Genomic DNA, 57,671 nt, shown 5'->3' with positions numbered 1-57,671 from the left:
GCTAATATGCCAGAAAAAGTTGCAATAAATACACATAAAAAAACCTGCCTAACATTTTCAACTAAATTGGGGTTCAAAAATAAAAAAGATGAAGTTAATGCTGCTATTACAGCGTCTGATAAAGCAAATAAGCTTGTGGATAAATCAGATTTACTTTGAAAATCTTGAAATATTTCAGCTAAAATTATCAGGATAATTATCCCCAGTGTACAAACTCCAATATTAAACTTGGTAAGCAAACAAAATCCCGATATTGAACCGAGTCCTAAAGCCCACAATCTGATATTTTTTTTATTAATGATATTGTCCCAAGACAATATCATTAATAGTGCAAATATAATTTTGTAATCGATAGATAAGCCAAACAAATAACTGAAAAAGATACTAGCAGATAGTAAGATTTTGTGGAATTTTGTTTTTTGATTCGTAATTGTTGCAATACTGATACAGAAGGTTATTAATTCGATAATTAACCGAAATAATAATATTACATAAAAGTTTTGATCTAATACGGAACCATGAATCAGATAACCTAAAGGCCCATAGGTGAATATGATATCTTTACCAAAAACAAATTTCTCTAAAGCTGCACGACTAATTGCATATTTCCAAGAAGGATCAAGTCCTACTCCCACTCCTACAGGCAAGGGCAAAAAAGCTAGGAAAATATAGGAACATAGAATTAAACTGAATATATGAATTTTTTTCAATACCATATAGAACTTAGATTTTTCTGAACCTTAGCATATAGAACTTGGATTGTTCTGAAGTTTATGTTAAAAATTATGTCGGCATCTTATAATTTTTTTGCAATTAGACAATTTACGCAGGCTAACTCTTCATTTACTTCTGAACTGAGTTGGGTTACAAAATCTTGTTCAAGATACTTATGAGGATGGTCTAACAAATCGGCAATTTTCATGTTTTTGAAATTCTTGGCTTCTGCTTCGGGTAATCCACGAATATAAGAATTTAAGAACCAAGTCAAACACCAAACTGGTAGTCCAGCCTGGGGAACACTACATTCGATTATTTCAAATTTTCCCGAAAACAAATTTTTCAGACCACTACTTGTCATATTGTAGTAGTGGTCTGGATAACCGTGAAAAGGCTGTAGAAATGGAACAGCAGCATAAAGTGTACCGCCAGGTTTGAGCACTCTAGTAATTTCTTGAGCACACTCAAAGGGATTTCTGACATGTTCTAATACTGCTAAAGAAAATACAGCATCAAAGACTTCTGACTTAAATGGTAATTTTTCCCCAATTCCAATAACATCTGTAGTTGGGTAATCAACTATTTCAAAGTTTACAATGTTGTCATGATACACATCTCTTAAACCGCAGCCATTATCAAGTATCAACCCATTTTTAAATTGGTCGATTATGTTTACAGCCACAGAATCATATTTGTGTGCAGAGATATTTTGAGTTGACTTAACAACACCATGCGAAATCAACTCCTGTGTTAGTAAATTAAATTTACTGCTATTAAACTTAAATTTTGATTGACAGTTAAGGCATTTTAATGAAGTGTCATTGTCAATATTTGAAAATTCTTCATTTCCACATATAGGACAACGCAGAATATTTCTGATTTTCTTCAGTTTGGCTTGCTTGTCGTGAAGGAATTTTTTACCTATTTCGTTATCGAATTCAAAATCTACAACAAATGCATATTTATTATGATCTATGGTAAATTCAATAGAAAAGTTTTCCCCTGTGAAAAAGTCAGAAAATAATAAAAAATCAGAAAACCCAAAAACCGAATGATCGGGGTATGCAAGTTGTACATCGGGACGACTAACAATTGTTAAACCTTGAAGAGGCTTATTTGCATAAGAAATACTTACATTTTCGATTACATTTCCTTTCCCATAAATTATCCAACCACTAATCAAGACAAACGGTGAATTAATTCTATTATTCTGCTTAGGAGTATCTATATAGTATTGAAAAGGTTTATCTGTCATGTTTACACTTGTAAGTGAAGTCAATTTTATTTGATCTAAAATTGACTTGTTTTATATCCTAATTCTGTAATCTTCATGCTTGGATGTCAAATTTATACTATAACAAGGGTCGTACTCTATAAACTTTTCCCACTTGTTTTGCATATATTCTGTTTCTTTAAGAAATCTAGCTAACTTTGCGGGTGTATCTTCATAACCTCGGCTCTTAGATTCATAATGATACAGCTTGACGTGTGGTAAATAAATATTCCTGTAACCTTTTGCAACAATCTTCAAGCATAGGTCAACATCATTAAATGCCACTGTAAGTTCTTCTTCAAAGCCTCCCACAGATTTAAAAATTTCCCGTCTACACATTAAACAAGCTGCTGTCACAGCCGAGTAATTATTTACAGTTAATATTTGATCAAAGTAACCAGGAGAATCAGCCAAATGATGTTTATGACTATGACCAGCAACACCTCCAATACCCATGATTACACCAGCATGTTGAATAGTGTTATCTGGATATAAAAGCAAGGCTCCAACAGTCCCAATACTAGGTCTTTGAGCTTGCTCAACCATTGCATCTATCCAGTCATGAGTAATTACCTCGATATCATTATTCAAAAATAGTAGATAATCTCCCTTGGCGTGAGTAACGGCATAATTATTAATTTTGGAATAGTTAAAAGGTATATCAAGTTGGTAGCATTTAAACCTACTAGATTCTTTTTTTTGCCATTTAGAAATCACATTAGCTGTATTTTCTTCCTGACTACCGTTATCTATGAGAATCACTTCATAATTGGGGTAAGTTGTCTTCTCAAAAATAGATGTTAGACATTTGTCTAAGATATTACCTAAATCTCTTGTGGGGATGATAATACTGACAAGCTTATAATCTTTGATTGTATATCGAATTATGTAATGCCCCACAAGGCTTTCCGCCTGTGTAACCCGCCCATGTTCGCCTCGTCTAGCAAGGGCATCTACTAATGCTTTCTCTGCTGCTATGACAGCATAGGGTTTTTGATCGGGCTTACTTGCAGCAGATTGGGGATGAATTCTCCAGTGGTATAATATTTTCGGTATATGATATATTTGCGTTGTTTTTTCAGTTAATCTTAAAACCAAATCATAATCTTGACTTCCCTCATAACCTGTTCTAAAACCTCCAATGGTGTTTACTAGCTCTCGTCGATAAGTTCCTAAATGGCAGGTATACATCCGAGATAAAAAAGAGTCAGGACACCAATCTGGTTTAAAGAAAGGATCTCGAAGTTTACCATTCTCATCAATTTTATCTTCATCAGAATAAATCATATCTGCTTCTGGATGCTTATTTAGCAGTTGAGCAATTTCATATAGAGCATCTGGAGTTAGCAAATCATCATGATCAAGTAAGGCAATAAAATCACCAGTTGCGATTTCTAGGGCTGAGTTAGAACAGCGAGAAATATGGCCATTTTCAGTTCTAAAAACAACTTTTATTCGAGAGTCTTTCGATGAGTAGTCCTCTAAAATTTGTCTAAGAGAATTATCTGTAGAGAAATCGTCAGCAATACATAATTCCCAATAAGGATATACCTGATTCAATACAGATTCAATAGCTTGTCGTAGAAAACATACGGGAGTATTGAAAACAGGCATAATAAGACTAATAGTAGGCTTATAAGCTAATAATTTTGCCGTTTTACCCATCTTTTGTAAGGCTGGTTGATTAGGGTAGTTTTGGTTCAGCCACTTCTGGTAATTAATATCACTAGTTTCAGGAATATCTGGCAGTGCTATGGTAGGTAGTAATGCATCATCAAACTTTAACTTTGAATAAGTTTTCTTCCGTAATTTGTTCATGCAGTACCAGAGTCCCTTTGTTCGGAGAAGAGACCACAAGTTTTTTAACTGTGATAAAACAGTTATGTGAGATGAACTAGAATCGGATACTAAATTTATAGTTTTAGCACCTCTGAATTTCAACCATAAACTTACGTGAAAAGGATTATCATCATCTAGCAAACCCACAGCATGTCTAAATTTAAACCATATTTTTCGCATTTGCCAAAATTTACTAGTATTCATGGCTGCAATAGTGCATTGCGATCGCTCCAATTCTATCTGAGTTTGTTGTAGATCAGACTGCGATCGCTCCAATTCCGTCTGAGTCTGTTGTAGATCAGACTGCGATCGCTCCAATTCCGTCTGAGTCTGTTGTAGATCAGACTGCGATCGCTCCAATTCCGTCTGAGTTTGTTGTAGATCAGACTGCGATCGCTCCAATTCCGTCTGAGTCTGCTGTAGATCAGACTGCGATCGCTCTAATTGACATTTGATTTCTTGTGCTTGACAATTTAATTCTTCTATGTATTTTTTTGATTTTTTTATTTCTGTCTCGACAATATAAAACCGCAATTCTTTACTAACATCATCAATGTACTTAATTGCTTCATCAATAGGTAAGACAATATTTTGCGATTGCTGTAATTTTTCTGCAATATTGTCAAAGTGATCATCAATTTTGTTAATCAGTTTTGATAGAGGTCTATTCCAATCTTTTTGTTGTTTAATTAATTTAAGCAAAGAAGTTTCAAGCATACTAAATTGATTAACAACACTCTGCTCACTCTCCATAATTATTGCATTCCCTTTGATTTTTTCTAGATTGAAAAAATTCATGAACAGATGAGGAACTCCATAAGCATAGGCTGTAACATTCCCATGTAAGCTTGTACCAGCAAAATAATCTGAGTAAGCAATGACAGCAGCAACTCTCCTCGTATCTATATTTCCATCTACTAAAAATGTTTTCTTGGGTATCTCTTCTTGTAATTTTTTTAAAATTAGTTGATCGTTATTGTATAAACCAATAGGTAAAAATACAATCTCTATATCGGGTTCTATCTCAAGTAGCTTACTAATTGCTATTACTAATTCTTTGAGATACCTCATAGCATCATAAGTAACCTGAAAACATAAAACTTTACCGTACCCTGGAAATTCATTCTTTTTAATAAGAACTCTATGTATGTCTGCAAGATTGGACTTAGGATAGTAACGAGCAACTAAAAAGGCAGTATCTGGAACAACATAAATTTCCTTTTCAAGTCCAGCATCAATTAATTTTTTCTTTGACAAGTCATCTCTTACACTTATATAAGAAATCTTCTCAAGATTTTTTCTTAATAACAATGCTTGCTGATCATCAAAGTCAAAAGGTATTCCTACTGAATTCCACATTACTGGGATCAAGGAAGATAGTTTCCCTAAGTCTTCTATGAAAACACGGTATGATCTTTCTTGCTCTGCTTGTTGTTGAGAAATTCCATAGACTGATCCCATAGCAGAATCATCAAAGCGGATAATATCGCCTCCCCCTAAAACAATGCCTTTGTAGTTTAATATTTTATTAATAAATCCTTCTTCTTCTATTCTAGTAATTCGTTTTACACATCTATTCGGTTCTGTTTCAAATTTACAACCTTGTGGTGAATAAAGCGTGATATCTATTTCAGGAATTCGCTTTTTAATTTCAAAATCAAGTATTAGTGGAAATATTAAATCTCCATAGTTGGAAACGTCAAAAGTTCCCCAATTTTGAATTTTGAAATTATTGGATGAATATGCTTTTTGATAGTGCACTATTCTTTACCTCAATGACTTGGCTGATAATTGGATTTAGAGAATTCAAAAAAAATTAAAATGCAATATTAATTAGAGGATATTTGAAAATTCCTTTGTAATTTATTCAATAATTGCATATTTACCTAAAATCCCCTTGCAAAGTTAGAATATCGATACAAATTGATACTTTAAAAACATTCCCTTAGATGATTTTGTCTTCATGATTCTATCCTTTAATTACTTATTCTATTTATTTCTGAACTACAGAGTTTAAATATTTATTTACAACCTCGCCTGTATTCCCAGTTAATTGGATTTTACCTTTATCTAACCATATAGATTTTTGACAAGAATCTTTGATAAATCTTAAATCATGGGAGACTACTAAAATAGTCACATTGTCATCCCATAATTTCTCAATTCGTTGCTTACATTTATTCTTAAAACTTTCATCCCCGACAGATAACACCTCATCTAGAATTAGAATATCAGGCTGCACATCTGTTGCAATCGAAAAACCCAGCCTTGCCACCATACCTGAAGATAACCCCTTGACTGGAACTAAAGCATAATCTTGCAATTCTGCAAACTCCAAAATTGAAGGCGCTCTATTCCGCATTTCTAATCTAGAATACCCCAGCAGTACACCATACAGCAAAATATTATCCATTACGGAAATTTCCGAGTCAAAACCCGCTCCTAATTCAATCAAAGGTGCAATTCTACCTCTTACCCGTACTGTTCCACTGGTAGGTTGTAAAATTCCAGAAATTACCTTTAGAAGAGTGGATTTACCGGAGCCATTCGCACCAATAATACCAATTTTTTCGCCTTTTTCAACGACAAAATCAATTTTATCCAGTACTAATTTTTTCACTGACTGGCGATATTTACCCTCTAAAATAGATAGCATTGTTTTCTTAAGGTCATAAGAAAACTCTTCTTGTGTCCGTCGCAACAGCGAAACATTATCCAGGCGAATTACTTCCATTTACAGCAAATCCATAAATTGATGTCGCCACAGGTGAAAACAAGTCCATCCCAGGGCTAAAATAATTATTCCACTGAGCAAAGCACCCCAAATTAAGTCTAAGTCTGGTACAGAACCTGATAATGTAATCTGACGCAGACTTTCAATAATTGGTGATAAGGGATTTAAACCTAAAAACTGCTTTACCTGCCGTGGAACAATAGCTGCTGGATAAAATATCGGACTACTCAGCCAAATTACAAATACAACTAACTCATAAAAATAAGGCAAGTCTCTAAAAAAAACGTACAAAGCACTTACTAAAAAACTAACTCCTGTAGAAACTAAAACTAGTGCTAAAAATGGAAATACCAGCGCCAAAACATTGATTAAACTTTTGGAATTAATGAAAGTCATCAATGCCAGTAATGGAAATGTCCCCACCGAAAATTGAAATACATTCGCGGCAATCATTGATACAGGAAAAACGCTGACTGGCAGATGAATTTTATTCAATAATGAGCCATTACCTACTACACTGCTCAATGCCTGAGATGTAGAGGCTGAGAAAAAGTTGATTACCACCAGCCCGGTAAATGCTGCTAGTACATAGTTTAGTATTGAGTTGTTGTAATATGACGCAAAAGTTGTACCAAAAATTGCAGAGTACAACCCTGTCATGATCAAAGGGTTCAACAGCGACCAATAAACCCCCAGGAATGAACCTCGGTAACGTACTTTAATATTCCGCGCTACCAAAACGTGCAGCAATTCCCAATAGCGCTGGACTTGCAACCAAGTTGAATTATCTTTAAGCGAAATTATTGTCATTAAAAACCACCACACACCAGAGGCAAGTTATTTGGGAATTTTATACTATTAGAGCCTAGTTTGCCGCACTAGCCTATCATTAAAAACTTTATTTGAAAAAGCATTGTTAAACATACAAGTTATCTAGTCGGCATTTTTATACTCTTAAGCACACCCTACCCCAGCAAGACCAGTTAATTTATCAATTGGTTCCTAGAACTCTCTGGCATAAACCAGCAAGTTATAACTACCATCAAAGTCTTTGAAAGTCAAATATATATATTTTTCAGGGTGTCTACCCATTGTGATGATTTAAGCTCTACTCTATTAGGCATCTCCAGAAATTAAATATGCGTTACCCAGAACCCTTGTAGAGACGTAGCACTGCTACGTCAAAAGAATTCTTTTTCACCAGATGTCTATTACTTAGCTCAAACTATCTGGATCAACTCCTAGCGATCGCAAATATTCTGCCAGTTTATCAGCCCGTTGGCGTTCTTGGTTTGCTCGTTGGCGTTCTTGTTGTAATTGTTCAGCTAACTCCGTCGGTATGAGTAATTTCTCCCCGGTATCTAGACGATAAAATCCCAATAATTCCCCCTCCACTGCCACTCTTAATCCTAACGGTTGAGATATACCATCGGTAATTAACTGGTAAGTCTCACCATCTAACTTATATCCCCTTAACTTTTCTTCAATCCATTCCCCCTTGGGGTCAAATAACCAATATTCTAAAATCCCTAATTGTTCATAGAGATTTTTCTTTTGCTCTTGGTCTTGTTTTTGAGTTCCTTGAGAAGTCATTTCAAATACCACCTGGGGAACTTGACCTTCCTCCCAAACTTTATAACTATCCCGACCCCCAGGCGGCACATCAAAAATTACCATCACATCTGGTGCAACTCTTAATTTGGGAAAACCTTGAGCATAGTAGAGAAATTGGTCTGCTAAAACTGTGGCTTGTCTGCCTGCTAGGTATTGTTTAATTACTTCTAGGGTGGTGAGAATTGCGTAGAGATGTATGTATGATTCTGCCAATGGTTCACCGTCGGAACTGGGATATTCGATGTTGGGATTGACTATTTTGATGGTTGTAGTCATGGCTACCTTTTACTAGGGTAGATTGTTTGGATCAATTCCTTGCGATCGCAAATACTCTGACAGTTTATCAGCCCGTTGGCGTTCTTGCTCTGCCCGTTGATGTTCTTGCTCTGCCCGTTGATGTTCTTGTTCAGCCCGTTGGCGCTCTTGTTCAGCCCGTTGGCGCTCTTGTTCAGCCCGTTGGCGCTCTTGTTCAGCTTTTTCTGTTCGCGTCGGCATCCAACCGGCTGCATTATACCAACGCAACCACAAACCTGTTGTCTGCTGATAAGTGCCTTGCCAAAGACCCAATCCTAGCTCTAACTCTTCTAACCAAAAGCGGTTATCCGGTAAAGATATTGCCTCGTAACCAGTACCATTGAGTTTGAAGGCACGCAAATAATTTTCATAGCGGTCATAAATAACATAGTAGGGAACCCGCAAAATGCGTTCATATACTTCCCACTTGGTTGGAGGTCGATTTACTTCCCGCAGTGTTTTTCCTAAATCTTCTTGTTCTGTACCTGGTGAAAGTAATTCAACTACTAAAAATGGATCAATTCCTTCTTGCCAAATGACGTAACTTAAGCGTAGGTCTTGCTGTTGGCAAGGGCTAGGTACTCCTAAAACCATGTACCAATCAGGACGCTTGTACCACAAAGGATGGCGCGGATCGTAGTAAAGATTTAAGTCACTAGCAAGCAAAATTTCCTCAGATGGATAAGTGAGAGGCTGACAAGTCTCACTGAGCAAATCCGCCTGAATGCGGTGAAATTCATCTGGCAAACCTGATTCCCCTACTAATTCACTGGGTAAATCATACATCGTAGGCATGGTTTCTTGGGGCGGACGGGGTGGATCTGTTTGATACATGACTACTACCTTTGTTGCTTAACTCAAGCTATCTGGATTAACTCCCATCGATCGCAAACGTTCAGCTAACCGTTGCGATCGCAGCCGTTCTTGTTCCAACTGCAATTGTGCCTCAGATGCTTGTTGCTGGGCAACAGATGCCTGTTGCTGCGCTGCAATAGCAGCTTCCTCTGGTGTTGGAACTAAATTACCATCGGGTGTAAAGTAGCGCAATTTACCTGCTTCTACGCCTAAATACAGCCTAAGCACATCGCTCCAACGCCATCCCCGCGCATTTGGTGTAATTTCCTGATACTTGTTGCCTACTAATTCAAAACCCGCAAATTCAAAATTCTCCGGCGAAAACCAAAAATATTCTGGTGTGTGAAATCGATTTTCATAGAGATTTTTCTTCAAATTCCGGTCAATATCAGCCGTACTTTCAGAAAGTAATTCAATAATCAAATCTGGATAACGACCATCTTCCTCCCAGACTACCCAGGAACTGCGCGATCGCTTTTCGGTGTCTTTGACCAAAAAAAAGTCTGGACCGCGAAAATCTCGATTTCGCAACTGCTGGCGGCTAAAATAAATCGTTAGATTCGCACCTATAAAGAAATCATTAGAGTCACGCCACAGCCACTCAAGGGAAGTTACTAGCAGCAATAGCTGCATATAGTGCAATGAAGTTTCCATTTCTGGCTCATCACTTAACAACCGAGTTGCATCGGGCATTTGCTGTTCTAGCTGTTGCGCTGTGACAAACATTGGCTATATAAGAGTTTGGTTGTTGATTTAATTTTAAGCTGTTAGGTCAGAAGTTAGGAGTTACGAGTTACGAGTTAACTTTATTCTTCCTCATCTCCCTCATTCCCCACTGAATTTATGAGAGCAGAGTCACGGATTCCGCTACACTGAGACGAAGGTTTATTGCATTGTAATCAGGCATGGAAATCGGACAAAAGGTTAAGGTCTATCGTTTGCGCGATCGCGTTTCTCCCCCAATTGTGAAAAAACTCGGACAAGTGGGTATTATCCAAGGTTACAAAGTTACCGATGGTGCTGGAATCGGCGTAGTGGTAATGTTTGACGACAATACTTCCACTTGGTTTTTTGAAGATGAGATCAAACCTGTGTAGGTTTTTCTTGGTATCTGAAATTTCAAGCACCGGTTGAGAGTCTTTGTTGAGTGCTAAGTTGGAGTTGAAAAGCAAAGGCGGTGAAAATAGGAATCAAGTAATGGCTCTAATATTGACATTTTTGGGCAAAGGCGGCACCGCTCGTACCAAAATTGCGATCGCCGCCGCCAAATTATTGGCAAGTCAAGGCAAGCGCGTACTCCTAGCAGGACAAGCAGAACCAACATTGCAAATCCTGCTGGGTACTCCCATTGCTGCTGATCCCCAAGAAATCGCTCCCAAATTGCAAGTAGTCCAGTTTCAAGCATCTGTGCTACTAGAACGCAACTGGGATGAGGTAAAAAAACTTGAGGCGCAATATCTCCGCACCCCCATATTCAAAGAGGTTTTTGGTCAAGAACTGGTAGTATTACCAGGCATGGACAACGCCCTAGCCCTCAATGCTATCCGCGAATATGATGCCAGTGGCAAATATGATGCGATCGTCTACGATGGCACGGGTGACTCTTTAACGTTGCGAATGTTGGGTTTACCAGAATCTCTCAGCTGGTATGTCCGGCGATTTCGGCAATTGTTTGTCAACTCCGATTTGGGGAAGACGATTACTGAATCGCCCTTGATTCAACCGCTAATTAGCAGTTTTTTCAATATCAATTGGACAGCAGATAACTTTGCAGCGCCCACTAACCAAGTCAATAATTTCTTGGAAAAGGGGAGAGCCGCTCTTGCCGATCCCAAGCATCTCGTTGCTTTTTTGGTGACTACAGGAGATCCCATTGAGGTAGCAAATGCTCGTTATTTGTGGGGTAGCGCTCAACAAATCGGTTTAACGGTCGGTGGTGTTCTGCTTGTCTCTACTGAGACAAATGTCAACCTGTCAGAGGAATTTATACCTCTACCTGTGAGCGTCGTTCCCGACTCGCCCCCAGGTGACTGGCAACCACTGATAGACGCTTTACCCAACTTTGAAGCACAAGCTCTACAGGCTCCCAAAGCAATTGAAATAGACATCCAAAATCGTCAAGTACGCTTATTCTTACCAGGATTTGACAAAAAGCAGGTCAAGCTCACCCAATATGGGCCAGAAGTCACGGTAGAAGCAGGAGATCAGCGACGTAATATTCCCTTACCCCCGGCTCTCAGTGGCAGACCCGTTGCTGGAGCAAAGTTTCAGAATAGTTATTTGATAATTTCGTTTTAAGTTATGGGAATGGGGCATGGGGAATGGGGGATGAGGGTGATGAGGGGGATGAATTAATAACCAATGCCCAATGCCCAATACTTCGGCTTACCTCGGCTCCGCCCTTCGGCTACGCTCAGGACAGGCTCGGCACAAGTCGCTCAGTACAAGTGCCCAATGCCCCATTCCCAATGCCCGATTAATCAGTAAAAATTATGTCAGAATCAACTCCCATTACCCCAAACCCTAACCCATCGGAAGCAGTAGACTTAGTTGCAAATAATCCCAGTGAGCAAGCAACAGCAACGAGCGATCGCAATGCGAAAACTAGGCAACTGTTGGGGATGAAAGGCGCATCGGCTGGGGAAACTTCAATTTGGAAAATTCGTTTGCAGCTAATGAAGCCCATTACCTGGATTCCCCTAATTTGGGGCGTAGTCTGTGGTGCGGCTTCTTCTGGTAACTATACTTGGACGCTGGAAAATGTTTTGAAGGTAGCAACCTGTATGTTATTGGCTGGGCCATTGATGACAGGTTACACCCAAATCCTCAACGATTACTACGATCGCGAAATCGATGCCATCAATGAACCCTATCGCCCCATTCCCTCTGGGGCAATTCCTCTACCCCAGGTAATTATTCAGATTTGGGTATTACTGATTGCTGGCATTAGTTTGGCATTTGTGCTAGATGTCTGGTCTGGTCATGAATTCCCGACAATTACAGCGATCGCAATTATCGGTTCTTTCATCGCCTATATTTATTCTGCACCTCCCCTCAAGCTCAAGCAAAACGGCTGGCTAGGTAGTTACGCTTTGGGTGCAAGCTATATCACCCTACCTTGGTCTACAGGACACGCTTTGTTTGGTGATCTGAATTCGACAATTGTGATTTTGACAATGTTCTACAGTTTGGCTGGATTGGGTATTGCCATTGTCAATGATTTTAAGAGTGTAGAAGGCGATCGCCAACTAGGGTTAAATTCACTACCCGTAATGTTTGGCATCACCGCCGCGTCTTGGATTTGTGTAGTGACAATAGATGTCTTTCAAGGATTGATCGCAGCTTATCTCGTCAGCATCCATGAGAATTTGTATGCAGCAATACTAGTACTCTTAATCATCCCGCAAATCACCTTGCAGGATATGTATTTCTTGCGCGATCCTGTGAAGAATGATGTTAAATACCAAGCCAGCGCCCAACCTTTCCTGGTTCTGGGAATGCTGGTAACAGGTTTAGCACTGGGTCATGCTGGCGTTTAACTTATACTTCCATAAGTGAGAAGTTAGAAATTAGGAGCGGAGCCGGAGACGCTCCGCCTCCGGTTAGGAGTTAATATACTTCTAGTTCCTAATTTGTATCAGGACATACCGTGTTTAAACTGATATATTTCCTCATTCATGGGATTCAACCTTTGTTAGTCCCGATTTGCTTTGTCGTTGCTTGGACTGTAATTATTCTCGTTGTTTTGAGTATCTGGGCGGCGGCGCGAGATAGTGTGACTACAGCCAAACAAATGCATCAAATCCCCTGTACTGGCTGCCAATATTTTACCGACAATTACCGTCTTAAATGTACTGTACGGCCATCTATTGCCAATACAGAAGAAGCGATCAATTGTTCTGACTATCAACCGAAGACGAATCCTTATCTGTATTAGGGACTGGGGACTGGGGACTGGGGACACTTCTCTACGAGAGGCTGCGCCAACGACAAGCTCAGTGCATCGCTGGGGACTAGGGACTAGGAAATAAGCCGGGGAAGAAGAACTAATGACAAATGACTAATGACTAATGACAAATGACTAATGACTAATTTCTAACAATATCTTCATAACACCCCGACTCTGAGCGTGTTCAAAAGCCGCAAGCCCTTCAATGAGGGGGTAGGTAGCATGAATCAGGGGTTGCACATCAACTTGTCCTGTGGCTAGTAGGTGGAGGGCTGGGGCAAAGGGGCCACAACGGGAGCCGATGAGGGTGATTTCATCCACGACTAAAGAAGAAGCATCCAGACTGAGGTTGCCAGCATAAGTACTTTTCAGTACAAGCGTACCACGGGGACGTAGGGCGCGACGGGCGATCGCAAATCCTTCTGGATTTCCAGTACATTCTACTGAGATATCGAAATATCTATCTGTAACAGCGTCGGCTAGACTCGTTTTTATTCCTCGTGCCTCTAAGTTAGCCAATTTGTCTTGATGACGACCTACCGCTAAGAGTTCACAGCCAGTTAAGGCTAGTGTCTGGGCTACCAACTGCCCTAGTTTGCCATCTCCAACTACTAGCACCCGGTCATTTGGATGCAATGGCACTTGCTGTTGAATTTCCAAAGCTGCTGCTAAAGGTTCAGTAAATGTTGCTACTTCTGTTGGCACATTATCAGGTACGGGATGGAGATTTTCCATCGGCAAACAAAGATATTCGCCAAAAGCTCCGTTGCGGTTGACAATACCTAAAACTGTGCGATTTTCGCAGTGAGTTGGTTGTCCACTGCGACAAAACCGACAATGCCCACATACAGCGTTGATTTCTCCGACTACGCGTTGGTTAACTAAGTGTTCTGGCCCTTGTTCGACAACGCCGACAAATTCATGCCCCAAAATACCAGTGTAGGGATAGTAGCCTCTGAGTAGTTCCAGGTCAGTGTTACAGATACCCGCACGCAAGACACGTACTAAGGCTTCTCCCTGTGGTGGTTCAGGAATGGGAATATCCGTGCGTAGTTGCAACTGGTTATTTTCGAGCCAAAGTCCTTTCATTTTTTACACTTCCTTTGCTTTATATTTTGTCAAACCATTTTCAAAAATCTTTGTAATATAATTAATCGGCTGTATGGGCGTAAATCTGTACACCCATACATCTATGACTCTGTAGTAGGTATTTCTTTAATTTTGGTTACATCAACTTTACTTAACCAAGTAACCAAGTCTTCTGAGTCAAGTGCGATCTCGCTTCCTAATGTTTTGATATAAAGAAGTCCGTCGCTAATAATTAAATCTCGGATTGGATACCATGAATCTCGTGTTCTAATCAAAAGATCCAAGGGTATTCCTAGTCTGGAAGTATACTTGCGATATTTCCACCAAGCACGCCATAGAAGCACAGATTTAGTACAGTGCATCTGATAGCCTTTAGGAACTTCGCAGTATTGATACTGATAGAAACCCCGACTATCTACTTCTCCTTTGAGGAGAAAACCATATTCTGCTAATGCCTGATTTATCAATTCCCACTGGGTTGATTTTGGGGAAATCGAGAATTCAGATAGGGTGAGTTGGGCGATCGCAATTACGCCTTCAGATTTCGCTGTCAGTTGGTTGGTTTTATAGACTGTTTGTGCTGTCAAAGCCGGATTTGACAACAAAACGTCTTTTTTCTGGATAGAGTTTTGCACAAACTCTCGAATTAAATCTAGATTAGACAACATAAAATTATTTATACTAAATTAACCAGTGTGATGAAAGCCACAACACTACTTAAATTAATAACTACACTGGTCGGGCACGTAAATCAGGATTATAACCAGCTTTATTTATACTAAATTCTTTGTTTGACTAGGGACTTGTTAAGTTTAATCTCGATATGCCCCAATCTACTAGGCTGACAAAATCACTGTTTCGAGGCAAAAATCGGCAAATTAAATTTTTACGCCTTCGAGAAAAGGCTGAAATACCGAAACTAATTCGGGACGACTGACAACAAGAGTGGGAAAAGAGCGATCGCTATAATCTTCTCTCGGTGACAATGGAAACGGCTCTGATTTGAGCGATAACCAGACACCGCCAGCAGCCTGAACAATTACCCAAGCCCCCGCTAAGTCCCAAACTTTTGGTGTCGCCTCAATCCCACCTAATGTTGCCCCAGTAGCAACCATCAAAAAGTTATAGCTAGCCACACCCAACATCCGAATTTTGCAAGGAAAGCCGTTTTGGATCACTGCGGTGCTACGAGAACAGAGGTTAAAAAAGTGATTGTTGCTGGGACTATCACTACTGGTGTGGATGGGGTGATGATTGAGAAATGCTCCTGTTGGTGTTGTTAACCCAGATGAACCTGCCCAGAAACCATGAAAAGCTTGATTTAAGGTTGGTGCATAAACATAACCGAAAATGGGTGTGCCTCGATACAGTAAACCCAGAGATATTGTCCAGAGGGGAATGCCGCGTGTGAAGTTGGTTGTACCATCTAGAGGGTCAATTACCCAGCACCACTCAGTACCGGGAAATGACTGATCGCTCTCTTCGCTCAAAATGCCGTAACCAGAAAAATTAGAAGCGATTGCATCCCGAATTTCCTGATCTGCCCATTTATCTGCTTGCGTCACCAAACTACCATCAGCTTTTTGTGAAGCCTGTACTTGCCCAAAATCTTGCATTAGCTGCTTGCCCACTCTGGTAGTGGTAGTTTGGGCAAAATCAAGAATTGTTGTCCAAAAATCATTCATTGGTTATTAGTCATTTGTCATTTGTCATTTGTCCGATGCCCCATGCCCAATACTTCGACTTCGCGGTAGTTGAGCGTAGCGATGCACTGAGCGTAGCCGAAGTGTCGAAACTCAGTACAAGTGCCCCATGCCCAATTTCCTATACAGTTTAATCTAAATCGCTTTCTAAAACAGATGCGATCGCCAGCTTTGTACTTGTTTGAAATTCTGTGATGTTCACCCGATTCAGAAACCAAATCGATAGAACCATTCCCACAGCTTCTAGAACGAATACCAGTCCATAGGCTAGTTCTAGGCTAGGTAGCAATCTGCGTCCAATATCCAAAACTGTACCTCCAATTACCACCGCGATTCCTCTAGAAAGGGACTGCGCTAATCCCCATGCCCCAATAAACGTACCTGCGGCTTCGGCTGCGGTCAGATCCAACATCAAGCTAATTGCTGCTGTAGTTAAGAAACCTGTGGCTAAACCGAACAAGACCAAACTTAGTTTGAGAACTGCTGCATTAGCTGTGAATCCTGAGATACCTAGCAAGATTGCACAGAATGCCACCAACATACAGCCTAGACGTGCAGTTCTGCGCTTACCCAAACGCGGGACAATAAAAAAGCCCGTAACGCCGTAGGCAATCAGTAGACCCGTTCCATAAAAAACATTTAATTTGGTACTTTCCGCTAGGGGCATTTTAAACACTTGACCTGCATAAGGTTCCAAAATCGGGTCTTGCATAAACAAACTAATAGTCATCACCAATAAAAATGTGAAAAATATACCTGTTTGCGGGCTAGCTGTCAAGATTTTCCAAGCATTGCCTAGAGTAATGCTGTCTTCCCGGTTCACCAGTGTGGAACGGGTTGAGTATTGAGAGTATTTTTTTTCTACGCCCAATGTCGCTGCGATCGCTAAACCAAATACAATTGCTGGGACGATAAAAAACAATTTGTTGATTGCTGGCTGCAAGGTTGCTATGGAAGCGCCTAGTGTTAATGGCTGTAGTAACTTGGCACTAATAATCGCCCCAACAATAATCCCCACCATTAGCATTGACCAAACCACACCAACTACTTTGGAACGGTTATCTTCTTCAGATATATCCACCAACAAAGCAGCAAAAGCAGTACCGCTAGCGCAAATTCCTAGACCATATACAGCGAAAACAATAGACAGAAGCGCTGTCCAGCCAATTGTTTGGGTTGTCCATACCCAAGTGCCTGAACTATTTGCGGCAAGATTGAGTTGCCATATTACTTGTATAGCTAAAAAGGCTGCGATCGCAAATATTGCCGCGCCCACCCAAACATAAGCTGTGCGGTGGTATCCCCATAACGGCTTGGCATCAGAAATCTGGCCGAACCACACACGGGAAGGAGCAACAAATAAAGGCAGTGCTAAAACTACAGATACCAGCGTCGCCGGAATTGCTATTTCTTGAATCATGACTCTGTTGAGTACGCCCAGAGTCAAAATAGACATCATGCTCAACCCCATCTGAAATAAACCCAGTCGGAACATAGTCAGCAGGTTTACCCTTGGCAGAGATAGGGATTTTGTTTTGGTATCAAATACTTCACCGCTTGCCATAGCTACTTTTTTGTATAGTTTATAGGATTTAATCTCTCTCTTTAAATAAAGATAAACCCTACTTGCTCCAAATCAGCGAAGGAAAAGTTGAAGTTGCGATTTGGCAAGCGATTATAGCAGTTATCGTTTACGTGAGGTACACCCGTAGGGGCACGGCATTGCCGTGCCCCTACACCTCGTGATGTAACGTTGTACTGCATCTGAATGGGAACCGCTATATACACCTCAATGAGGGTATGCTTCAGCCAAGTTAGGATTAATTTTTAGGACTTGGTTGTAATCTGCGTAGTTTACCGCCGCAGGCATCGCATAACGAGAGAATTTTAGGATGAAATAGTGAAACGAGATTCCATTTACTATCAAATTTTTAAGCGCTTTCCTGGGTTACTCTTTGAACTGGTTGATAATCCCCCTTTGCAAGGGCAAAACTATCGATTTGAATCACCTGAAGTCAAAGAAACCGCTTTTCGCATTGATGGTGTGTTTTTACCTCCAGAGAATGCAACATCTAGGGTGATCTTTTTTGCTGAAGTTCAATTCCAAAAGGATGAAGCCCTCTACCATCGGATGAAGTAATGGCAGACGAAGCAAAGCAATTGATTGAGCGGGTAAAATTAGAGTCAACAGACATGCTGCCGAAAAACGAAATACTAGATATCATCACCACAATCGTCGTTTATAAGTTTTCGACCTTAAGTAGAGAGGAAGTTGAAGCTATGCTGGGATTGACTTTAGAGCAAACAAGGGTTTATCAGGAAGCGAAAGCCGAGGGTCGAGAAGAAGGTCGAGAAGAAGGTCGAGAAGAACGGGAAGCTGAAATGTTGAAACTTACCGTACCTCTGTTACTAAAAACAGGGATGAGTATGGAGCAGATTGCTCAACACCTCAATGTTGATATAGAAGCTGTCCAACTTGCCGCACAGTCAAGCACATAGAATGAGGAAGTTGAAGCTATGCTGGGATTGACTTTGCAGCAAACAAGAGTTTATCAGGAAGCGAAAGCCGAGGGTCGAGAAGAACAGAAAGCTAAAATGTTGAAACTTACTGTGCCTCTGTTACTAAAAACAGGCATGAGTATGGAGCAGATTGCTCAATATCTCAATCTTGATATAGAAGCTGTCCAGATCGCCGCACAGCAAAATACATAGAATGGACATTTTATGTCTGTTGTCATATTTTTGCAAAATGAGGAGAGCTTGATTAAAATCCTCAATTGCCCCTTTATGATATCTAGAGCGATCGCACCAAAATATGACAGATTAAGATGCTCATAACTTCACTGGAGGCGATACCTTCTCTGCGAGACGCTGCGCGAACGGTAAGCTTCGCTAACGCATCTGTGTTGAAATGAGAACCATAAGAAAATAAGCTAATACCATGCTTTGGTATGAAGCAAAGAAACGTAATATAGAAAAATTGTTATGCTGCGTCGCTAATACACACTTCTCGCCGAAGGTTATAGAATTTCATCCACCAGAACCGTCCCACCCTCACAAAAATCTATACTGAGATGATAATCTTCAAGCAGCGCAGTTCCAATGAGTGGACGACGACCCATTGCTAGGGCTGCAATATTACGCTCCACACCATTCCATAGAACTTTTGCCAAATAAACATCGGTTTCCACAGTGGAGTTGTTAGCGAGGTTTGCGTTGATGTTAATGAGGTAGGGCAAACCAAGAGCAGCAATGACAGAAGGCGGCAAGGTTAAGAACCCTTAAAACCCTGTATCAATAACACATTCGATTTCTACACCTGAACCTTCTGGGGGAAGAATAATCACACTCATTCTTGCCTGAAGTCCAACTACAGTCCCGTGTATCACTGTGCCGTCCTGAGCAATGTACCACCAACTGCATAAACGGCATCAAAACCAATTCTTTCTCCCCAAAGTGCTGCATCGGTTTGCTTGGATCGTAATCGAAGACTCGTTTCGACTAAATCATCACCGATTTCGTAATCTCCTGTTTCAACATTAATGGAGATAATTTTGCCAATGTTCTCTTGTGTCTCAACTTTGGCACGGATACTTTTTTGATAGAGTTCCTTTCCACGTCGGGCGATTTATTGGCTACTGAGCGTCGGGTGGGACATAAATAAATCCCCTGTTTAAGAGCTGCTAGATTCTTCACTTCATTGTAGAGCAGAAGCTACAGAGGTTAGAGATAAAGGCTTAATTAGCGATCGCATCAAAATATGACAGATTAAGATGCTCATAACTTCATCAGAGGCGATCGCATCTGATGCCAAAATGGGAACCATAAGAAAATAAGCTCATACCATGCTTTGGTATAAAGCAAAAAAAACGTAATACATTACACTAAATTGGTTTACCCATGTCTGATCAACAAGATCGTAATTCCGCTTTTAACGCTGCTGCTAACATTAACGTTCAACATGCTCAATTACAGGATTTATCCTTAAGTGCAGCCCGTAGATTATATAAAGGTGGAATTCGACCTGGTGATCCGATCAGAACCAGAGTGCAAGCCCAAGAAATGTTAGATAAAATCCCTCCACCTCAAAGAGTAGGGATTGATGGCAAATCTACTGATGTTAATACCCAAAAATACCTATCAGATAAACACGCTAGTCATATCAAACCGCATAGCAAAGGCGGCTCAAATGATCCCAAAAATATCAAGTGGGAAAACGCCAAAGATAATTTAGCCCGTGGCGATAAACCCATGACTTCGCAGGAGCAAATGAGACTAGATGCCAAATGGCATTTTGACAACCTAACAGGTGCAGTCAAAGCAGGTGTCAAAGCCGCGCCCTTTGGAGCAGCAATTGGGGTAGCGACAGCAGCACCATTTTCGTTGCTAACCAACGCGCTGCGGGTAGTTCGGGGTGAAATTTCTGCACAAGAAGCCGCTATAGAAACATTGAAAGATACCGTAAAAGGCGGCACAGTTGGGGGTGTGACAGCATTTGTAACCACAACAATAGCAGCAGCTTGTCCACCAATTGCGATCGCTTTAACCGCAGCAGCACCAGTTTTAGCTGTTGTTGGAACTGCGGGTATGGTTTACGAGTTTTTTAAAATCCTCGATGACCATAAACAAACGGTGAAAATCTATTATGAATCTTTAACTCAACAAGAATTAGAAAGATTACAAGCAATTGAGAACGAACTGATTTATGAACACCAGGAAAATCTAGAGTTTTTGGTTGAAGCGCAAGCAGTTAATCAAGAAATTACAAATCGCACAATTGCACCGGGAATAGAAGGGGCTATGCAACGGTTACGTGAATCAGTAGCTATTGCTAAATCTCTAGGATTAACATCAGCAGATAGTAAATTGCTTGCTAGTTCTCAACTGCCTCATATTCTCACAGAACAATAGGAATTAAATTTTAGAGGATTACATAGTTTTTATGCTTCCTTTTATTTTCGGCGCTCTTGGATTAGCTGTTGGAGCAGTTGTTGGTGCTTTTACTACTCATGCTGTTGGGGAAAGTGATAGACAAGCTGCCAAACATCATAGGACTGTTGCAAATGAACTAGCTGATAAATATACCAACTTGGAGAAAAAATACTATGAACTAGCTGATGAAAGCAAAAAGCAGATTCTTGGTTTAACTCGCCAGCACGCTTTAGATGAAGTTGAAAAAGATTGTTTGCGTTTAGCAGTTAGATTACAGCATAGTCTGATTTCCCTGATGTGGGATATTGATAGAGATCCAAGAGAAGCTGCTTTGAAGGGATTTGTCAACGCGGTAGAACTTACAAATAATGTTCTCTGCAAAATAAATGAAGAGTTAATTTGTGTACCCAGTGACTATTATGCACGCAATTTTATTGCTGCTCTTCCACGCGAAATCATTGGGAAGCCAGTAGATTATCCAAATCCACCAAATATAACCAAGAAGGGAATTCCAATGAAATTAAATACTGAAAATATGTCTGAACAAGAATTTCAAGAAACCTATAACAGAATTCGTGATACTGGCGATCAACTTTTAAAGTACTTGAAAGAACTTCGGGCTGGAAGATTCAAAGAAGGAGATAGTACCCAAGGATTACAGAGCGTTGAAGATAATATTACCAAAGCTTTAAAAGCCTTAGCCGAACAAAAATATCAGGTTGCTGTGATTGCAGCCATGAAAGCAGGAAAGAGTACCTTCTTGAATGCCATAATTGGTGCAGATGTTTTAGCAAGTGAATCAGAAGCTTGTACAGTTTGTCGCACAGATATCCGTCCAATTGATGCCGGACAAACACCCAGACTTTTAGAATATCAAGCAGGTAAACGAGAACCTATAGTTTTAATAGAAGGTGAAGCAAGACAAATTCGGCAAAGATTTTTAGAGCGTACCCATGAGATTCGAGCTAAAAATAATCAAGACAGTACTACACGCTTTGAATTAGAACATCCCATTGAAGCGATTAGTACAATGCCATCACTGGCAGGTTTCACATTAGTTGATACTCCTGGCCCCAATGAGTGGGAATCTGTCTCGTTTAACACCACTTCTTTAAAGCAGACTGCTTTAGAAGCTCTCCGAACCTGTGATGCTATATTATTCATTCTGGATTACACAGTATTTAGGAACAACACTAACTCAGAATTGCTTAAAGACTTAATTGAGCAGCGTAAAGAATTTTTAGCAGAGAATACAGGTAAGATTTACTTTATTCTTAATAAAGTAGATAGAAAAGCTGAGGGAGATAGAGCTATTGCAGATGTTATAGAATCTTTAAGAATAAATTTAGTTGAATTTGGTATACCAGAACCAATAATTTATTCAGTCAGTGCATGGCAAGGATTGTTATCTAAGCTTATTCAACAGGGAAAGGCAACTGATAGCCATATTAAAGACTTTGAAAAATTTTTTACCCCTACAGATACCCAAAGAGATGAAAGAGGAAGGCGTATCATTCCCTTACCAGAAGAAATTGCACCACAAGCTTTAAATGATAGTGGTATTCCGATAATTCAAGAGGCAGTAATTCAAACTATTACTCAAAACTCAGGATGGAATTTATTGAGTGATGTTTTAAATGAATTGAATAAAGCAGCCAAAGATATTGATGAGATATTTATTACAGATATCCGAGGCTGGCAGTTAAATTTTAAAGAACTGCTACAAAAAGTAGAAAAATACAAAAAACATTCTGATTCAGTAATAACTCAGGTGGCGACTGTAAAAAAGTCCGTAGAAGCACAAAAGCAAATATTAATCAGCACGTTCAGCCAAGGGATTAATAAATTTGCAGAATCTGCCAAAAAACGCATAGTATCAGAAATTGACAGAGTGGCTAAAAATCAATCTAAAAAGGTTTCAAAGGACAAAAAGACTCAAAATCTTTTCACATATATATGGGAAAAATTCAGTCCTATACTTGAAGAGTCTTCCAGTACTGACCCTTATAAAATCAAGGTCAAAAACAAAAATTATGCTGATAAAATAGGTAAAACTATTAATGATTACTGCACTCCTATAATACAAAGTTTTTGGTTGGATACTCAGGACAGACTAGTTAGAGAGGGAACAAGAATTCGTGAAGACTTAGTTAAAAAAATTCAACGAGAAATACAGGCTATTTCTGATGAATTATCTATGTTTATTAAAGAGGAGTTGAAGGTAGAAATAGGAAATAATCCCATTCAATTTCCTAAATTTGAATTTTCTGGTATTGATGCTAAGATTGAACATCAACAAGAAGTTTTTACTAGAACTAAGAAAGAATCAAGGAAGAATAGCCGTTGCTGTAAATCAGATAAAGTGTATGAAGTAGATGTTTCGTATGAGGAAAAATTATCTTACTATGAGATTGATTTACGACTGACTTCTCAAGTAATTCAGCAAAATATTGACTCACAAGTACAGAGAAACCTAGAGTTGCTTCAGCGTGTTATCGAAAAACAAGTATCAGATGATTTTCGTAAAGGCGAAAAGCAAATCAATGACTACATTAATAGGTTTCAATCTGAATTTGACTCTTTACTCAAACAACGGGCAACAAGGGAAGTAGAAGCTTCTGAGGTTATTGCTACTCTCGAAATTCAAAAAATCGAAGTGAGTGAATATCTTAGCGAATTAGTGTCTATTCGAGAAAATCTTGATAGCTGGAAACCAAGGAATCGATAGAATCAATTAAAAGCCTAAAAAATCACTTGAAGCCAATGCTGGGTAACAGAAGTACATAACGTTGGCTTTCGCTTTTGAGCGGGTTGTATCAAGAAATGCTAGACACTCCTCTAGGTCGTCTCCATGTCAAGTACCAGCCAATTTGAGCAAATCTTGACCTGTAGAACCTCGTCGGATTATAGATTGAGAGCGATCGCCACGTTGTTTGATTTCAGCGATCCTAGCAGCAAAATCTTCAGGTGGTTGTGCTAGGGTTTCATCCTCCAGAGGAGAATCGGGCGGAGTGTGTGCTTGCTCTAAAGATGCCAGAATCGAAGCTCCAGTGGAAGGTGATTTGGTCACTTCTGATTGAGATGGAACTGTTTTCTGAAAACCAAGAAATGCTATATATTGCTCAACCTGAGTCAGTTGGTCATCTGGAAGTTGAGCAATCTGTTGTTGGAGTTGACGGCGACGGTCAAAGATAGTCATCGAACACCTCGCGGGAACAACTGAACTTTCATTTTACTCGATTGATACAGTAGCAATGGTTTGGACGATCGCACTATAAAAGTCAAAAAGCTTGAACAAAGACCGATCGCAACATTGGACAGGAACTAACTAAAAAATAGCGATCGCACTCCACCAACGACCTCTTAATCAATCACGCTATTCAATCCCCGTTTCTTAACTAGGTGCAACAGCTTAAGAACAGTACCACTGGGACGCTTCTGACCGATTTCCCACTTTTGAACCGTTGATAGACTTGTATTCAAAATCGCAGCAAATACTGCCTGACTGACATGAGATGATTCGCGTATTTCCTTAATTTGCTTAGGTTCTAGCGGTTCAATCCCAGACAAGCATATACGATCAAATTCACGTAATGTAGTTTGATCCATCAGTCCAGTCTTGTGCAGCCCTGTAGCCGTTTCGTGAACGGCTTCAAGAATCGCTGATTTCTTCTTCGCCATTGCAAATTACCTCCATCAATTCATTTTCTAGCTTGGTCTTTTCGAGATCCTGTGGCGTGTAAGACAACAGCACCGATGCCAGCTTTTTTAATGCTTCTTCTTCTTTTTTGTTAATATTGCTGCGCTGGTTTTTCGGGAAGCCGAAAACAAAAAACCAGCAATTTCCCTTGTTGCTGGCGACCAGTGTACGAAAGCCACCACGCTTACGTTGTCCAGAGCGGGCAATCCGCTTTTTGAACAGTCCGCCTCCGAGATCGGCTTCGTAAAGTCCTGCCATCATTTCGTTTACAGCCGCGCAGAGACTAAGGTCGTCCAAAAATGGGAGAGGGGAGACATAATTCTAGTTCCCCTTCTCCCATCTTTGGGAGAAGGGGTTAGGGGATGAGGGCTATCAAGGTTTTTGCACATTTGGGATCTCCCTGTGAAAATGTGGTTTTAACTACGCTATTCCATTGAATTAGTAAGATAAACTAGCCCTATGTCTGTCATCAAACTACTTACCTTCATCTAGTAACCAAAAAGGCATAGGCAATGACTAAAGAACCAGTCAAAGTAATATTATGGGAAGTAAACCAAAAAGATTTTCTAAAAAAGTTCTATGATCTCCAATTTACTCCCAGAGTAGGAGAGGAAGTTTACCTAAAAAAGGAGAAATGGAAAGTAACCAGAGTTGAGCATGATGTAGAAATTAGTGAGATTAATGTCTACATGGAATTAATCAAAAAACCCAAGCAGGATAAATCATCTAATTCTTAAATACAAGTAAATACACTCAACTATAGCAATCCTATTTGATTTGTGAGAATTGCAACCCACAGATCCCCGACTTCTTCAAGAAGTCGGGGATCTTGTTTATGTGCGTTTAATTCAGGTTTTAAATCTTTATGCAAGGTGCGATGTCTACGACGGGCGTAGCTGCGACACCACAAGATTTGCAGCCAAGTGGTGGCGATCGCACCCAATCTTGTCTGTAACGATACACTATAAAAGTAAATAAATGTAAATAAATCAAATTTTGCAACCGTGGAAAACATCACATTGGGGCAAAATGGCCCAGTTGTTACGCCCTTGTGCATCGGCACTTGGGCTTGGGGTGATAAACTATTTTGGAATTATGGCGATCGCTACGGTCCAGAACAGTTACAAGAAGCCTTTACAGCAGCCTTAGAAGCTGGTATTACCTTCTTTGATACTGCCGAAGTCTACGGAATGGGACTATCAGAGAAATTTTTGGGACAATTTCTACAACAGACGCAACAACCTGTACAAATCGCCACAAAATTTGGCCCTCTACCGTGGCGATTTACAGCCCAATCCGTCTCGGATGCTTTAACAGCCAGCCTTAAACGCTTGCAATTAGAGCGAATCGCCCTGTATCAAGTGCATTGGCCTTTTGCCTTCTTTTTAAGTCAAGAAACTTTGATGAATGCCCTAGCGGATGAAGTGAAGCGGGGTAGAATTGCGGCAATTGGTGTGAGTAATTACTCAGCAGAGCAAATGCGAGACGCGCATCAAATATTGGCAGCCCGTGGAGTGCCTTTGGCTGTAAACCAAGTACGCTATTCTTTACTCAGTCGCCAAGTTGAAAGCAAAGGTATTATCACAACTGCCCGTGAGTTGGGTGTGACTATCTTGGCTTATAGTCCTTTAGCTCAGGGATTACTCACAGGCAAGTACAGTATTGATAATGCTGAAACCCCCACTGGTGCGAGAAAAATAGACGCGCGATTTAAGAAAGAAGGTCTACAAAAAATTGCCCCAGTTATATCTTTGCTACATAACTTTGGAGAAAAATACGATCGCACCCCTGCCCAAGTTGCTCTCAACTGGTTAATTGCTCAGGGGAATGTTATTCCCATTGCTGGAGTGAAGACAGCCGAACAGGTACGGCAGAATGCTGGTGCTTTGGGCTGGAAATTGAACGACGATGAAGTTGGAGAATTAGAACTAGTTAGTCGTCCTTGGTTGTAGTATTTCTGAACTACTCAAACACAGGAGGCCAAATTTCTGACACTACTAGCTCCCAACCGGGTAATAAGTCTGGTAGTGTCAGTTTGTCGTTGTCGTGCAAAACTATTGGTTCTTGGTTGAGTCGATAAACTGTGAGCGTCAATTTGTCAGGATCAATCAGGATACCAACTGTAGATCCGAGTTGTAAAAATAGCTGAATCTTTTCTACCAGTGGTTTGATCCGGTCTGACTTAGATTTTATCTCTACCATCAAATCAGGCACCAGTTCCACAAAGTCGCGCTTGCTTGTTTTTAATCTATCAGCACGAACAAAAGATACATCGGGAGCGCGGAGATTTCGTTTTTCGTTATCAGCTTCTTTCCCGTTTTCAGTTTCTAATGTAGGCAAAATAAAACCAGCGCTAGAACCCGTCACCCGTCCTAGCTGCTGTGGGCGCACCCAATTAGCCAATTGCCGCGCAAACTCTATGCCTATTTCCTCTGACTCATAATCTGATGGGCCCATAACAAGTATATTTCCGTCTACTAGCTCCATCTGCCATTCTGGATGCTCTGCTTGTAGTTGCTCTAAGTCTGGGATAGTGAACATAAGACCACGAAGAATGCATCTTTAAATTTATCTTCCTACAAACTGGTAGAAAAAATTACCCAAAAAGCCAAAAAGTCAAGAGCCAAAGTCAAAATCTTGACTCCTAACTCTCAACTCTCCAATTTTAGGTTTGGATTTTGGATTGAAGAAAAAACCTCAAATCGTTCGACTGAACGCTCACGACAAGTCTAAAATCCAAAATTCATTAACTTCTAACTGTTGACTAAGAAGCTGATTCTCTAGCTGTAGGTGAACCTATCTTTTTACTAGGGGATGCAGAAGACTCGTGTCCACTTGTCCGCAGTTTTGGCTTGGGAGAAGAATGTCTTTCGTCTCCATTGTTGCTATCTGATTTCCACGCAGAACGGGGGCGATCGCTAGAAGAAGATTCACGACGTTTGCCGAGTCTTGGTTTGGGAGCGGAAGATTCCTCTTGGGGAATTTCGACATCTGAGTTCAACCAAGCGGGACGAGTTTGATCGTAAGCGATTTGTAATGCGGCGGCGGCGATCGCTTGGGCGTCGTATTCTTCAATCAGTTCGCTAACAATTGGCAAGAATGAAGCCAAACGCTCACCTGTCAAAGCTTCCCGCACCAGTTCTTGCAATTTCAGAATGTGTTTTGCTTCAATCTGGGCGCGTGTGGGAATCGTCAGCAATTGCCAATTTTGGCGGTTATGACGTTCAAATGTTTGCTGTTTGCGCCGCTCAAATGGTTGAACTAAAGAAATTGCTGTTCCTTCTTTACCAGCGCGACCAGTACGACCAATACGGTGAACGTAGGTTTCTACGCTATCGGGTAAGTCGTAGTTGATCACATGGGAGAGTTGATCGACATCTAACCCTCGTGCTGCAATATCAGTTGCTACCACCCAACGGACTTGACGGTTACGGAATCTGACTAATAACCGTTCCCGCGCTTGTTGCGACAAGTCACCGTGGTATTCATCGACACTGTGACCAGCACCTTGTAACTGACTGGTGAGTTCGGCGGCGGTGCGTCTGGTGCGAACAAAGATTAAGGCTGTTTCTGGATCTTCCATTTCCAGAATTGGCTGTAAAGCTTTGGCTTTTGTCCAGTGGCGGGGGATCAGGTAAGCTACTTGATTAATTTTGTTGGGAGCGGCTTTTGGCTGCTCGACGGTGACAGTTGCAGGCGATCGCAAGAACTTGTTCACCAACATCCGAATTGATGGTGGCATTGTTGCCGAGAATAAGGCTGTTTGGCGATCTACGGGCGCTTGCGAGAGGATTTTGATCACATCGTCGATAAAGCCCATGCTCAACATTTCATCAGCTTCATCCAACACAAACCACTTCACTTGATCGAGCTTTAAACAGCCGCGATCGAGCAAATCGATCACCCGTCCGGGAGTGCCCACAACCATGTGAACGCCACGTTTTAGTTGTAACATTTGGCGGTCAATTGATTGACCACCGTAGATTGCTAACACTCGCAATCCTTCATTACCGATGAATTGGGCGATCGCATCGTGAACTTGCATCGCTAATTCACGAGTTGGTGTTAGAACTATGGCTTGCACGGCTCTTTGATTGATATCTAGCCGCTCTAAAATTGGCAGTGAAAACGCTGCCGTTTTGCCTGTTCCAGTTTGAGATTGACCGACTACATCACGACCGGCAAGCAATTGGGGAATTGCTTGCACTTGAATGTTAGTGGGTTCGGTAAAACCGATTTTTTCTAGTTCTTCGACACGTTGTTGAGAAATTCCTAATTCTTGAAATGAAAGAGTCATTAATTCGTCCTAAATTTTATCTAAGGATTTTTGGATTAGTCATTTAGTCATTAGTTATTAGTCATTAGTCATTAGTCACTTGTACTGAGCGAAGCCGAAGTATTAGTCATTAGTTATTGGCTATTAGTAGCCCCAACTTTTGGAGAAGCTATGCCAACGAATCCGCGAACTTCAGGTAAACCCTCATGGAAACTGCTATTAATGCAGCGTTGACCTCAGAATAAGGGTGAATCTGTAAGGGTCATTTAACAAATAGACTTTGGACAAAAGACAAAATAACAATTTAGTTATTGACTACCTGACCGTAGAGGTCGTATGTATCAGCGTGGTGAATCGCTATTGGCACGATGGTTCCTAATTTTGCCTGGCCTTTGACATATACCAGACCATCAACCTCTGGGGAAAATCTACCTGAACGACCGATTAATTCACCACTTTCAGGATTTTCTTGCTCAATCAGGACATCGACGATTTTGCCTACTTCCTGTTGATTTTTCTTTTGGGAAATCGGTTGCTGGATTTCCATAAGTTGGTATCGGCGCTCGTCCATCACCAATTGGGGCAAATGATTTGGCAACTTATAAGCTGGGGTTCCTTCCTCAGAGGAAAAGGTGAAGACACCAACATGATCAAATTCATGCCTTTGAACAAACTCTAGTAGATGCTCAAAATGCTCGCTTGTTTCTCCTGGGAAACCAACAATAAATGTCGTCCGCAACACGGCTGTTGGTAGCGCCGTTTTGATGCGATCTATAATCCCATCATTTACGCGTCCTTGCCAAGGACGATTCATGGAGCGGAGAACATCTGGATGAGAATGCTGCAAGGGCAAATCCAGATAAGGCAAGACGTTGGGTGTTTCTTGAATCGCCGCGATCACATCTGGGGTCAGTCCCGTGGGATAAGCGTAGTGCATTCTGATCCACGGTATATCTACTTTCCCCAAAGCGCGAAGTAATTCCGCTAATTTTGGCTGACCGTAAATATCTAGACCGTAATTAGTGGTGATTTGGGAAATTAAAATAATTTCCTTTACCCCTTGACTAACTAACTGCTCCGCTTCGGCGACTATAGATTCTATAGTACGCGATCGCTGGTTCCCTCGAAGATGAGGAATTATACAAAATGCACAACGATAATCACAACCTTCGGCAACCCGCAGGTAAGCAACGCCCTCGGTTGTAGTGCGATAGCGCGGTGTAGTCTCATCGGCAATGTAGGTTGGTTCAATACTAACCTGTTTAACCCGCTCACCAAGTTCAACACGCTCAATTACATTGACAATTTTGTGATAATCGCCAGTACCCACAATGGCTACTGCTTCCGGTAACTCTTCCAAAAGTTGCTCTTGGAAGTGTTGCGCCATACACCCAGTGATCACGATTTTTTTGTTTGCCTCTGCCAGTTCTACCAACGTTCTGACAGATTCTTGCCGGGCTGCTTCAATAAAACTACAAGTATTAACAATAACGTAATCTGCTAACTCTTCGTTTGTATCTACACCATAGCCTGCTTCTACGAGCAGTCCTAGCATGTGTTCTGTATCAATTCGGTTTTTCTCGCAGCCCAGGTGAGAAATGGCAATTGTTGGCTTGTCACCCATATTTGGAAAATATCTTCATTTTTTTCTTGTAGTCAAACATTTGGGCGTTCATTTCGCTTTTTCTCGATCACTATCCTTCTAATAACAGTACGGCGGCAGATTCTCACTGTCAGTAACTGTCCGTAGAACTATGACCCTATCAATAATAAAAATAGAGGTCATGTTATGATATTTTTATCAATCTGTTCCCCAGGGTAAATTGAAGTGTCTTTGGGTACATTTGACACTTGTAATGTTTTTTAACAATTCGCTTATTGGTATTTTACATTACCGCAGCGTGTGCGTTGTTAATCTACCCATCGGGAAGCCGCCCAAAGGGCTTGTTGTGAGAAGTCGCTACCCTCAGGGAAATCGACGAAAGCGACTACGCCTATAAAGCAGTAATGCTACCCTGGCCATTGGCAAGTCCTACGACAGTGCGCGGACAAGACGCCTAAACCACGGAAAGCTGCCTTGCGTCTAGTGAGTGGCAAACTCCTCTTGTAGCCAGGTTTTATCTTAACATATCTTATGGGAGGTTTCACGCCAATTTCCATCTCAGGAAGGAAGCAGTAAGCCGACTATCATAAAACACATTTGACTATTTAATGTAAAGTCAAGAGTCAAGGGTCAACAGGAGCCAGTCACGTGCGGGGTTTCCCCCGTTGAAGAGCCACCCCCATAGAGAGGTTCCCTCTTTTCAGGGGAGTGGTGTTGAACTGGCATTCAATAGTCAAAAAATTCTGGACTCTGGACTCCGCGAGGCGGATTAAAGACGTGGACTTATATCAGATATTTAAAACTCGCTCACCGATTATTGGCGTGGTTCACCTGCTACCACTACCTACCTCGCCCCGTTGGGGAGGTAGTTTAAAAGCGGTGATTGATCGTGCGGAACAAGAAGCCGCAGCCCTGGCAAGTGGAGGGGTTGACGGTCTGATTGTCGAGAATTTTTTCGACGCGCCGTTTACCAAAAACCAAGTCGATCCAGTGGTTGTGAGTGCTATGACCATTGTGGTGCAAAGGATACAGAATTTGGTGACTTTGCCTATAGGCTTAAATGTTTTGCGAAATGATGGTAAAAGCGCAATGGCGATCGCTAGCTGTGTGCAAGCGCAATTTATCCGCGTCAACGTCCTCACAGGCGTAATGGCAACCGACCAAGGATTAATTGAGGGAGAAGCCCATCAACTACTCCGCTATCGACGGGAATTAGGTTGTGATGTTAAAATCCTGGCCGATGTATTGGTGAAACACGCCCGTCCTTTGAGTTCTCCAAATCTCACAGTCGCCGTGAAAGACACCATTGAAAGGGGTTTAGCAGACGGAGTGATTTTATCTGGTTGGGCTACTGGTAGTCCTCCTAACTTAGAAGATTTGGAACTAGCTTGTGGTGCAGCAAATGGCACACCAGTATTCATCGGTAGTGGAGCAAATTGGGAAAATATTGATACATTGATGCAGGCAGCAGATGGTGTCATAGTTTCCAGTTCCCTAAAACGTCACGGACGGATAGAGCAACCAATTGACCCAATTCGCGTCAGTCAATTCGTGGAGGCTGCTCGTCGCAATTGGAACTCCAAAGGTGAAAGCAAATCAGCAGAACAAGTGAAGTTGCATTCTTAAAGGGGGAATGGGGAATGGGGAATGGGGACTAGGGACTAGGGACTGGGGACTAGGGACTGGGAGTTAGGAGGACATAAAGGACAAGTCACTCCTTTGTCTCTTCCCAATCCCCAATTCCCAATTCCCAATTCCCAATACTTCGGCTTACCTCGGCTCCGCTCGGCACAAGTCGCTCAGTACAAGTCCCCAATTCCCAATTCCCAATACTTCGGCTTACCTCGGCTCCGCTCGGCACAAGTCACTCAGTACAAGTCCCCAATTCCCAATTCCCAATCCCCAATCCCCAATACTTCGGCTTACCTCGGCTCCGCTCGGCACAAGTCGCTCAGTACAAGTCTCCAGTCCCCAATCCCCATTCCCTAATATTTATGATTCGCCGTCGTTCTACTCCTTGGATTCATAAATGGTCACGTCCATTGATTGCCGCGATCGCTGGGTGTGGTGCCCTGATCACAGGTTATCTCACCATAGAAAAGTTAAACGGAGGCAGTGCCGCTTGTGTGGCGCAGGCTGGTGTTAAGGGCTGTAATGATGTGCTTTCGAGTCCTTGGGCAACCGTTTTTGGTCAGCCATTAGCTTTGTTTGGGTTTTTGGCATACATCAGTATGGTGATATTTGCTTTGGCTCCCTTGGTATTCAACTCAGGGGAAAATAATAGTCGCAAACAATTGGAAAATTGGACGTGGTGGTTATTGCTGGCGGGTGCGATCGCTATGTCTGTTTTTAGCGGCTACTTAATGTACGTGCTAACATCTCAAATCAAAGCTATTTGTCCTTACTGTATCGGTTCAGCTTTGTTCTCTGTGAGTCTTTTGGTACTGACAATTATCGGTCGGACTTGGGAGGATATTGGACAAATCTTCTTTACCGCCCTAATTGTCGGGATGGTGACGCTGATTGGGACTTTAGGTGTCTATGCTGGCGTGAATCAATCAGATGTTACAACTGGAACTCCTGGACAACCCGTAAAAATTAACTTTATTCCCAAGCAAGACCCTAACCCGGCATTCGGTTGGGAAGTTACCACCACTTCTGGTGAGGCAGAAATAGCCTTAGCACGCCAGCTTGCAAAGGTAGGAGCTAAGGAATACACTGCTTATTGGTGTCCTCACTGCCATGAACAAAAGATGCTTTTTGGTAAAGAAGCCGAGGAAATAATCAACAATGATATTAGGGTAGAGTGCGCTCCCGATGGACTGAAAGCTCAAACAGAACTGTGTAAAGCCGCAAAAATTGAAGGCTTCCCTACTTGGATTATCAATGGCAAAAGCTATAGCGGAGTCCAAAGCTTAGAGGAACTAGCGAAAATTTCTGGTTACACAGGCCCCCGTAACTTCAAGTATTTCAAATAACTGCCTTCAGCAAGCGTCATCTACAGTTCGCAATAGACATCTGGTGAAATTAATTATGCCTTGCTCAAAATCCTTGGTAGGCAAAGTTTATGAATTTTGCCTATGTAATTTTCACTCCGATGTCTAATGAATTGAGAAGCCTACACCAATCTAGCGGTACAGTGCAGTTTACACCTCATAGTCAACTGGATGAATACAGCGAAATCTGTTTCTAGTTGGCTTTTTTGTAGATAATGGGTTTTGTCCAATACCCAATTACCAATTTTCCTGTGGCTTTTATCGGCAAAACCTTAAGCGAAGGAAAATAATTAAATACAGCAGATTGCACTCTAATCGAATACACGTAGAGACGTAGCAGTGCTACGTCTCTACAAGGTTTTGGGTTTTATATATGTACTTCATTTACCTGAATATGCTGTATGTTTACTTAAATACAATGTATAATTAATTCATTTTACGAAACTCGTGACCCACTTTGGGATGCAATCATGTCAGCGCCGAACCCAAAGGTGTGTCTGTTGGAAGTTGCCGTAATTCTCAGTAAAATATCTAATTGATCATAGGTTATGATAATTGCTCTCAATCTCTGGTTGATAGATCACAAATACCACGATGTCTTAAAGAACCTTGCTGAATCGAAAAACTCTTAGAAACTCTATTTAGCTCCCCCTTGAGCTATGTTAGTCCGATAGTTATTAATAGCTATTGTAAATAGAGAATACTTCTCTTTACTAGATAATGGGAATGAATCAGCAGCTAGGCAAGCGTTTTGTAAAGTTAATCTTTCGACTGAAACGATCGCTTAGTCGAGGACACAGAGAATTGATTACTGCCGCCATCGTTGCAGTATGCATCATGCTTTTGCACTTCATCGGATTATTGCAATCTTTGGAGTTGGCAGCTTTGGATCAATTTTTTCGCCTACGTCCAAATGAACCGCCAGATGAGCGTATTACGATTGTAGTGATTGATGAAGCCTATTTAAACGAAGTACGTTTGTGGCCAATTCCAGATAGGAAGATTGCCCTGTTGTTACAAAAACTAAATGCCCACAGACCTCTTGCTATCGGCTTAGATATCTACAGAAATTTGTCAGTAGAGTTTGGTAATCAAGAACTGCGTAATGCTTATAAGTCAATGCCCAACTTAATTGGTGTTGAACTCCTAGCAAATGACAAAAACAAAAACGTTACTGTTTTGCCTCCACCGGGACTAAATCAGAATCAAGTGGGCTTTAACAACCTGCTATATGATATTGATGGAAAAGTACGTCGCAGTTTGTTGTATTGGTCTATTGATAATCAGCCACACGAAAGTTTTGCCCTGAAGTTGGCTTTATTGTATTTAAAGTCAAAGCAAATTACTCCCGCCAAAGCAAAAAGCAACCCTGATTATTTGCAATTGGGTAAGGCAGTATTTATTCCTTTTAAGGCTGATGATGGTGGCTATGTGAGAGCTGATGATGGTGGCTACCAAATTTTGACCAATTTTCCCAAACCTAAATGTCGAAGTTCATCTCGAGACTTTTGTAGTTTTAGCCAGGTATCGATTAGAGATGTATTGGCAGATAAAGTCCCAGAAAAGTTAATCAAAGATCGAATTATACTGATTGGCTCCACCGCACCCAGTCTCAAGGATTTTGTATTCGTTCCCTACTCCAGCAGTCTAATGGGTGAGGCAAAACCTGTACCTGCTATTCAACTGCAAGCTTATTTTGTTAGTGAGTTAATTTCTGCTGCTCTTGAAGGACGACCGTTACTCAGATTTTGGACTGACCCGGTAGAATATTTATGGATGTTTATCTGGTCTTGTTTGGGAGCAGTTACGACATGGCGAATACGACACCCAACTAAAAGCCTTCTTAGTATCCTATTTTCTTGCTGGGTGCTGACTGTAATTACTTACCTTGCTTTCTTGTGTGGTTGGTGGATACCGCTCATTCCGGCACTGTTAACTTTTGGCAGTTCGGCTATTTGGATGATTAGTCGCATCGCTCATATCCAGGAAGAGTGGAAACGTTCTAAAGAGTTTTTGGCTCACGTCATCAACACGATTCCTGATCCAATTTTCGTGAAAAATGAAGAACACCAGTGGGTTGTTTTAAATGACGCGTATTGTCAATTTATTGGTTATCCGAATAAGTTGTTAATTGAAAAGTCAGACTACGACTTTTTCTCTAAAGATGAAGCCGATGTGTTTCGACAACAGGATGAGCTGGTTTTTCGGACTCAGCAACCCCAGGAACACGAAGAAGAATTTACAAATGCCGATGGCCAGACTTATCAAATTGCCACGAAGCGATCGCTCCATAAAGACTCGGCTGGCAATTTCTTTTTAGTTGGGGTTATCCGAGATATTACTGAGCGCAAGCTGATGGAAGAACAGCTGAAGCGTACTGCTGCTGAACTATTCCGCTCTAACAATGAATTAAAACTCAAAGAAGACCACTTGCGTTATTTAGCATATCACGACCCACTGACCGGTTTATCCAATCGGAAATTTTTTGCTGAACAACTTAACGAGTCGTTAAATTGGGCGCAACACAACAACTTGCTGCTGGGACTGCTGTTTATTGATTTAGATGGCTTTAAGCAAGTCAATGATAATCTGGGACACGAGACGGGCGATCGCTTGCTAATGACTATTGCTGAAAGACTCAGCAACTCTCTACGCGCTAGTGATACAGTTTCTCGTTTGGGTGGCGATGAATTTACGATAATTTTACGGGCAATTCCTAATGTCCAAATAGCTGCTAGAGTCGCCGAAAAAATTTTAAGCAGTATTACCAAGCCAATTATTTTGGACGGTTATGCAATCAGAATCTCTGCCAGTATTGGCATTAGTGTCTACCCATACAACAGTCAAGACAGTGAAACTTTGATGAAACAAGCAGATACAGCAATGTACCGTGCCAAGCATTTGGGTAAAAATCGCTACGAGTTTGCTTAATTAATCAAGAATCAAGCCTCTAGATTTTTTTCACATTAGTCAATATTTTTACCTTCAAATTAGGAATGTGGGCTGGAGATATGTCCAAAGCATTGTCCTAAAAAAGCATGGCGTATATGCGAAAAGGTAGCTTTTTAGTCAAGATGGAGACCTAGCAAGGCTTTTTAGCCTGAAGACTAAACCTAATAACTTATGTAAGAAAGCAATTAGTCATCAGAAGAATCAATATTTATTGAAACTATTAATACTCTTAAAAATATACCTGTACTAATTCGCTTATTACGATATTTTGTAGTTATATAGGTTCTAAAATACTTGTATTATTGCAATTATGTTGGTTTGTCTTTAATTTAATTAAATTTTAATTATACAATCCAATAAGTAAACATAAGGTTTTATAAACTATTATTTTAGTAAACTTAGTGTTTATACGTAAAATATTAAGATGCTATTAAGAAGATAGTGACTTTGGCAAAATGCTCACACAAATTTGTCAATATATCTAACTTTAGACTGATGTAAAAGCAGCTAATCAAGAATACTTTTTAAGTATAAATACGATTTAATCCCACCCAATAGTGTAATTCTTTATATAATCGCAGCAATAACTTAATAAATTTCAAATACTTTTGACAAATATCAGTAAATATACGGTAAAGACAATAAACACTCGTGAGATCAAAAATTAGTAAATTTACTGAACGCTATGAAAGCTAACTTCCAAATTACAAAGCTTCTGATCTTATGTGTAACTGCTTACATACTAGTACCTAAGCTTGCCGCTTTGACAGGTATATTCAATACTGCAAGTGCTAATGCTTTTGGCGCTACTAGCAGTGACACCTCAATCGTCCACAAAGGCAATTCTCAAAATATAAAAGACATCTATGTTCCACCAAATTGTGGTGGACCCGACAGTAATAATGGTAGTGGCACTCGGTGATCGCAATTTTAGATTTGAGATTGTGGTAAAGCAGATTTCCACCAATAATTTGTTTGTACTAGTGTGTGGACTTGCCAATTTGGGTCTGATTGAGGATAATCTAAGCGGTAGTGTCCGCCTCGGCTTTCGGTTCTAAAAGCAGCACTTTTGAGAATTAAATCAGCCACATCTAATAAGTTGCGGGTTTCTGCCCAAAGTCCCAATTGTCGTTCAACATCTGGTAAGTCAAAACTAGCTGGTTCTGCTGGATTTAAAGCAATCAAGAATTGACTTAGAGGGAAGGCAGCGAAATCTTGCTGCCAGGATTCAATAGTAGCGATCGCAGTTTCCAACTTTGATTCTTCCCGACAAATACCAGCATTTTCCCACACTAGACGCGGTAACTTCTCCCTGAGTGCTTCTAGCTGTCCTTGCTGAATATGCCACTCACTAGCATCAACACTAAATTTCCGTAATGGCAGAACTGGTGTTTCTGAGGGCAGCCCAATATTTTCTAACTCAATTTGGCCCATCTGTGCGCCAAACACAATACATTCCAATAGGGAATTACTGGCAAGACGATTTGCGCCATGCACCCCGGTACTGGCAGTTTCACCCACCGCATACAAACCGGGGATGTTTGTCCGATTCATTAGATCCGCGACAATTCCACCCATCCAGTAATGGGCAGCTGGTGCTACAGGAATTGGTTCGTGGAAGACATCAATGCCCCAATGCTGACAAACCTTGATGATGTTGGGAAAGCGCTGACGAATCTTGTCGGCGGGGATGGGGCGCATATCTAACCAGACATGGGCAGTAGCCAAATCCAGGGCGGTGCGTTGTAAATGGCTGAAAATTGCTCTACTGACCACATCTCTTGGTGCGAGTTCACCGGCAGGGTGGTAGTCAAAGGCAAAACGCCGTCCTTGGTTATCAATGAGGTGTGCCCCTTCACCGCGTACAGCTTCACTAATGAGGAAGCGATCGGCACCAAGTTTAGTGAGGGCTGTAGGGTGAAATTGGACAAATTCTAAATCGCGGAGGATGGCGCCAGCACGAGATGCGATCGCTACCCCATCACCTGTACTCACCGCCGGGTTAGTGGTTTGGGCAAAGATCTGACCGCCGCCGCCAGTTGCCAGTACCACAGCACCAGCTTTTACCCAGGTAATTTTACCTTGATAAAACAAGCTGATTCCCTGACAGCGACCAGTTTCGGGTTCAATCCACAAACTCAAAGCCAAAGCTTGCTGAATGACTTGAATATTCTGACGACGTAATACTTGGGCGGTGAGGGTGGTGGTAACTTCCCTCCCTGTGGTGTCCGCAGCGTGGAGAACACGGCGGCGAGAATGGGCGGCTTCTAAAGTTAAAGCCAAGGCTTGACCATGACGGTCAAAAGCTACTCCCAAGTTAACTAGAGATTGAATGCAGCTAGGGGCAAGTTGGGCGAGAAATTCGACAGCAGGGCGATCGCATAAACCCGCGCCCGCCTGGATCGTATCTTCAATGTGCAAGGCGGGAGAATCTTCTGGGGCGACGGCTGCGGCAATGCCACCTTGCGCCCAATCACTGGCAGACAAAGCAACAGTTTCTTTGGTAATCAAGCCGACTCGCAAGGATTCTGGCAGACACAGCGCTGTGTAAAGTCCAGCAGCACCAGCGCCGACGACTAAGACATCAAATTGGCTAGGAATATCTATTTGGGGCAAGGTAATGGAGAAGTTAGGAGTGAGAAGTTAGGAGTTAGGAGTTAGGAGTGAGAAGTTAAGAGTTAGGAGTGAGAAGTTAGGAGTTAGGAGTGAGAAGTTAGGAGTGAGAAGTTTTGAATTTTGAACTCCAAACTCTAAACTCTTAACTCATAACTCTTAACTCCTAACTCATAATCGTATCCCACTCCCTACAATCAGGGGTGGGCTGCTATTTGCTACATTAACGGCACGTGCAGTTATCTGTAGATACCGTTGTTAAAGCGATCGTCTCCCTCGTTGAAGGCAGGCTCTACTTCTGTCACGGTGAACTTATCCAAGTTGGCTTGCAGGGTTTGTTTTTGGCGATCGCTCAATCCGTCAAGATCCAATACATCTTCTACCTTTTTGTAGGGAGCATTGGTAATGATTTTCTTCGCCAGGGTGGGATAAAGCCCTGGAAATTGTTGAAAAGCTCGGACGTTGGTATTATTCAAATCAATTTTTTTACCAAATTCCGTACCTAGTTTAGCGTCTGCCCGATTCTGCCGCTCAATTGCCAGAACTGGGACTTGCACATAAGCAAAACTGTTGAAACTAGCAGCTTGGGCTATCTGAGTTGTTCCCAACCATCCCCAGCAACCAAGTAACAAACTAAACACTGTTAATAAATGCGCCAATCTTTTCACGATTTTCTACCTCTTTCCATCAAACAGAAATAAAAATTTTAAGCTAACAGCCCTCAGCAGTCATTAGTCATTAGTCAGAGCGCCAAAGACAAAGGACAAGGGACAAAACCTGATAGCTTAATCAACACAGCAGTCATCAGAAACTAATATACAGCGTATTAATATGCACAATATTTGCCGTTACTAGGTTTGACTATGCTTTTGTCAAAAATTTTCATCGCCAGAAGAGTGCAATAGCGTTGCATCCACCATCCTGGTAGCATTCCCAGCTAGACGAAATCTTTTTGGAGTGGCTGATTCTACCTCTGAACCAGACACGAAACTGTGCGATCTCTAATACCAAAAAAGACTTGATGGCGATGGATTGTTATGTAATATTTCTTAACTAATTAATCATTTACAGCATCATTCTTGATGTGTAGTAGATTGGGCTGGGAAAAGTTTCGGCAAGAGTTAAGACTACACGCTGATTGCAGCCTCCTGCCTGCTTCATGCTGCGATCGCTGCTAACAAAAATAGGCTGTCTACCAAAATTGTGCTTAAAACTGCGCCACCAAAGGCATACCAGTGTTTTTCCTTTCTACCTAAAGATAGAATGCCGACTGTTAACAGCGTTAGGGCAAGAATTATCGCCCAAGTTTGTCCCCAAGGTGTTTGTACTTGTATCAGGGCATTTTGTAAGATTTGTGGTGCGCCATCTGCATCTACTCTCATAATTTGCCGCCAATAGGGTATTAAATCTACTATATAAAAATATACATCTGTTAAAACTGTACCGAATAAAGAACCTAAATAAAACCAGCTACCCACCTTGCCCCAATTCTTCAAAAGACACCAGCAAGCAAAGGGTAAACCGATAGATTCCACTGGCAGATGCCATAAGGGTTCCCAACGTAACCAGCCCCAGTAAATCGCTCCTGCTAACCAACTCCAGCTAAATCCTAAGAGCAAATCCCCCCAGATGTATGTTGCAGGACGTGACATTAAGGTAAAACTTAGCCACACCCAAAATACTGCCAGGGCTAAACTTAGACTTGGTAGCGATCGCACTATTGGCGCTTCTATAAATACTGGTACTGATACCAAAAACACCGCCGCCGCAAACACTAACCAACTTTGTCGGTCAGAAATAGATAAGGGTAAAGAGAGTGTAGATTCCAATTGCCTGATACTCTTCTGCCCAGTATCAGCCAAATTCAACTCAGTATCAATAGAAGGGGTAGAAGCAGTGTAGGGCGACAGTGTATTATTAATCAAAGTTTTTAATATTTGTTACTAAACTTTATCTTATTTAAGATATCACACTTTAAAATCCCCCCTGGGAGCATTGTAATTATACTGAAATTTCCCCCTTCCCGCACTTCGTGCCGCTACGCGAACGTAGGGAAGGGGGTTAGGTCAATCGTTAGCTTTTCCACATAACGTGAAAAGTCAGAATTTCTCTGTAGTTCTTTGTAAGTCGAGGACTACAGAGAGGTGAACGGTAAAATTTAACAGTTAAAAAGTGAGAGGATGTCTGAGAAGTATAAAATATTTGTTGATCCCCGCGATCAAGCCTTAAAAAGCGGGTAATAAGAGTCTCAAAGTCCCCCTTTTTAAGGGGAGCCACTGCGGTCGTCTCCCCTTGGGAGACGCTAAAAGCGATGGGGTCTCCCCAAGTAGAGCAAGTGGCATGGATTTAGGGGGATCTCTAAGGATTAAACCTTATCGAAGCTGAGAACTGTAGTTTTCGCCCTCACCCTAAATCCCTCTTCCAAGCTTAGGAGAGGGACTTTGAAATTTGCTCCCCTTCTCCCAAATTTGGGAGAAGGGGTTGGGGGATGAGGGCAAATCCTTTTCATCACCGAAGAACTACGGGTTTCAAAATAGACGTGGTTTAAGTGTATATAAAAAAACTTTTCAGACATCCTCTGAGCTACAATCAGTCCGCTAAATATTAAAGTTTGATGAATTTGCCAAATTGCGTTGACTTATTGAGGTGGGTGTAAGAACATAGTCAGCGTCTTCGATGATGTTATTGATTGGTAAAATTGAATTTTCTCCAAGATGTAGGTGCAATGGACAGTATATAAAGCAACATCATCAGCTAAACAATTTTCATAATCATGTCTAGAACCGGAAAAAGGTATTAATTGCAGATGGAGTTTATTCAAGCTTTTATTTTGGGTATTGTTCAAGGCATTACAGAGTTTTTGCCAATCAGCAGCACTGCACATCTTCTGATTGTGACAAAGGTATTTGGTTGGAAAGAACTAGGCTCTAAAGATTTTGTCGATGCAATTCAATTTGGCAGTGTGATCGCAATTGTATTTTATTTTTGGTCGCTGATTTATACCATTGTCAAAGGTGGGATTGAAGCACTAAAAAACAAAGACTGGGAACGCGAAGAATGGAAAATTCTTGTCGGTATTGTAGTTGGAACAATGCCTGCTTTAATTTTCGGCTTTCTTTTGAAAGATGTTTTACCTGAAAGTGCATTAATTATTGCCATCATGTCAATTATCATGGCACTTATACTAGCTTTAGCAGAAAAAATTGGCACTCGCAAACGAGGTTTCGATTCATTGCAGATTCGGGATGGTATTTTAGTTGGACTGGGACAAACACTTGCTTTAATTCCGGGCGTTTCTCGTTCTGGCTCAACGTTGACGACTGCCTTATTTTTGGGATTAGAACGCGATACAGCCGCGAAATTCTCATTTTTGTTAGGGTTTCCAACTCTTACCATTGCTACCCTGTATAAAAGCCTGAAAATCTTCAAGTTGTTTCAAGCCCACCAGTTACCAGATAATATTGTTGGACTGTTAATTGTCGGGATTATTTCAACCTTTATTTTTTCCTACCTGTCAATTGCATTTTTGATCAAATACTTACAAACTAAAAACACTTTAGTTTTTGTTTGGTATAGATTAGCATTCGGTAGTGCGATCTTAGTAGCGATCGCCACAGGTTGGAAAGGATAATCATTAGTCATTGGTCATTGGTCATTAGTCATTGGTCATTAGTCCAAACTCCATGCCCAATGCCCAATGCCCAATTCCCTATGCCCAATTCCCTATGCCCAATTCCCTATGCCCATGAATACCATTAATCCTGCCCGAATTACCAAAGTTCTTCCAGACTCAATAGCCGCAGAGATTGGCTTTGAAGCCGGGGATGCGATCGTTGCAATCAATGGTACACGTCCCCGCGATTTAATTGATTATCAGTTCTTGTGTGCCGATGAAGTCTTGGAATTAGAAGTTTTAGACGCTGCTGGTAAAACTCACAGCCTCGAAATCGAAAAAGATTATGACCAAGATTTGGGGCTAGAATTTGAAACTGCCCTATTTGATGGCTTAATTCAATGCAATAATCGGTGTCCATTTTGCTTTATCGATCAACAGCCACCAGGTAAGCGCACCAGCTTGTACTTGAAAGATGACGATTATCGTCTAAGCTTTTTGTACGGCTCTTATCTTACCCTCACCAATTTGCCAGAAAGAGAATGGCGGCGGATTGAGCAAATGCGCTTGTCTCCGTTGTATGTTTCCGTTCATGCCACGGAGCCGGAAGTGAGAATTAGACTGCTGAAAAATCCCCGTGCGGGACAAATATTGCAACAACTCAAGTGGTTTCAAGAAAGGCGACTGCAAATTCATGCTCAAGTAGTTGTTTGTCCTGGTATAAATGATGGCAAACATCTGGAACAAACTCTCAAAGATTTAACGTCTTTTCATACTGGTGAAGTACCTGCGGTGGCATCGGTGGCAGTTGTGCCAGTTGGGTTGACACGGTTTCGACCTCCAGAAGATGAGCTGACACCTGTAACTAGGGAAAAAGCTCAAGAAGTGATTTCTCAAGTGCAAATTCTCTCGCAGCAATTTCGCCAAAAGTTCGGTTCTAGCGTTGTTTGGTTAGCCGATGAGTGGTTTTTGATTGCAGGTGAGGAATTACCCAGCGAATCCGAATATGAAGAATATCCTCAAATTGATAACGGAGTTGGTTCGATTCAATTATTTATCAAGCAATTTGCCACCGTTGCGGCAGAATTACTGCCGCCAAAAGTTTATCCTCAGAGAAGATTCACTTGGGTAGTGGGCAACGCCGTAGAAAAAGCATTTCAACCCATTTTGAAACGCTTAAATTTTGTTGAAGGTTTAGAAGTTAATATGCGTGCTTTGTGTAGTGATTATTGGGGACAAACTATCAGTGTCACCGGATTACTAACTGGTCATGATTTACTTTTAAACTTAGAAGGACAAGATTTAGGTGATGGTATTTTGCTACCCAATCTCATGTTAAAAAATGGGGAATTAGTGTTTTTAGATGATATGAATATTGAGGAATTAGCTGGCAGACTAAATACAAAAATTTTCCCAGTAGCAGGAGTTGAAGATTTAATCAAAAAATGTATTTTCAATTCCATTGAACTTTAGTATCAAAGATCCGTTGTTTTTCGGAGGTAATTTGTTGTTATTTTAGATGATAAATAAGAAGTACTGAAGAGCCATAAATAATCCACTGAGGAGTCAGTTAGTGAAAAATGAGGAAAAGCATCATCAAAAGGCAAATTCACAAATAAAAAAAGCCGGATTATTAATTTTAAGTTTTAATTTTTTAATTTTAAATAATTTTAATATTTTGCCAGTAACGGCGGCCACTGAAGAACCTGTATTGAGCGTAGTGTATGGCCAAGAAAATGCAAATCAATGGAGAGGGATAAGCGATCGCTTACAGGCAACAGGGGTTAAATATTGTGTAGTTTCCCTAAATGATGTCAAGAGTGGGGCAGATTGGGGCGATCGCCGGGTATTATTTTTGCCAAACATCGAGACATTAACGCCAACCCAAGCGATCGCCCTAGAAGACTGGATGAGTAAGGGAGGGCGTTTGATTGCCAGTGGTCCGGTAGGTAGTCTGTCATCACCAGGAGTACGGCAGTTATTGCGATCGCTCTTGGGAGGTTATTGGGGATTCAGTCTCAGTGATACAGAACAGATTAAACCCACAAAAACCAATATCCCAGAATGGGCTAATCAAGCTGGACTCTTTGGCAAAGTGCGCGGCGGCGTTGTGATTCCTAACGATATGGGCACTGAATCTCCTGCTGTTTGGAATTCCAAAGATAATCCTGCCGCAGTCGTGACAACTGAGCATTCCACCTTTTTGGGCTGGCGCTGGGGAATAGATACAGCCTCAACAGCCGAGTTAGATAACGCCTGGTTAAAGACTACTGTTAATTACTACTTGACAGCATCAGCGCCATCAAATCGCAACAAAAAAATAGTAGGTGGTTCCCAAAGCTGCTCTACGACTGTGGCGGCTGCACCCAGTGTACAGAGGAGCAGTTACCCTCCCTCATCTCCCTCATCTCCTCCTCAAATTGCGATCGCTCCCATACCTAGACCGCTTCCCATAGTCAAGCCCCCAAGTTCTCAGGAGGCTATTGATCAATTGGAACAAAAGGTGCGTCTAGATGTTGCACCCAACTCCAATGAGCCAATTGACAACAACCAAGCGATCGCCCTCCAGCAAGAGCTAGAAAATCTGATTGGTCGAGTGGAAAGCGCTAATTTAGCGGTGTTAGCGGATGCAGCTAATGTTGGTGAAGCGATATCTGAAGACAAGCATTCCTCTAGGCATCCACGCAATTCCTCCCCCCAGTCTGTCAAAGACCAGCCGACGCTATTGGCCTCAACCAAACTGGGAGCGCTAGTCATGACTAGAGAGCAAGCTTTAGCACAAGCAAGGGTAATTACCAAAAATTTACCCCTATTGATTGCCCAAAAAAACTATGCTCTGGCTCGTCAGCAATGGCTCGTCGCTAAAACAAATTTGTGGCAGCAGTTTCCTATTGATCAGAGACTAGCTCAACCAGAAATTCGGGCAGTTTGGTTAGATCGGGGCACGATTGTTCGTGCTGGTAGCAAGGCGGGACTGTCCGAGATTTTTGATCGCCTCGCCCAAGCCGGGATTAATACCGTCTTCTTTGAAACAGTTAACGCTGGCTATACAATTTATCCCAGCCAAGTTGCAAAAGAGCAAAACCCATTAATTCGTGGGTGGGACCCACTGGCAGAGGCAGTGAAATTAGCCCATGAGCGAGACATGGAATTACACGCTTGGGTTTGGACTTTTGCTGCTGGGAATCAACGTCACAATCAAATTCTCAACCTTAATCCTGATTATCCCGGGCCAGTACTGGCGGCTCATCCCGATTGGGCAAACTACGATAACCTTGGCAAAATGATTCCCGTAGGCCAGACTAAGCCATTCTTCGATCCAGCCAACCCCGAAGTGCGGCAATACTTGCTCAAGCTATTTGAGGAAATTGTCACTCGCTATAACGTGGATGGTCTACAACTAGACTACATTCGCTACCCTTTCCAAGATCCATCAGCAGGTCGAACCTACGGCTATGGCAAAGCTGCGAGAGCGCAGTTTCAGCAACTTACTGGTGTAGATCCGATAAATATTTCCCCCAGCCAAGCAGACTTGTGGCAAAAGTGGACGACATTTCGCACCGATCAAATTGATAGCTTTGTCGCCCAAGTATCACAGCAGTTGCGACAAAAGCAACCAAATTTGATTTTGTCGGTTGCAGTATTTCCTTTGCCGGAACAAGAACGGATTCAGAAAATTCAACAAAACTGGGAAACTTGGGCAAGGCGGGGGGATGTAGATTTAATTGTTCCCATGACTTATGCTCTGGATACTTCTCGTTTCCAACGACTAGCCCAACCCTGGATAGCCTCTAAACAATTGGGAGCTACCTTATTGGTGCCGGGAATTCGCTTACTTTCTTTGCCAACAATTGGGGCATTCGATCAACTCCAGTTGGTAAGGGATTTGCCAGTTAGTGGTTATGCACTTTTTGCCGCAGATAATTTTAACAACGATCTACAAAAACTTTTTACTAGCACCCAAGGTAGGGTTCAATCCACAAAAAGTGAACCGATTCCTCACCGTCAGCCTTTTCAAACTGCCGCTATCCGTTACACCGCGCTGCAACGGGAATGGAAATTTGTTTTCCAAAATGAACAACTACAAAGACCCGCTCAGACAATATCAGATTTTAACAATCAGGCAGAAGTTTTACGCAGTGCTTTAAATCAGCTTGCCGCTTCCCCGTCTGCTAGTAAGTTATTAGTGGCAAAAGCCTCTTTAACTCGCTTCCAGTCTCAATTTAGGGTATTGATGAGCCAAGAACTTAAGTCGAATTCCTATCAAGTCAAAGTTTGGGAAAATCGGCTCTTAACTATAGAAAGGCTATTGCGTTACGGCGAACGGCGGGTGCAGTTGCATCCTTTGTGAAGCGGTAGGCGGGCGGGCAGCAAAGGAGCAGAGAAGTAGGAGTAGGAGCAATAGGTTCGGATAAGGTTTTTTGATGACACGCCGCTAATCGCAAAGACGCGATAAATCGCCGTTTCTTGCCTTAACCGAACCCTATTGGGACTATGAGTACAAGTAGGAAAAGATTGAAGAAGAATTCAGAAGTCAGAATTCAGGAGTCAGAATCAAGACGCGACGCTCTCTACGAGACGCTAAAAGCGAACGCAGACTCGCTTGCCGCCGGCGCTATCAGTCGGGGATTCAGACCCGCGACTTTCTTGTTGACCACTAAATTTTCAATTTAGTGGGGGTGCAAAAACGCCGATTATTCATCCGCTTTTTCGCTCAGAAAACATTGCTGAATTCTGACTCCTGAATTCTATTCGATAAAAATGCCCCATACCCAATACCCAACTAGCTGGATATAAACTAGATTGTAATTATCAACACATTTTCGTCTTGTTTCTATCCCAAATATGACTATTTTTTTAGCGTCAAAATCTTGGAAAATATTTAGATAACCAGCTTTCAATAACTATTTTTTGATAATAGCTATAGTAAAAATCTATGCAAGCCTGACCTCAGCTGTTTGGGCTACAAAGCTTGGAGTCAATAATTGACTGTTTGCCGCCGATGGTTGTGCCAGAAAAATCACTATTAGATGCGATGTCTACGACAGGCTACGCCTATGCACTGATAAGCTAGCACGGGGCCATACTATCTTGGTTTCTCATCTTGGCAGGTACCGGGGTGCTTCACTAAGCATGATATGGTACTCCTTATAGCTTCTGAAACTAGCTTGAAAAGAGCCAATATTTTTGAAGTATGCATACGTCGGTCATGAAATTGAATGTGTCAGAATTTCTGAAGATGGCCTCAGTACTATCAGTAGTTGATAATCAAGGTAATATTACTTATGGAAGTATCTGTCAAGCACTAGCACAAGAAACAGACAAAACTATCTATAATTAACGCCAGTATTGGTTCCATAATATACTAGGCAATAAATTAGAAATGGGAATTGTAAAAAAGTGTATATAGCGGTTCCCACTCAGATGCGGTACAAAATTAGATTGCAAGGTATAGGGGCAATTCATGAATTGCCCCTACGGGTGTACCTCACGCGAACGAGAACCGCTATAGATATTTACGAAGGTAAAATATTTGTCATAAGTACGCTGGGATTGGGTACAAAGCTTACTGTCATTTTATCATTAAATAATCAAATATAAATTGAGGTAATTATGCCCAAAATTTTAATAATAGAAGATGAAGAAGCAGTCCGTGAAAACATTTTAGATTTGCTAGAAGCTGAAGATTTTGAAACTATTGCTGCGGCTAATGGCAGAATCGGTGTACATTTGGCTATCTCTGAAGTTCCCGATTTAATTCTCTGTGATATGATGATGCCAGAAATTGACGGTTATGGCGTGCTAAGAGCGTTACGCCAAGATCCATCAACGGCAACAATTCCCTTCATCTTTCTAACTGCTAAATCTGCCAAATCTGACTTCCGTAAAGGTATGGATATGGGTGCTGATGACTATATAACTAAGCCATTTACTCGGTCTGAGTTATTAAGTGCCATCATGAACAGATTGGAAAAGCACGCTACTTTAAAAAGGTATTTATCTCCTCAGCATATAATTAACAACTTGTCTCCAAAAATCCAGTTGTTAGAAATTAGCTTACACCGAGCTATTAAACAACATAATTTTCAAGAATTTGAAATTTATTACCAACCAATAGTCGATATTGCCTCTGGCAAGATAGTGGCTGCTGAAAGTTTATTACGCTGGCAAAGTCCAGAACTGGGTATGATTTATCCAACAGAATTTATCCCGTTAGCAGAGTCTACAGGTTTAATTATTCCTATTGGTAAATGGGTATTAAAAAGGGTCTGCCAACAAATTAAAACTTGGCGTGATGCCGGAATTAATTCTTTGGTTTTTGCTGTAAATCTGTCAGTAATTGAATTTAATCAACCAAATTTTATTCATAAAATCGTCAATTTTATAGCCATCAATGATTTGGAACCACATAACTTAGAACTAGAACTTACTGAAAGTATGATTATGCAAGATGTAAATGGTGCGATCGCGACTATGAACAAATTGCAATCCTTGGGTGTAAAAATTGCAATTGATGATTTTGGAACTGGCTACTCTTCTTTGATTTATCTGAAAAACTTACCAATTAACACATTAAAAATTGACCGTTATTTTATCCATAATGTTGCTAACGATCCACAGAAGTCAGCAATTACCAAAGCATTAATTCAAATGGCTCACAATCTCAATCTAAATGTAGTTGCTGAAGGTGTAGAGACGGAAGCAGAACTGGATTTTTTACGCCAACATAACTGTAATTCTATGCAAGGTTTTCTATTTAGTCGTCCATTGCCAGCAGCAGAGTTTGAAAAATTTTTATTAACTAACAAATACTTGTATGTGTAAATATTGGGTATTGGGCATTGGGAAGAGAATTTAGTCCCCAATCCCTAATCCCCACTACCTTATATAAAAACAATGAGTGTCTACCACCTGATAAAATCTCTTAATGTTCGATAACGTTTGTAAGTTCCTTGCTGAAACTTTCTCCAGCGACTTTGCCACTTGGCTGTTAGGAGAATCTATCACTCTCACTTAAATTTTGCCCTTCTGAGCTTTCTCTTGAACCAATCCGCGCCGATGCGTTGATATTGCTCCAATCCGATGAAGTTGTGCTGCATTTAGAGTTCCAAACCCAACCCAAAGCTGATATTCCCTTTCGGATGATTGATTATCGGTTGCGAGGGTATCGCCGCTTTAAGAATAAGCGAATGCGTCAGGTAGTGATTTATCTGCAACAGACAAATTCAGAACTTGTGCAACAAACCACATTCACTTTAGAAGAAACCTCTCATAGGTTCGAGGTAATTCGTCTTTGGGAGCAACCAACAAGTGTATTTTTGGAGCATCCAGGATTACTACCATTTGCGGTGTTAAGTCAGACAAATGACCGTACTGCTACGTTACAACAAGTTGCTCAGGAAATTTCAGAAATTACTGATCAACGTATCCAGAACAATATTGCAGCCTCAGCGTTCATTTTGGCTGGGCTAGTATTAGAGAAAGAAATAATTCAACAATTGCTGCGGAGGGAACTTATGCAGGAGTCAGTAACTTATCAAGCTATCCTTGCTGAAGGTTTAGCCGAAGGTCGTGCCAAGGGTCTTGCCGAAGGTCTTGCTGAAGGTCTTGCCGAAGGTCTTGCCGAAGGTCTTGCCGAAGGAGTGCGGCGTGTAGCGATGAATTTGCTCAAAGAGGGAATTTCAGTGGAAATAGTGGCGAAAGTGACGGGTTTATCCGTAGAGCAGGTACAGCAGTTGGAAAGTGAGGAAGCTGGTAATACAGGGGAATGAGGAAGCGATGTCTAAGACGGGCTTTGACGTTCGCGGACTCGCTACCGCTACGCTATCGACATCGCTATTCTCTCATTTTCATTCCTCAAAATCGATGGCGGAGCCATTAATAATGCATTCCCAGGTTCTACCTGGGAATGCATTATTAAACTCCTAACTCCTAACTCCTAACTCCTAACTTTTATTTCCCAAAGCCTTTACCACGAAAGGTTGAAGGTAGACAAATGCAGTTTTCGAGTTGAGTAATTAAAGCTTCACGATCCAAATTTTGACCAATGAGCACTAGTTGGTTTTTTAATTTACCTTGCCATTCATCATCATCCAAGGTGAAGCGTTTACCGCAAAGGTGGAAAATATGACGCTTCGGACTTTCGTCAAACCACATAATCCCCTTCGCTCGAAAGATATTTGTGGGTAGCTGGTTATCTAAGAAATACTGAAATTTCTTAATAGAAAAAGGCTTGTCACTTTGGAAAGAGATGGAAGTAAAACCATCATTTTCTAAATGATCAGAATGATGGTGATCATGGTGATCATGATCGTGATGGTCATGATCGTGATGGTCATGACCACATGTTGAGTGATCATGGTCGTCATCGTGATGCTCATGATCGTGATGATCGTGGTCATCTATCACTGTGTCAAAATATTTATCAGACTCAAACAGACCAACACTCAGAATTAAAGGAAGTGGCACTTGCGATCGCGTAGCGCGGATAATTCTGGCTCCTTCCTTAACTTCGTTAATTTTTCTTTCTAACTCATTCAAAGTGGCTTCATCAACCAAATCTGCCTTGTTGAGCACAATTACATCACCATAAGCAATCTGGCTGTATGCTGCTTCAGAGTTAAATAAATCTAGGCTGTAATTCGCCGCGTCTACCACGGTAATAATCGAATCCAAGCGGGTTAAATCTCGCAACTCTGTACCCAAGAATGTTAAAGCTACTGGTAGCGGATCTGCCAATCCTGTTGTTTCCACTACGAGATAATCTAGATTTTCTTGGCGTTCTAAAACTTTGTAAACTGCATCTACCAAATCATTATTAATAGTGCAGCAGATACAACCGTTATTTAGCTCCACCATGTTCTCACCAGTGGAAACAATTAGCTCGTTGTCGATGCCAATTTCACCAAATTCATTCACGAGAACAGCCGTTTTCAAACCCTGTTGGTTGTTGAGGATATGATTAAGTAAAGTCGTCTTGCCACTACCGAGGAAACCCGTAATAATTGTTACTGGCATTCCTTGCTTGGGCGTATCCATTGTCGATGATTCGGGTGTAACTGCTGATTGCATAGCGCTGTTATCAAATAGTCAAAAAATAGTAATGTAGCGCAGATAGTCCAGAAAACACTAGCGCCGCTACGCGGAATTCAAAATTCAAAATTCAAAAACCCTTGATTTATGGGCTTTCGAGATTTTGTCCAATAGTATGTTGATTTCCACGGTGACGTACTAGCATAGGGATGCTGGACTGTCATCCCAGCTGCTTTCCCCTATTATTGCGTATCTCCCTATTCAGCATTACACCTGTTAAGCTGTTCGACCTTTGACTTCCATACAGTCAGCAGCCAGAACGCTTGCCAACACAAGGTTTTCCATTTTGAATTTTGAATTTTGAATTTTGAATTGATTATGACCCTAACCCTTTACAATACCCTCACCCGTCGTCAAGAACCGTTTGAAACAGTCGAACCAGGCAAGGTTAAGATGTATTACTGCGGTGTGACGGTGTACGACTACTGCCATTTGGGTCATGCTAGAGCTTGCATCGTTTGGGATGTCGTGCGCCGATACCTCCAGTTTATCGGTTATGAAGTCCGATATATCCAAAATTTTACTGATATCGATGACAAGATTCTCAATCGAGCCTGTGTTGAACATTCCTCAATGGAAGCTGTAGCCGATCGCTTTATCAAAGCATATTTTGAGGATATGGCGCGGTTGGGAATCAAAGAAGCTGATGAATATCCCCGTGCTACCCACACGATGAATGGCATTCAACGGTTAATTCATGAGTTGGAAAATAAAGGTTTTGCTTACCCTGCTGACGGCGATGTGTATTATCCAGTACGAAAGTTTGCTGAGTATGGCAAGCTTTCTGGACGTAAGTTAGAAGATATGCAAGCTGGAGCGAGCGATGCCTACGGCGGGCTACGCCTACGCGTCAACATAGAAGATCCAGAATATCAGAAAAAGAAAGATCCCTTTGATTTTGCTTTGTGGAAGGCAGCAAAACCGGGAGAACCAGCTTGGGAGTCACCTTGGGGCGCAGGTCGTCCGGGGTGGCATATAGAATGCTCGGCAATGGTGCGCGATCGCCTGGGTGATACCATAGATATTCATGCTGGTGGTGCTGACTTAATTTTTCCCCACCACGAAAACGAAATTGCCCAATCCGAAGCTGTAACAGGAAAACCTTTAGCGCTTTACTGGTTACATAACGGCATGGTAAAGGTAGATGGTGAAAAAATGTCCAAATCTTTGGGCAACTTTACCACTATTCGAGAATTGCTGGATCGAGGAGTTGACCCGATGGCAGTGCGGTTGTTCGTATTGACCGCTCAATATCGCACACCCATAGATTTTACCGACGAAGCGATCGCCGCAGCAACCAACGGTTGGCACACCATTAAAGAAGGGTTACTCTTCGGCTACCAATACGGCAAAAAACTAGGCTGGGGAGTGGGAAATGCCTCACTACTTCCTGAAACTGTTGAACGCTTTCAAGAAACGGTAAATAATGACTTTAATTTTCCTGGTGGATTAACAGTGCTGTTTGAATTAGCCAAAGAACTGCGTCGTCAGGGAAACATTCTTGTGCATCAAGGGAAAACCGAAACTTCCCCTGATGAATTACAGCGACAATGGCAAACTCTTGTCACATTAGCTGGAGTTTTAGGTTTAGAAGCCAAGATAGAAACAGAAACTCCCACGAGTAGTGGTTTCAGCGATGCAGAAATTGAGGCGCGAATTCAGCAAAGGCGAGAAGCACGTATTGCCAAAAATTTTGCCGAAAGCGATCGCATTCGTGACGAACTTCAAGCAGAAGGTATTACGCTAATTGATAGTCGTGATGGCACACGCTGGCATCGGAATAATTAAATTCAAAATGATGAACAACCACAAACAAATAACGGATAGAACATTTGAATTCTCTGTTCGCCTAATTAACCTCTGTAAAGTATTGAAAGTTCTGGAGTGGGGCGAACACTCTCGCAACAGTTACTTAAGTCTGGTACGTCCATTGGAGCTAACGTTGAAGAATCGCAATCGGCACAGAGTACAGCCGATTTTGTTCACAAGCTAGAAATTGCTCTCAAAGAAGGTAGGGAAACGAAATACTGGCTAAGACTTCTAATTGCATCTGAGTTGATTTCCGAAGATCGTCTACTGCCAATTCTGGGGGAAATTAACGAGTTAATCAAAATAATTGCCGCAATAGTTGTCAAAACCAAACAAAATCGTCAACAATAACTTCATTAATTAATTTTGAATTTTGAATTTTGAATTATGTGGTCTGAACTTAAAAAAGCGATCGCTAGTTTCGATATTCCTGCTGATTGGATTGGTATTAGAGCCGTAAAGGAAACTTCTACTACCCGTCTAGTCCGTGACGCCTTACCCCAACTAAACGGCAAATCCTTCACTGTCGGAGCCATGCTGGAAGTTTTGGTTAATGGCTGTTTGGGTTATGCAGCAACTAACTCTCTGGAACTATCTTCCCTCCAAGCTGCTGCTCAAATAGCCTATAAACAGGCACTAGCAGCCAGTGAATGGTGGATACATCCCTTCCGTGAAAGTGAGCGCCCGAAAGTCGTTGGTGAATATAAATCTCCATTTCTTGAGCCATTAGATGCTCTGAGTCCAGGAGAAATCAACGATTTACTAATTCGGATTTGCCAAACGCTCAAAGTTGATGACAAAATTGTGCAAACCATCGCCAGTGCCAGCACAACCGAGAGAGAATCTTGGTTTATTAGCAGCAACGGCTCAGAAGTCTATCAAAAAATCCTATCTATAGGCACTAATTACGGAGTCACCGCCCAAGATGGAGCAATTGTACAGCAGCGCAGCAACAACGGCTCTCAAGCAAACTGTTACCAAGGCGGACTCGAACTATTAAAACAAGAAAACTTATGGCATCGGGTACGGCAAATTGGCGAACAAGCAATAGAACTGTTGACAGCAGAAGAATGCCCAACCACCCGCACCAACTTAGTTTTAGCCCCAGATCAAATGATGCTGCAAATCCATGAAAGTGTCGGGCATCCCCTAGAAATTGATCGAATTTTGGGAGATGAGCGTAACTATGCTGGGGGCAGCTTCGTTAATAAAAGTGATTTTGGCAACCTAGCTTATGGTTCGCCACTGATGAACATTACCTTTGATCCCACCGTCCCTGGTGAATTCGCCAGCTATGGCTTTGATGATACGGGTGCTGTAGCAACACGGGAGTACTTGGTTAAAGAAGGTGTACTTCAACGGGGTTTAGGCAGTCTGGAGAGCCAAGCCAGAGCAGGTGTAGCAGGAGTTGCCTGTGCCCGTGCTTCCTCATGGAATCGACCAGCCATCGATCGCATGGGTAACTTGAATTTAGAGCCTTTAAACGGCACTTTTGAAGACATTATTGCTGGGATAGAACACGGCGTTTACATGGAATCTAACCGATCTTGGTCAATTGACGATCGCCGCTACAAATTCCAATTTGGTTGTGAGTACGCTAAATTAATTGAAAATGGTAAACTTACCAAAACCCTTCGTAATCCTAACTATCGCGCCACAACACCAGAGTTTTGGCATAGTTTAATTCAAGTCGGAGATGCCACAAACTGGCAAATGTATGGTACTCCTTATTGTGGCAAAGGAGAACCAAATCAGGCCATTTGGGTAGGACACGGCTCACCTGTCTGTGTATTTGCTAATGTCGAAGTTTTTGGTGGAGGAACTTGAAAAATACAATAGTTAGGAGTTGGTAGTTAGGAGTTTTGAATTAAGTAGGTAGGTATAATTAAACATAAAATAAAATCCTAGCTCGTAGTGAGCGATGAATCGCTCAAAAAAAGGATTATCAGGACTAAAGTCCTTACTACAAACTTTAATTTATTTACGCCTAGCTACTTACAAAAGTTCTTTTAACTCCTAACTCCTAACTCCTAACTTTCTCCCCCTCCTTATTCCCTATTAATATTTAATATCTATGAAAATTGAGGAATTATCTGCATTAGAAGTCAGCTTTAATCGACTTCTTGAAAGTTTGTTGATTAAAAAAGCAGAAAATGAACAATTCACCGTGAGACTCAGCAGTGAAATAAGTCAATTTACTCGTTTTAATCAGGCAAAAGTGCGACAAACTGGTTGTGTTGCTGATGGTTGGATAGAACTGACTTTGATGCAAGATCAGCGCAACAGTGTTCGGCAGTTTCCCTTTACTGGAAACTGGGACGTAGATTGGCAGTTAACATATACTGCTTTGCAAGAACTACGTGACGAACTTATTCTACTACCCATCGATCCATATCTAGTTTTGCCATCAGGAAATAATACCAGTCGAGAAATACATTCTGGGAATTTATTGGCGGCGGAAGCAGTAGTACCAACTGTACTAAAACTAGTTTCTGAATTGGATTTTACAGGAATATATGCAGGGGGAGCGGTAATTAAAGCTTATGGTGATTCTAGTGGTAAAAAACACTGGTTTGCAACTGATTCTTTTACCTTAGATTACTCTCTATTTTCCCCATCTGGACAAGCAGTTAAAGGCACATTTGCCGGGAGTGATTGGGATAAATCTGCTTATATAGCCAAAATTAGCGAAGCCAAAAAGCAACTAGAATTGCTGTCTCGCCCAGCTAAAGAATTGCCACGGGGACAGTACAAAACTTACTTTGCACCGGCTGCTGTCGCCGATTTATTAATGATGCTTTCTTGGGGTTCTGTAAGCGAAGCTGATATTCAACAAGGAAACAGTTCTTTAGCTGCTCTATCGCGTCAAGAAAAACAACTTTCCACTGCATTTAGTTTGAAAGAAAACTTTCAACGGGGATTAGTACCACGATTTAATGAATTGGGAGAAATAGCGGCACAGGAGTTACCTATAATAGAAAAAGGATATTTGGTAAATACTCTGGTGAATTCTCGGACTGCTAAAGAATATCAAAAAATTGCCAACGGCGCTAATGCTTCAGAGACATTACGAGCGCCAGAAGTGAGTCCGGGAAATTTGGTATTTGAGCAGATTATTCCGAGTTTAGATACAGGATTATATGTATCTAATTTGCATTACTTAAATTGGAGCGATCGCCATACTGGTAGAATCACAGGTATGACTCGTTATGCTTGTTTTTGGGTAGAAAATGGAGAAATTATCGCCCCCATTGAAAACTTGCGTTTTGATGAAAGTCTCTATCGCTTTTGGGGAGAAAACTTAGTAGATTTGACTAATTTTCAAGAATTCATTCCTGAAGTCGGAACTTATGATAGTCGCCAACTTGGAGGTAGTTTAGTTCCTGGTATGCTAGTGGAAGATTTTACATATACTTTGTAATCATGTGTTGAGAGGAAATCAAAAGCCAACAAATAGGCTCTATCGCTCCCTTTATGGTTCCTAATATTAAATCCATGCTTTTTAAACCTGTTATCCTTATGCAGAAAGGGTTTTGCAGTTTTCTAGCTTGGTATTTAATAATAGCGTAAATAACTTTAGCATAAGGGGCGCGATAGAACCTAGAAATCTAGCCATGATAAAAAACTATTACTTATGAGAGGTGTCATTCTATTAAGCTAGAGAGACGTAGACCTCACCACCTCCAAAACCGACAATATCATTGCGACCATCGCCGTTGATATCACCAAGTTGACGCGGATATTGGTTAAAGCTAGTCCATCCGCCATCAGAGACAGTAAAACCATTGTCCAGACCGACAAACCACTGACCGAAAGTGCCATTACTTTGGCCTAGAGAGACGTAGACCTCACCACCTCCAAAACCGACAATATCATCACGACCATCGCCGTTGACATCACCAAGCTGACGCGGATATTGGTCAAAGCTAGTCCATCCGCCATCAGAGACAGTAAAACCATTGTCCAGACCGACAAACCACTGACCGAAAGTGCCATTACTTTGGCCTAGAGAGACGT

The 57,671-nt window shown here is 41.5% G+C and carries 51 protein-coding genes and 2 pseudogenes (1 of these 53 running past the window's edge); 25 read left to right on the top strand and 28 right to left on the bottom strand.

Annotated features, from left to right (window positions below; genetic code table 11):
• From V7K50_RS17870 to V7K50_RS17835, 8 genes are all read right to left on the bottom strand, one after another.
• Positions 1–716, bottom strand: partial view of a hypothetical protein gene (locus V7K50_RS17870; protein WP_334962274.1) — the start only. The gene continues 1,849 nt to the left of window position 1, outside the view; only the first 716 of its 2,565 coding nucleotides appear in the window; the start codon lies at positions 714–716; the stop codon falls past the left edge of the window.
• A gap of 80 nt (positions 717–796) precedes the next feature.
• Positions 797–1,972: a methyltransferase domain-containing protein gene (locus V7K50_RS17865; RefSeq protein ID WP_334962272.1), complete on the bottom strand. Its 1,176-nt coding sequence runs from the start codon at positions 1,970–1,972 to the stop codon at positions 797–799.
• A 51-nt stretch (positions 1,973–2,023) separates the two neighbouring features.
• Positions 2,024–5,590 carry a glycosyltransferase gene (locus tag V7K50_RS17860; RefSeq protein WP_334962270.1) on the bottom strand — a complete coding sequence of 1,189 codons (3,567 nt, stop codon included), beginning with the start codon at positions 5,588–5,590 and terminating at the stop codon, positions 2,024–2,026.
• A gap of 232 nt (positions 5,591–5,822) precedes the next feature.
• Positions 5,823–6,563 (bottom strand): ABC transporter ATP-binding protein, encoded by a 741-nt coding sequence (locus V7K50_RS17855; RefSeq protein ID WP_334962268.1) that lies wholly within the window; start codon positions 6,561–6,563, stop codon positions 5,823–5,825.
• On the bottom strand, positions 6,564–7,373 hold the full coding sequence (locus tag V7K50_RS17850; protein ID WP_334962266.1) for an ABC transporter permease: 810 nt from the start codon (positions 7,371–7,373) through the stop codon (positions 6,564–6,566).
• 405 nt (positions 7,374–7,778) lie between these two features.
• On the bottom strand, positions 7,779–8,453 hold the full coding sequence (locus tag V7K50_RS17845; protein WP_334962264.1) for a Uma2 family endonuclease: 675 nt from the start codon (positions 8,451–8,453) through the stop codon (positions 7,779–7,781).
• Positions 8,454–8,465: 12 nt separating this feature from the next.
• A complete protein-coding gene (locus V7K50_RS17840) occupies positions 8,466–9,305 on the bottom strand; it encodes a Uma2 family endonuclease (RefSeq protein WP_334962262.1) in 840 nt (279 codons plus the stop codon).
• An 18-nt stretch (positions 9,306–9,323) separates the two neighbouring features.
• Positions 9,324–10,052, bottom strand: coding sequence for a Uma2 family endonuclease (locus V7K50_RS17835; protein ID WP_334962260.1), 729 nt, complete (start codon positions 10,050–10,052; stop codon positions 9,324–9,326).
• A gap of 179 nt (positions 10,053–10,231) precedes the next feature.
• On the opposite strand from V7K50_RS17835, the gene petP reads away from it, so the two are divergent.
• The 4 genes from petP to V7K50_RS17815 all read left to right on the top strand — a co-directional run bounded on the left by petP (position 10,232) and on the right by V7K50_RS17815 (position 13,263).
• Positions 10,232–10,423: a cytochrome b6f subunit PetP gene (petP, locus tag V7K50_RS17830; protein ID WP_334962259.1), complete on the top strand. Its 192-nt coding sequence runs from the start codon at positions 10,232–10,234 to the stop codon at positions 10,421–10,423.
• A gap of 100 nt (positions 10,424–10,523) precedes the next feature.
• A complete protein-coding gene (locus V7K50_RS17825) occupies positions 10,524–11,624 on the top strand; it encodes a Get3/ArsA fold putative tail anchor-mediating ATPase NosAFP (protein ID WP_334962258.1) in 1,101 nt (366 codons plus the stop codon).
• A gap of 194 nt (positions 11,625–11,818) precedes the next feature.
• Positions 11,819–12,865: a chlorophyll synthase ChlG gene (chlG, locus tag V7K50_RS17820; protein ID WP_334962256.1), complete on the top strand. Its 1,047-nt coding sequence runs from the start codon at positions 11,819–11,821 to the stop codon at positions 12,863–12,865.
• A gap of 110 nt (positions 12,866–12,975) precedes the next feature.
• Positions 12,976–13,263, top strand: coding sequence for a hypothetical protein (locus V7K50_RS17815; RefSeq protein WP_334799139.1), 288 nt, complete (start codon positions 12,976–12,978; stop codon positions 13,261–13,263).
• A 144-nt stretch (positions 13,264–13,407) separates the two neighbouring features.
• On the opposite strand, the gene V7K50_RS17810 is transcribed toward V7K50_RS17815, so the two are convergent.
• The 5 genes from V7K50_RS17810 to V7K50_RS17790 all read right to left on the bottom strand — a co-directional run bounded on the left by V7K50_RS17810 (position 13,408) and on the right by V7K50_RS17790 (position 17,831).
• Positions 13,408–14,364, bottom strand: coding sequence for an MDR/zinc-dependent alcohol dehydrogenase-like family protein (locus V7K50_RS17810; RefSeq protein ID WP_334962255.1), 957 nt, complete (start codon positions 14,362–14,364; stop codon positions 13,408–13,410).
• A gap of 101 nt (positions 14,365–14,465) precedes the next feature.
• A complete protein-coding gene (locus V7K50_RS17805; protein ID WP_334962252.1) occupies positions 14,466–15,032 on the bottom strand; it encodes a hypothetical protein in 567 nt (188 codons plus the stop codon).
• A 210-nt stretch (positions 15,033–15,242) separates the two neighbouring features.
• Positions 15,243–16,049: an inositol monophosphatase family protein gene (locus V7K50_RS17800; protein ID WP_334962250.1), complete on the bottom strand. Its 807-nt coding sequence runs from the start codon at positions 16,047–16,049 to the stop codon at positions 15,243–15,245.
• Positions 16,050–16,197: 148 nt separating this feature from the next.
• Positions 16,198–17,631 carry a BCD family MFS transporter gene (locus tag V7K50_RS17795; RefSeq protein ID WP_334962248.1) on the bottom strand — a complete coding sequence of 478 codons (1,434 nt, stop codon included), beginning with the start codon at positions 17,629–17,631 and terminating at the stop codon, positions 16,198–16,200.
• 41 nt (positions 17,632–17,672) lie between these two features.
• The gene (locus tag V7K50_RS17790) at positions 17,673–17,831 is read right to left on the bottom strand and encodes a hypothetical protein (RefSeq protein ID WP_334962246.1); all 159 of its coding nucleotides are present in this window, start codon (positions 17,829–17,831) and stop codon (positions 17,673–17,675) included.
• Between the two features lie 136 nt (positions 17,832–17,967).
• On the opposite strand from V7K50_RS17790, the pseudogene V7K50_RS17785 reads away from it, so the two are divergent.
• Both V7K50_RS17785 and V7K50_RS17780 read left to right on the top strand, forming a co-directional pair.
• Positions 17,968–18,566: pseudogene (locus V7K50_RS17785) on the top strand (DUF2887 domain-containing protein).
• 18 nt (positions 18,567–18,584) lie between these two features.
• The gene (locus tag V7K50_RS17780; protein WP_334962244.1) at positions 18,585–18,779 is read left to right on the top strand and encodes a hypothetical protein; all 195 of its coding nucleotides are present in this window, start codon (positions 18,585–18,587) and stop codon (positions 18,777–18,779) included.
• A 308-nt stretch (positions 18,780–19,087) separates the two neighbouring features.
• Here V7K50_RS17780 and V7K50_RS17775 read toward each other — a convergent pair whose 3' ends face one another.
• From V7K50_RS17775 to V7K50_RS17765, 3 genes are all read right to left on the bottom strand, one after another.
• Complete coding sequence (locus V7K50_RS17775) at positions 19,088–19,336, bottom strand: hypothetical protein (protein ID WP_334962243.1); 249 nt, start codon at positions 19,334–19,336, stop codon at positions 19,088–19,090.
• A gap of 116 nt (positions 19,337–19,452) precedes the next feature.
• Positions 19,453–19,695 carry a hypothetical protein gene (locus tag V7K50_RS17770; protein WP_334962303.1) on the bottom strand — a complete coding sequence of 81 codons (243 nt, stop codon included), beginning with the start codon at positions 19,693–19,695 and terminating at the stop codon, positions 19,453–19,455.
• 69 nt (positions 19,696–19,764) lie between these two features.
• Positions 19,765–19,893, bottom strand: coding sequence for a hypothetical protein (locus tag V7K50_RS17765; protein WP_334962241.1), 129 nt, complete (start codon positions 19,891–19,893; stop codon positions 19,765–19,767).
• Positions 19,894–19,967: 74 nt separating this feature from the next.
• Between V7K50_RS17765 and V7K50_RS17760 the strand changes: the two genes are divergently transcribed.
• The gene (locus V7K50_RS17760; RefSeq protein WP_334962239.1) at positions 19,968–20,978 is read left to right on the top strand and encodes a hypothetical protein; all 1,011 of its coding nucleotides are present in this window, start codon (positions 19,968–19,970) and stop codon (positions 20,976–20,978) included.
• Between the two features lie 31 nt (positions 20,979–21,009).
• Positions 21,010–23,727 (top strand): dynamin family protein, encoded by a 2,718-nt coding sequence (locus tag V7K50_RS17755; RefSeq protein ID WP_334962237.1) that lies wholly within the window; start codon positions 21,010–21,012, stop codon positions 23,725–23,727.
• A 126-nt stretch (positions 23,728–23,853) separates the two neighbouring features.
• Here V7K50_RS17755 and V7K50_RS17750 read toward each other — a convergent pair whose 3' ends face one another.
• The 3 genes from V7K50_RS17750 to V7K50_RS17740 all read right to left on the bottom strand — a co-directional run bounded on the left by V7K50_RS17750 (position 23,854) and on the right by V7K50_RS17740 (position 24,996).
• Entirely contained in the window at positions 23,854–24,198 is a 345-nt protein-coding gene (locus V7K50_RS17750) for a hypothetical protein (protein WP_334962235.1), read from the bottom strand.
• Positions 24,199–24,362: 164 nt separating this feature from the next.
• Positions 24,363–24,680, bottom strand: coding sequence for a helix-turn-helix domain-containing protein (locus V7K50_RS17745; protein WP_334962233.1), 318 nt, complete (start codon positions 24,678–24,680; stop codon positions 24,363–24,365).
• Positions 24,652–24,996 (bottom strand): type II toxin-antitoxin system RelE/ParE family toxin, encoded by a 345-nt coding sequence (locus tag V7K50_RS17740; RefSeq protein ID WP_334962231.1) that lies wholly within the window; start codon positions 24,994–24,996, stop codon positions 24,652–24,654. Before V7K50_RS17740 ends, V7K50_RS17745 begins: the two co-directional genes overlap by 29 nt.
• A gap of 215 nt (positions 24,997–25,211) precedes the next feature.
• Between V7K50_RS17740 and V7K50_RS17735 the strand changes: the two genes are divergently transcribed.
• Positions 25,212–25,436 carry a hypothetical protein gene (locus V7K50_RS17735; RefSeq protein ID WP_094341195.1) on the top strand — a complete coding sequence of 75 codons (225 nt, stop codon included), beginning with the start codon at positions 25,212–25,214 and terminating at the stop codon, positions 25,434–25,436.
• 20 nt (positions 25,437–25,456) lie between these two features.
• On the opposite strand, the gene V7K50_RS17730 is transcribed toward V7K50_RS17735, so the two are convergent.
• Entirely contained in the window at positions 25,457–25,714 is a 258-nt protein-coding gene (locus V7K50_RS17730; RefSeq protein WP_334962229.1) for a hypothetical protein, read from the bottom strand.
• Here V7K50_RS17730 and V7K50_RS17725 point away from each other — a divergent pair.
• On the top strand, positions 25,704–26,651 hold the full coding sequence (locus V7K50_RS17725) for an aldo/keto reductase (RefSeq protein WP_334962227.1): 948 nt from the start codon (positions 25,704–25,706) through the stop codon (positions 26,649–26,651). The two genes, V7K50_RS17730 and V7K50_RS17725, sit on opposite strands and share 11 nt — an antisense overlap.
• A 10-nt stretch (positions 26,652–26,661) precedes the next feature.
• Here V7K50_RS17725 and V7K50_RS17720 read toward each other — a convergent pair whose 3' ends face one another.
• The 3 genes from V7K50_RS17720 to rimO form a co-directional block, all read right to left on the bottom strand.
• Entirely contained in the window at positions 26,662–27,240 is a 579-nt protein-coding gene (locus V7K50_RS17720) for a Uma2 family endonuclease (protein ID WP_334962225.1), read from the bottom strand.
• Positions 27,241–27,463: 223 nt separating this feature from the next.
• Positions 27,464–28,996, bottom strand: coding sequence for a DEAD/DEAH box helicase (locus V7K50_RS17715; protein ID WP_334962223.1), 1,533 nt, complete (start codon positions 28,994–28,996; stop codon positions 27,464–27,466).
• Positions 28,997–29,279: 283 nt separating this feature from the next.
• Complete coding sequence (gene rimO / locus V7K50_RS17710) at positions 29,280–30,599, bottom strand: 30S ribosomal protein S12 methylthiotransferase RimO (protein WP_334962221.1); 1,320 nt, start codon at positions 30,597–30,599, stop codon at positions 29,280–29,282.
• Between the two features lie 756 nt (positions 30,600–31,355).
• Between rimO and btpA the strand changes: the two genes are divergently transcribed.
• From btpA to V7K50_RS17685, 5 genes are all read left to right on the top strand, one after another.
• The gene (gene btpA / locus V7K50_RS17705) at positions 31,356–32,204 is read left to right on the top strand and encodes a photosystem I biogenesis protein BtpA (protein ID WP_334962219.1); all 849 of its coding nucleotides are present in this window, start codon (positions 31,356–31,358) and stop codon (positions 32,202–32,204) included.
• 368 nt (positions 32,205–32,572) lie between these two features.
• Positions 32,573–33,556, top strand: a complete 984-nt coding sequence (locus V7K50_RS17700) for a vitamin K epoxide reductase family protein (protein WP_334962217.1) — start codon at positions 32,573–32,575, stop codon at positions 33,554–33,556.
• An 89-nt stretch (positions 33,557–33,645) separates the two neighbouring features.
• Entirely contained in the window at positions 33,646–33,771 is a 126-nt protein-coding gene (locus tag V7K50_RS17695; protein ID WP_334962216.1) for a hypothetical protein, read from the top strand.
• A gap of 529 nt (positions 33,772–34,300) precedes the next feature.
• Positions 34,301–36,505 carry a CHASE2 domain-containing protein gene (locus V7K50_RS17690; RefSeq protein WP_334962214.1) on the top strand — a complete coding sequence of 735 codons (2,205 nt, stop codon included), beginning with the start codon at positions 34,301–34,303 and terminating at the stop codon, positions 36,503–36,505.
• A 706-nt stretch (positions 36,506–37,211) separates the two neighbouring features.
• A complete protein-coding gene (locus tag V7K50_RS17685) occupies positions 37,212–37,448 on the top strand; it encodes a hypothetical protein (protein WP_334962212.1) in 237 nt (78 codons plus the stop codon).
• An 8-nt stretch (positions 37,449–37,456) separates the two neighbouring features.
• On the opposite strand, the gene nadB is transcribed toward V7K50_RS17685, so the two are convergent.
• The 3 genes from nadB to V7K50_RS17670 all read right to left on the bottom strand — a co-directional run bounded on the left by nadB (position 37,457) and on the right by V7K50_RS17670 (position 41,064).
• Positions 37,457–39,142 carry an L-aspartate oxidase gene (gene nadB / locus V7K50_RS17680; RefSeq protein ID WP_334962210.1) on the bottom strand — a complete coding sequence of 562 codons (1,686 nt, stop codon included), beginning with the start codon at positions 39,140–39,142 and terminating at the stop codon, positions 37,457–37,459.
• Positions 39,143–39,378: 236 nt separating this feature from the next.
• Positions 39,379–39,807, bottom strand: coding sequence for a photosystem II complex extrinsic protein PsbU (gene psbU / locus V7K50_RS17675; RefSeq protein WP_334962208.1), 429 nt, complete (start codon positions 39,805–39,807; stop codon positions 39,379–39,381).
• 489 nt (positions 39,808–40,296) lie between these two features.
• Positions 40,297–41,064, bottom strand: a complete 768-nt coding sequence (locus tag V7K50_RS17670; RefSeq protein WP_334962206.1) for a DUF3120 domain-containing protein — start codon at positions 41,062–41,064, stop codon at positions 40,297–40,299.
• 881 nt (positions 41,065–41,945) lie between these two features.
• On the opposite strand from V7K50_RS17670, the gene V7K50_RS17665 reads away from it, so the two are divergent.
• From V7K50_RS17665 to V7K50_RS17640, 6 genes and pseudogenes are all read left to right on the top strand, one after another.
• Positions 41,946–42,770 (top strand): undecaprenyl-diphosphate phosphatase, encoded by an 825-nt coding sequence (locus V7K50_RS17665; RefSeq protein WP_334962205.1) that lies wholly within the window; start codon positions 41,946–41,948, stop codon positions 42,768–42,770.
• A gap of 114 nt (positions 42,771–42,884) precedes the next feature.
• The gene (locus V7K50_RS17660; RefSeq protein WP_334962301.1) at positions 42,885–44,225 is read left to right on the top strand and encodes a TIGR03279 family radical SAM protein; all 1,341 of its coding nucleotides are present in this window, start codon (positions 42,885–42,887) and stop codon (positions 44,223–44,225) included.
• A gap of 100 nt (positions 44,226–44,325) precedes the next feature.
• Positions 44,326–47,103 (top strand): family 10 glycosylhydrolase, encoded by a 2,778-nt coding sequence (locus V7K50_RS17655; protein ID WP_334962203.1) that lies wholly within the window; start codon positions 44,326–44,328, stop codon positions 47,101–47,103.
• 858 nt (positions 47,104–47,961) lie between these two features.
• The gene (locus V7K50_RS17650; protein WP_334962201.1) at positions 47,962–48,093 is read left to right on the top strand and encodes a hypothetical protein; all 132 of its coding nucleotides are present in this window, start codon (positions 47,962–47,964) and stop codon (positions 48,091–48,093) included.
• A gap of 272 nt (positions 48,094–48,365) precedes the next feature.
• The gene (locus tag V7K50_RS17645; RefSeq protein WP_334962199.1) at positions 48,366–49,577 is read left to right on the top strand and encodes an EAL domain-containing response regulator; all 1,212 of its coding nucleotides are present in this window, start codon (positions 48,366–48,368) and stop codon (positions 49,575–49,577) included.
• 103 nt (positions 49,578–49,680) lie between these two features.
• Positions 49,681–50,524 (top strand): annotated as a pseudogene (locus tag V7K50_RS17640) (Rpn family recombination-promoting nuclease/putative transposase).
• A 181-nt stretch (positions 50,525–50,705) separates the two neighbouring features.
• On the opposite strand, the gene V7K50_RS17635 reads toward V7K50_RS17640, so the two are convergent.
• Positions 50,706–51,824: a CobW family GTP-binding protein gene (locus V7K50_RS17635; protein WP_334962197.1), complete on the bottom strand. Its 1,119-nt coding sequence runs from the start codon at positions 51,822–51,824 to the stop codon at positions 50,706–50,708.
• Between the two features lie 339 nt (positions 51,825–52,163).
• On the opposite strand from V7K50_RS17635, the gene cysS reads away from it, so the two are divergent.
• The 4 genes from cysS (at position 52,164) to V7K50_RS17615 (ending at position 57,075) form a co-directional block, all read left to right on the top strand.
• The gene (gene cysS, locus V7K50_RS17630) at positions 52,164–53,633 is read left to right on the top strand and encodes a cysteine--tRNA ligase (protein WP_334962195.1); all 1,470 of its coding nucleotides are present in this window, start codon (positions 52,164–52,166) and stop codon (positions 53,631–53,633) included.
• Positions 53,634–53,729: 96 nt separating this feature from the next.
• Complete coding sequence (locus tag V7K50_RS17625; RefSeq protein WP_334962193.1) at positions 53,730–54,005, top strand: four helix bundle protein; 276 nt, start codon at positions 53,730–53,732, stop codon at positions 54,003–54,005.
• A 36-nt stretch (positions 54,006–54,041) separates the two neighbouring features.
• A complete protein-coding gene (locus V7K50_RS17620; protein ID WP_334962191.1) occupies positions 54,042–55,481 on the top strand; it encodes a TldD/PmbA family protein in 1,440 nt (479 codons plus the stop codon).
• Between the two features lie 247 nt (positions 55,482–55,728).
• Positions 55,729–57,075, top strand: a complete 1,347-nt coding sequence (locus V7K50_RS17615) for a TldD/PmbA family protein (RefSeq protein WP_334962189.1) — start codon at positions 55,729–55,731, stop codon at positions 57,073–57,075.
• A 231-nt stretch (positions 57,076–57,306) separates the two neighbouring features.
• Here V7K50_RS17615 and V7K50_RS17610 read toward each other — a convergent pair.
• Positions 57,307–57,671, bottom strand: a 365-nt coding sequence (locus V7K50_RS17610; protein WP_334962187.1) for an FG-GAP repeat domain-containing protein, incomplete at its 5' end; no start/stop codon positions are given.

It is taken from the genome of Nostoc sp., assembly GCF_036917135.1.
Lineage (GTDB): Bacteria > Cyanobacteriota > Cyanobacteriia > Cyanobacteriales > Nostocaceae > Nostoc.
This window is presented reverse-complemented; position numbering and strand designations above follow the sequence as displayed.

Coding starts and splice junctions, on each gene's coding strand:
- V7K50_RS17865 (WP_334962272.1), bottom strand. CDS start 1,972: ATGACAGATAAACCTTTTCAATACTATATAGATACTCCTAAGCAGAAT.
- V7K50_RS17855 (WP_334962268.1), bottom strand. CDS start 6,563: ATGGAAGTAATTCGCCTGGATAATGTTTCGCTGTTGCGACGGACACAA.
- V7K50_RS17850 (WP_334962266.1), bottom strand. CDS start 7,373: ATGACAATAATTTCGCTTAAAGATAATTCAACTTGGTTGCAAGTCCAG.
- V7K50_RS17845 (WP_334962264.1), bottom strand. CDS start 8,453: ATGACTACAACCATCAAAATAGTCAATCCCAACATCGAATATCCCAGT.
- V7K50_RS17840 (WP_334962262.1), bottom strand. CDS start 9,305: ATGTATCAAACAGATCCACCCCGTCCGCCCCAAGAAACCATGCCTACG.
- V7K50_RS17835 (WP_334962260.1), bottom strand. CDS start 10,052: ATGTTTGTCACAGCGCAACAGCTAGAACAGCAAATGCCCGATGCAACT.
- petP (WP_334962259.1), top strand. CDS start 10,232: ATGGAAATCGGACAAAAGGTTAAGGTCTATCGTTTGCGCGATCGCGTT.
- V7K50_RS17825 (WP_334962258.1), top strand. CDS start 10,524: ATGGCTCTAATATTGACATTTTTGGGCAAAGGCGGCACCGCTCGTACC.
- chlG (WP_334962256.1), top strand. CDS start 11,819: ATGTCAGAATCAACTCCCATTACCCCAAACCCTAACCCATCGGAAGCA.
- V7K50_RS17810 (WP_334962255.1), bottom strand. CDS start 14,364: ATGAAAGGACTTTGGCTCGAAAATAACCAGTTGCAACTACGCACGGAT.
- V7K50_RS17805 (WP_334962252.1), bottom strand. CDS start 15,032: ATGTTGTCTAATCTAGATTTAATTCGAGAGTTTGTGCAAAACTCTATC.
- V7K50_RS17800 (WP_334962250.1), bottom strand. CDS start 16,049: ATGAATGATTTTTGGACAACAATTCTTGATTTTGCCCAAACTACCACT.
- V7K50_RS17795 (WP_334962248.1), bottom strand. CDS start 17,631: ATGGCAAGCGGTGAAGTATTTGATACCAAAACAAAATCCCTATCTCTG.
- V7K50_RS17790 (WP_334962246.1), bottom strand. CDS start 17,831: ATGCAGTACAACGTTACATCACGAGGTGTAGGGGCACGGCAATGCCGT.
- V7K50_RS17780 (WP_334962244.1), top strand. CDS start 18,585: ATGCTGGGATTGACTTTGCAGCAAACAAGAGTTTATCAGGAAGCGAAA.
- V7K50_RS17765 (WP_334962241.1), bottom strand. CDS start 19,893: ATGGTTCCCATTTTGGCATCAGATGCGATCGCCTCTGATGAAGTTATG.
- V7K50_RS17760 (WP_334962239.1), top strand. CDS start 19,968: ATGTCTGATCAACAAGATCGTAATTCCGCTTTTAACGCTGCTGCTAAC.
- V7K50_RS17755 (WP_334962237.1), top strand. CDS start 21,010: ATGCTTCCTTTTATTTTCGGCGCTCTTGGATTAGCTGTTGGAGCAGTT.
- V7K50_RS17750 (WP_334962235.1), bottom strand. CDS start 24,198: ATGACTATCTTTGACCGTCGCCGTCAACTCCAACAACAGATTGCTCAA.
- V7K50_RS17745 (WP_334962233.1), bottom strand. CDS start 24,680: ATGGCGAAGAAGAAATCAGCGATTCTTGAAGCCGTTCACGAAACGGCT.
- V7K50_RS17735 (WP_094341195.1), top strand. CDS start 25,212: ATGACTAAAGAACCAGTCAAAGTAATATTATGGGAAGTAAACCAAAAA.
- V7K50_RS17730 (WP_334962229.1), bottom strand. CDS start 25,714: ATGTTTTCCACGGTTGCAAAATTTGATTTATTTACATTTATTTACTTT.
- V7K50_RS17720 (WP_334962225.1), bottom strand. CDS start 27,240: ATGTTCACTATCCCAGACTTAGAGCAACTACAAGCAGAGCATCCAGAA.
- V7K50_RS17715 (WP_334962223.1), bottom strand. CDS start 28,996: ATGACTCTTTCATTTCAAGAATTAGGAATTTCTCAACAACGTGTCGAA.
- rimO (WP_334962221.1), bottom strand. CDS start 30,599: ATGGGTGACAAGCCAACAATTGCCATTTCTCACCTGGGCTGCGAGAAA.
- V7K50_RS17700 (WP_334962217.1), top strand. CDS start 32,573: ATGATTCGCCGTCGTTCTACTCCTTGGATTCATAAATGGTCACGTCCA.
- V7K50_RS17695 (WP_334962216.1), top strand. CDS start 33,646: ATGAATTTTGCCTATGTAATTTTCACTCCGATGTCTAATGAATTGAGA.
- V7K50_RS17690 (WP_334962214.1), top strand. CDS start 34,301: ATGAATCAGCAGCTAGGCAAGCGTTTTGTAAAGTTAATCTTTCGACTG.
- V7K50_RS17685 (WP_334962212.1), top strand. CDS start 37,212: ATGAAAGCTAACTTCCAAATTACAAAGCTTCTGATCTTATGTGTAACT.
- V7K50_RS17665 (WP_334962205.1), top strand. CDS start 41,946: ATGGAGTTTATTCAAGCTTTTATTTTGGGTATTGTTCAAGGCATTACA.
- V7K50_RS17660 (WP_334962301.1), top strand. CDS start 42,885: ATGAATACCATTAATCCTGCCCGAATTACCAAAGTTCTTCCAGACTCA.
- V7K50_RS17650 (WP_334962201.1), top strand. CDS start 47,962: ATGAAATTGAATGTGTCAGAATTTCTGAAGATGGCCTCAGTACTATCA.
- V7K50_RS17645 (WP_334962199.1), top strand. CDS start 48,366: ATGCCCAAAATTTTAATAATAGAAGATGAAGAAGCAGTCCGTGAAAAC.
- V7K50_RS17635 (WP_334962197.1), bottom strand. CDS start 51,824: ATGCAATCAGCAGTTACACCCGAATCATCGACAATGGATACGCCCAAG.
- cysS (WP_334962195.1), top strand. CDS start 52,164: ATGACCCTAACCCTTTACAATACCCTCACCCGTCGTCAAGAACCGTTT.
- V7K50_RS17620 (WP_334962191.1), top strand. CDS start 54,042: ATGTGGTCTGAACTTAAAAAAGCGATCGCTAGTTTCGATATTCCTGCT.
- V7K50_RS17615 (WP_334962189.1), top strand. CDS start 55,729: ATGAAAATTGAGGAATTATCTGCATTAGAAGTCAGCTTTAATCGACTT.